Annotated in this window: 51 protein-coding genes and 1 pseudogene (2 of these 52 only partly in view); 20 read left to right on the top strand and 32 right to left on the bottom strand. The window is 71.9% G+C overall.

Annotated elements, in window-relative coordinates:
- Positions 1-848, bottom strand: the 5' end (the start) of a protein-coding gene (locus tag MF672_RS49505; protein ID WP_242373017.1) for an N-6 DNA methylase. 967 nt of this gene lie to the left of the window's left edge; the window shows 848 of its 1815 coding nt (coding positions 1-848); it begins with the start codon at positions 846-848; its stop codon lies beyond the left edge, outside the window.
- A 76-nt stretch (positions 849-924) separates the two neighbouring features.
- Here MF672_RS49505 and MF672_RS49500 point away from each other — a divergent pair, with 76 nt between their 5' ends.
- Positions 925-1695: a PP2C family protein-serine/threonine phosphatase gene (locus tag MF672_RS49500; protein WP_242373016.1), complete on the top strand. Its 771-nt coding sequence runs from the start codon at positions 925-927 to the stop codon at positions 1693-1695.
- 127 nt (positions 1696-1822) lie between these two features.
- The gene (locus MF672_RS49495) at positions 1823-2821 is read left to right on the top strand and encodes a CHAP domain-containing protein (protein WP_308210691.1); all 999 of its coding nucleotides are present in this window, start codon (positions 1823-1825) and stop codon (positions 2819-2821) included.
- Between the two features lie 47 nt (positions 2822-2868).
- Here MF672_RS49495 and MF672_RS49490 read toward each other — a convergent pair whose 3' ends face one another.
- The gene (locus tag MF672_RS49490) at positions 2869-3921 is read right to left on the bottom strand and encodes a glucose 1-dehydrogenase (protein ID WP_242373013.1); all 1053 of its coding nucleotides are present in this window, start codon (positions 3919-3921) and stop codon (positions 2869-2871) included.
- A gap of 103 nt (positions 3922-4024) precedes the next feature.
- Between MF672_RS49490 and icmF the strand changes: the two genes are divergently transcribed.
- Positions 4025-7222 (top strand): fused isobutyryl-CoA mutase/GTPase IcmF, encoded by a 3198-nt coding sequence (gene icmF / locus MF672_RS49485; protein ID WP_242373012.1) that lies wholly within the window; start codon positions 4025-4027, stop codon positions 7220-7222.
- 52 nt (positions 7223-7274) lie between these two features.
- Complete coding sequence (gene tpx, locus MF672_RS49480) at positions 7275-7775, top strand: thiol peroxidase (RefSeq protein ID WP_242373011.1); 501 nt, start codon at positions 7275-7277, stop codon at positions 7773-7775.
- A 25-nt stretch (positions 7776-7800) separates the two neighbouring features.
- Here tpx and MF672_RS49475 read toward each other — a convergent pair whose 3' ends face one another.
- Positions 7801-8694 carry a TIGR03619 family F420-dependent LLM class oxidoreductase gene (locus tag MF672_RS49475; protein WP_242373010.1) on the bottom strand — a complete coding sequence of 298 codons (894 nt, stop codon included), beginning with the start codon at positions 8692-8694 and terminating at the stop codon, positions 7801-7803.
- A gap of 3 nt (positions 8695-8697) precedes the next feature.
- Positions 8698-9501: an SAM-dependent methyltransferase gene (locus MF672_RS49470; protein ID WP_242373009.1), complete on the bottom strand. Its 804-nt coding sequence runs from the start codon at positions 9499-9501 to the stop codon at positions 8698-8700.
- A gap of 76 nt (positions 9502-9577) precedes the next feature.
- Between MF672_RS49470 and MF672_RS49465 the strand changes: the two genes are divergently transcribed.
- Positions 9578-10324 (top strand): helical backbone metal receptor, encoded by a 747-nt coding sequence (locus tag MF672_RS49465; protein ID WP_242373008.1) that lies wholly within the window; start codon positions 9578-9580, stop codon positions 10322-10324.
- On the opposite strand, the gene MF672_RS49460 is transcribed toward MF672_RS49465, so the two are convergent.
- Genes MF672_RS49460 through MF672_RS49445 form a run of 4 tightly spaced genes read right to left on the bottom strand, consistent with a single transcriptional unit; the run spans position 10321 to position 14606 of the window.
- Positions 10321-11472: an ROK family transcriptional regulator gene (locus MF672_RS49460; protein ID WP_242373007.1), complete on the bottom strand. Its 1152-nt coding sequence runs from the start codon at positions 11470-11472 to the stop codon at positions 10321-10323. The genes MF672_RS49465 and MF672_RS49460 overlap by 4 nt on opposite strands.
- Positions 11473-11477: 5 nt before the next feature.
- Positions 11478-12323: a carbohydrate ABC transporter permease gene (locus MF672_RS49455; RefSeq protein WP_242373006.1), complete on the bottom strand. Its 846-nt coding sequence runs from the start codon at positions 12321-12323 to the stop codon at positions 11478-11480.
- Positions 12310-13230 (bottom strand): carbohydrate ABC transporter permease, encoded by a 921-nt coding sequence (locus tag MF672_RS49450; RefSeq protein WP_242373005.1) that lies wholly within the window; start codon positions 13228-13230, stop codon positions 12310-12312. Before MF672_RS49450 ends, MF672_RS49455 begins: the two co-directional genes overlap by 14 nt.
- Positions 13227-14606, bottom strand: a complete 1380-nt coding sequence (locus MF672_RS49445; RefSeq protein ID WP_242373004.1) for an ABC transporter substrate-binding protein — start codon at positions 14604-14606, stop codon at positions 13227-13229. Before MF672_RS49445 ends, MF672_RS49450 begins: the two co-directional genes overlap by 4 nt.
- 284 nt (positions 14607-14890) lie before the next feature.
- Here MF672_RS49445 and MF672_RS49440 point away from each other — a divergent pair, with 284 nt between their 5' ends.
- From MF672_RS49440 to MF672_RS52380, 3 genes and pseudogenes are all read left to right on the top strand, one after another.
- Positions 14891-15919, top strand: a complete 1029-nt coding sequence (locus MF672_RS49440) for a zinc-binding dehydrogenase (RefSeq protein ID WP_242373003.1) — start codon at positions 14891-14893, stop codon at positions 15917-15919.
- 2 nt (positions 15920-15921) lie between these two features.
- Positions 15922-16707, top strand: coding sequence for a sugar phosphate isomerase/epimerase family protein (locus MF672_RS49435; RefSeq protein WP_242373002.1), 786 nt, complete (start codon positions 15922-15924; stop codon positions 16705-16707).
- Positions 16638-17882 (top strand): annotated as a pseudogene (locus tag MF672_RS52380) (MGH1-like glycoside hydrolase domain-containing protein); the annotation flags it as partial. The gene MF672_RS49435 and the pseudogene MF672_RS52380, both read left to right, overlap by 70 nt.
- A gap of 9 nt (positions 17883-17891) precedes the next feature.
- On the opposite strand, the gene MF672_RS49430 reads toward MF672_RS52380, so the two are convergent.
- Together MF672_RS49430 and MF672_RS49425 are read right to left on the bottom strand one after the other, a co-directional pair.
- Positions 17892-18998 carry a zinc-binding dehydrogenase gene (locus MF672_RS49430; protein ID WP_242373001.1) on the bottom strand — a complete coding sequence of 369 codons (1107 nt, stop codon included), beginning with the start codon at positions 18996-18998 and terminating at the stop codon, positions 17892-17894.
- A gap of 40 nt (positions 18999-19038) precedes the next feature.
- Positions 19039-19989: a Gfo/Idh/MocA family protein gene (locus tag MF672_RS49425; RefSeq protein ID WP_242373000.1), complete on the bottom strand. Its 951-nt coding sequence runs from the start codon at positions 19987-19989 to the stop codon at positions 19039-19041.
- Between the two features lie 99 nt (positions 19990-20088).
- Here MF672_RS49425 and MF672_RS49420 point away from each other — a divergent pair, with 99 nt between their 5' ends.
- A complete protein-coding gene (locus MF672_RS49420) occupies positions 20089-21063 on the top strand; it encodes a glucosyl-3-phosphoglycerate synthase (protein ID WP_242372999.1) in 975 nt (324 codons plus the stop codon).
- Positions 21060-22175: a glycosyltransferase gene (locus MF672_RS49415; protein WP_242372998.1), complete on the top strand. Its 1116-nt coding sequence runs from the start codon at positions 21060-21062 to the stop codon at positions 22173-22175. The genes MF672_RS49420 and MF672_RS49415 overlap by 4 nt, the downstream gene beginning before the upstream one ends.
- Before the next feature lie 91 nt (positions 22176-22266).
- On the opposite strand, the gene MF672_RS49410 is transcribed toward MF672_RS49415, so the two are convergent.
- Positions 22267-24663 (bottom strand): ABC transporter permease, encoded by a 2397-nt coding sequence (locus MF672_RS49410; protein WP_247815812.1) that lies wholly within the window; start codon positions 24661-24663, stop codon positions 22267-22269.
- On the bottom strand, positions 24660-25391 hold the full coding sequence (locus tag MF672_RS49405; protein ID WP_242376233.1) for an ABC transporter ATP-binding protein: 732 nt from the start codon (positions 25389-25391) through the stop codon (positions 24660-24662). The genes MF672_RS49410 and MF672_RS49405 overlap by 4 nt, the downstream gene beginning before the upstream one ends.
- Positions 25392-25473: 82 nt before the next feature.
- Between MF672_RS49405 and MF672_RS49400 the strand changes: the two genes are divergently transcribed.
- Entirely contained in the window at positions 25474-26082 is a 609-nt protein-coding gene (locus tag MF672_RS49400) for a response regulator transcription factor (RefSeq protein WP_242376234.1), read from the top strand.
- On the opposite strand, the gene MF672_RS51730 is transcribed toward MF672_RS49400, so the two are convergent.
- Complete coding sequence (locus tag MF672_RS51730) at positions 26023-28158, bottom strand: sensor histidine kinase (protein ID WP_302893429.1); 2136 nt, start codon at positions 28156-28158, stop codon at positions 26023-26025. The genes MF672_RS49400 and MF672_RS51730 overlap by 60 nt on opposite strands.
- Before the next feature lie 10 nt (positions 28159-28168).
- Positions 28169-28963, bottom strand: coding sequence for a universal stress protein (locus MF672_RS49380; RefSeq protein ID WP_242376235.1), 795 nt, complete (start codon positions 28961-28963; stop codon positions 28169-28171).
- 79 nt (positions 28964-29042) lie between these two features.
- On the opposite strand from MF672_RS49380, the gene MF672_RS49375 reads away from it, so the two are divergent.
- On the top strand, positions 29043-29345 hold the full coding sequence (locus MF672_RS49375; RefSeq protein ID WP_242376236.1) for a hypothetical protein: 303 nt from the start codon (positions 29043-29045) through the stop codon (positions 29343-29345).
- 116 nt (positions 29346-29461) lie between these two features.
- Positions 29462-30010, top strand: a complete 549-nt coding sequence (locus tag MF672_RS49370; RefSeq protein ID WP_242376237.1) for a phosphatase PAP2 family protein — start codon at positions 29462-29464, stop codon at positions 30008-30010.
- Here the strand turns inward: MF672_RS49370 and pip are convergent.
- Positions 29964-30935, bottom strand: coding sequence for a prolyl aminopeptidase (gene pip / locus MF672_RS49365; protein WP_242376238.1), 972 nt, complete (start codon positions 30933-30935; stop codon positions 29964-29966). The genes MF672_RS49370 and pip overlap by 47 nt on opposite strands.
- A 49-nt stretch (positions 30936-30984) precedes the next feature.
- Between pip and MF672_RS49360 the strand changes: the two genes are divergently transcribed.
- Positions 30985-31749: a hypothetical protein gene (locus MF672_RS49360; protein WP_242376239.1), complete on the top strand. Its 765-nt coding sequence runs from the start codon at positions 30985-30987 to the stop codon at positions 31747-31749.
- Here MF672_RS49360 and MF672_RS49355 read toward each other — a convergent pair.
- From MF672_RS49355 to MF672_RS49335, 5 genes are all read right to left on the bottom strand, one after another.
- Entirely contained in the window at positions 31721-32320 is a 600-nt protein-coding gene (locus tag MF672_RS49355; protein WP_242376240.1) for a hypothetical protein, read from the bottom strand. The genes MF672_RS49360 and MF672_RS49355 overlap by 29 nt on opposite strands.
- A 78-nt stretch (positions 32321-32398) precedes the next feature.
- Entirely contained in the window at positions 32399-32818 is a 420-nt protein-coding gene (mscL, locus tag MF672_RS49350) for a large conductance mechanosensitive channel protein MscL (RefSeq protein WP_242376241.1), read from the bottom strand.
- A gap of 78 nt (positions 32819-32896) precedes the next feature.
- Entirely contained in the window at positions 32897-33112 is a 216-nt protein-coding gene (locus tag MF672_RS49345; RefSeq protein ID WP_242376242.1) for a DUF397 domain-containing protein, read from the bottom strand.
- Between the two features lie 178 nt (positions 33113-33290).
- The gene (locus tag MF672_RS49340; RefSeq protein ID WP_242376243.1) at positions 33291-33491 is read right to left on the bottom strand and encodes a DUF397 domain-containing protein; all 201 of its coding nucleotides are present in this window, start codon (positions 33489-33491) and stop codon (positions 33291-33293) included.
- Positions 33492-33698: 207 nt separating this feature from the next.
- The gene (locus MF672_RS49335) at positions 33699-34550 is read right to left on the bottom strand and encodes a helix-turn-helix domain-containing protein (RefSeq protein WP_242376244.1); all 852 of its coding nucleotides are present in this window, start codon (positions 34548-34550) and stop codon (positions 33699-33701) included.
- 914 nt (positions 34551-35464) lie between these two features.
- Between MF672_RS49335 and glgX the strand changes: the two genes are divergently transcribed.
- The 4 genes from glgX (at position 35465) to MF672_RS49315 (ending at position 43420) form a co-directional block, all read left to right on the top strand.
- Entirely contained in the window at positions 35465-37558 is a 2094-nt protein-coding gene (gene glgX / locus MF672_RS49330; RefSeq protein WP_242376245.1) for a glycogen debranching protein GlgX, read from the top strand.
- Complete coding sequence (gene treY / locus MF672_RS49325; protein WP_242376246.1) at positions 37551-39701, top strand: malto-oligosyltrehalose synthase; 2151 nt, start codon at positions 37551-37553, stop codon at positions 39699-39701. The genes glgX and treY overlap by 8 nt, the downstream gene beginning before the upstream one ends.
- Positions 39691-41418: a malto-oligosyltrehalose trehalohydrolase gene (gene treZ, locus MF672_RS49320; protein WP_242376247.1), complete on the top strand. Its 1728-nt coding sequence runs from the start codon at positions 39691-39693 to the stop codon at positions 41416-41418. Before treY ends, treZ begins: the two co-directional genes overlap by 11 nt.
- Positions 41419-41749: 331 nt before the next feature.
- Complete coding sequence (locus MF672_RS49315) at positions 41750-43420, top strand: hypothetical protein (RefSeq protein ID WP_242376248.1); 1671 nt, start codon at positions 41750-41752, stop codon at positions 43418-43420.
- 185 nt (positions 43421-43605) lie between these two features.
- Here the strand turns inward: MF672_RS49315 and MF672_RS49310 are convergent, their stop codons facing one another.
- From MF672_RS49310 to MF672_RS49295, 4 genes are all read right to left on the bottom strand, one after another.
- A complete protein-coding gene (locus MF672_RS49310; RefSeq protein WP_242376249.1) occupies positions 43606-45204 on the bottom strand; it encodes an FAD-dependent monooxygenase in 1599 nt (532 codons plus the stop codon).
- Between the two features lie 164 nt (positions 45205-45368).
- The gene (locus tag MF672_RS49305; protein ID WP_242376250.1) at positions 45369-46517 is read right to left on the bottom strand and encodes a DUF418 domain-containing protein; all 1149 of its coding nucleotides are present in this window, start codon (positions 46515-46517) and stop codon (positions 45369-45371) included.
- Positions 46518-46672: 155 nt separating this feature from the next.
- Entirely contained in the window at positions 46673-48118 is a 1446-nt protein-coding gene (locus MF672_RS49300; protein WP_242376251.1) for an MFS transporter, read from the bottom strand.
- Positions 48115-48597: a GNAT family N-acetyltransferase gene (locus tag MF672_RS49295; RefSeq protein ID WP_242376252.1), complete on the bottom strand. Its 483-nt coding sequence runs from the start codon at positions 48595-48597 to the stop codon at positions 48115-48117. The genes MF672_RS49300 and MF672_RS49295 overlap by 4 nt, the downstream gene beginning before the upstream one ends.
- 25 nt (positions 48598-48622) lie before the next feature.
- Between MF672_RS49295 and MF672_RS49290 the strand changes: the two genes are divergently transcribed.
- Positions 48623-49189, top strand: a complete 567-nt coding sequence (locus MF672_RS49290; RefSeq protein ID WP_242376253.1) for a CGNR zinc finger domain-containing protein — start codon at positions 48623-48625, stop codon at positions 49187-49189.
- Between the two features lie 7 nt (positions 49190-49196).
- Here MF672_RS49290 and MF672_RS49285 read toward each other — a convergent pair whose 3' ends face one another.
- The 8 genes from MF672_RS49285 to MF672_RS49250 form a co-directional block, all read right to left on the bottom strand.
- Positions 49197-49490 (bottom strand): MTH1187 family thiamine-binding protein, encoded by a 294-nt coding sequence (locus tag MF672_RS49285; RefSeq protein ID WP_242376254.1) that lies wholly within the window; start codon positions 49488-49490, stop codon positions 49197-49199.
- Between the two features lie 108 nt (positions 49491-49598).
- The gene (locus MF672_RS49280) at positions 49599-49925 is read right to left on the bottom strand and encodes a hypothetical protein (protein ID WP_242376255.1); all 327 of its coding nucleotides are present in this window, start codon (positions 49923-49925) and stop codon (positions 49599-49601) included.
- A gap of 10 nt (positions 49926-49935) precedes the next feature.
- On the bottom strand, positions 49936-50613 hold the full coding sequence (locus tag MF672_RS49275) for a uracil-DNA glycosylase (protein WP_242376256.1): 678 nt from the start codon (positions 50611-50613) through the stop codon (positions 49936-49938).
- A gap of 69 nt (positions 50614-50682) precedes the next feature.
- Positions 50683-52074, bottom strand: a complete 1392-nt coding sequence (locus MF672_RS49270) for a M1 family metallopeptidase (RefSeq protein ID WP_242376257.1) — start codon at positions 52072-52074, stop codon at positions 50683-50685.
- A gap of 66 nt (positions 52075-52140) precedes the next feature.
- Positions 52141-53043, bottom strand: a complete 903-nt coding sequence (locus MF672_RS49265; RefSeq protein ID WP_242376258.1) for a carbohydrate ABC transporter permease — start codon at positions 53041-53043, stop codon at positions 52141-52143.
- Complete coding sequence (locus MF672_RS49260; RefSeq protein WP_242376259.1) at positions 53040-54416, bottom strand: ABC transporter permease subunit; 1377 nt, start codon at positions 54414-54416, stop codon at positions 53040-53042. Before MF672_RS49260 ends, MF672_RS49265 begins: the two co-directional genes overlap by 4 nt.
- A 12-nt stretch (positions 54417-54428) precedes the next feature.
- Positions 54429-55760: an ABC transporter substrate-binding protein gene (locus tag MF672_RS49255; RefSeq protein ID WP_242376260.1), complete on the bottom strand. Its 1332-nt coding sequence runs from the start codon at positions 55758-55760 to the stop codon at positions 54429-54431.
- Between the two features lie 7 nt (positions 55761-55767).
- Entirely contained in the window at positions 55768-57018 is a 1251-nt protein-coding gene (locus MF672_RS49250; protein WP_242376261.1) for an ABC transporter substrate-binding protein, read from the bottom strand.
- A gap of 140 nt (positions 57019-57158) precedes the next feature.
- On the opposite strand from MF672_RS49250, the gene MF672_RS49245 reads away from it, so the two are divergent.
- Positions 57159-57471: the 5' portion of a PadR family transcriptional regulator gene (locus tag MF672_RS49245; RefSeq protein WP_242376262.1), read on the top strand. The gene runs 194 nt beyond the window's last position; 313 of the gene's 507 nt are visible here — the first part of the coding sequence; its start codon is at positions 57159-57161; its stop codon lies off the right edge, out of view.

Genomic DNA, 57471 nt, shown 5'->3' with positions numbered 1-57471 from the left:
TGCGTGAGGCAGTGCTGCACCCAGGCCAGCTCGGGCTCGCCGCGCGGCGGCAGGCCGTACTCCCAGCGCGGGTCGCCGGTCAGCTCCTCGTAGCCCCAGGCCCGCTCGTTGAACGGCGGGTCGCACACGACGGCGTCGGCCCGCCGCCCGGCGAAGGCGTCGGCGCGCATGGCGTCGCCGGCGGCGATCTCGGCGTCGAGGCCGCGCAGCCGCAGCCGGGCGGCGGTGATGGTGGCGGAGGTCTCGCTGAGCTCCTGCCCGAGCACCTTGGCGGGCCGGCGGGGCGCCTCGCCGCCGGGGCGCGGCGTGCGGTCCAGGGCGATGAGGAGCGTTCCGACGCCGCAGGCGGGGTCGAGCAGGGTGCCGCCCTCGGCGCGGACCAGGCGGACCATGAGCTCGGCGACGTCCTCGCGGGTGACGGAGAGCCGGCGCGAGTGGGCCTCCAGGTAGCGCTCGCACAGGAACTCGTACGCGGTCAGCGGCTCGTGCCGCTCGCCCAGCTCGGCGACGAGCGCGGCCAGCTCGTCGTCCAGCAGGCCGCCGTCCGGCGGAAGGGCTTTCTCGCCGGTCAGGAGGGCGCCGGCCTGGGCCACGAGCTCGCCCAGCCGCAAATCGCCCGCGGCTTTCAGGCGTTGCCACACCCGATCTCTCAGCGAGACCTGGTAGGACTTCCCATAGCGGCGCAGCCAGTCCTCGACCTGGCGCAGGGAGAACAGCGGCTGGTTGGCGGTGCCGCCCACGGGCTGGGGGAAGTCGTCGTGGCGGCGGCGCCAGTTGCTGACCGCGGCACGCCCGACGCCGGCGAGCCGGGCGATGTCCCCGGCGTTGACGGTCGGGTCGTGGCTCATGAAGCCCACAGTAGTTCACAAGAGTCTTCAGCGCATCTGCTTGTGAAGTCTTTCAACCAATGATTTACTGCTGGGTATGAAGCACAACATCCGCTATGCCGCCGGATCAGACGTGGGCCGCCGCAGGGAGCAGAACGAGGACTCCGGCTATGCCAGCGGCCGTTTGCTCGTGGTGGCCGACGGGATGGGCGGGCACGCGGCGGGCGAGCTGGCCAGCTCGGCCGCGATCGCGGTCATGCGCGAGCTGGATGCCACGCTTCCCGAGACGGGCGCCGACCTGGAGGCCGCGCTGGAGGGCGCCATCGCCGAGGCGGGCCGCCGGCTGGTCGAGCTGGCGGACATCGACCCGGCGCGCCGGGGGATGGGGACCACGGTGACCGCCATGCTGTTCGACGGCTACCGCTTCGCCCTGGCTCATCTCGGTGACTCCCGCGGATATCTGCTGCGCGATGGTGCTCTCTACCAGATGACCAAGGATCACACACTTGTGCAGTCGATGGTGGACGAAGGACGGATAACGGAGGATCAGGCCGCCGTGCACCCCCGGCGTTCCATGGTGCTGCGGGTGCTGGGCAGCGAGGGTCGGGCCGAGCCCGACATGGCGCTGCGCGAGGCCGAGCCGGACGACCGCTACCTCCTGTGCTCCGACGGGCTGACGACCGTTCTCGGCCCGGAGACGCTGCACGAGGTGCTGACCACGGTGGCCGACCCGGTCGCGGCCGTGCAGCGGCTCATCGACCTGGCCAACGAGGGCGGCTCGCCGGACAACGTCACCGTGATCGTGGCCGACGTGGTGGCCCCGGGCGCGGGCGACGTCGCGGTCTACCGGGTGGGCGCGGGCGCCTGAGGTCACTCCGGACACAAGAGTCACACCACTCACTTAGCCGATATTTCACCTCATAGCAAGACACTTTCCGGGTGACGCGCGCAAACCCGCGACGGCGCTATTACAGTCATCGTGATTTGTCGGTTTTCTGGGAGGAGTCACCCTGGACCCGATCGCCCAGAGGCTGCTGGAGACGGTACGGCAGGAACTCGGCTATAAGGAGAAGAGCGGCCAGTTCACCAAGTTCGGCCAGTGGTACGCCGATCGCGTCCAAGACACCCAGTTCCGCAACGCCCCCTGGTGTGACATGTTCCTCGCCTGGGCGGCGGACAGGTCCGGCCTCAGCACGTACGTCGGCGAGTTCGCCTGGACCCCCTCGCACGCCGCCTGGTTCATGAAGCAGGGCGCCTGGACGCAGCAGCCCGAGCCCGGGGCCCTGGTCTTCTACGACTGGCGCGGCGGCAAGTCCTACAAGGGCATCGACCACGTCGGCATCGTGGAGAGCGTCGAGGGCAAGAAGATCCACACGATCGAGGCGAACGTGGACGGCGTCTGGCTCAAGCGCAAGGTCCGCGAGACCGACAAGGTCGTCGGGTACGGCGTCCCGCGCCTGGTCAAGGCCAACGCCGACAAGCTGGACGAGATCCGCAGCACCGAGCAGCCGTTCGTGCGGGCGCCGGGCTCCGCGGCCGAGGGCTCGCCGCTGGACGTCCTCGGCACGCCGCCCGCCCTGCTGGCCGCCATGGTCCTGGTGACCGTCGTGCTGTCCTTACGCTTCACCCGCCGCCGCGGGGTGCACCGCCGCTTCACCTGGCCCTGGCCCACGTCCTGGCCGTGGAACGAACCAGGCGGGCCGGAGGAGCAGGAGAGCCGGGCGCCCGCGCCGATGCCGGAGACCTTCCGCGACAAGCTCCTCCGCGTCGGCTCCCCGCCGATCCCCGAGCAGCCCCGCCCCCGGGAGCGGGACCAGGAACGGGACCAGGAACGGGAACGGGAACGCGTGCGGGTCGGCGCAACCCCGGGCCGCGCCGACCAAACCCGCGCCGACCAGCCCCGCACCGATCAGCCCCGTGCCAAGGCCGGTTCCGGGCAGGCGGCCGCGCGGCACGCCACCCCCGCCCGCCGCAAGCCGTACGACCCGCGCTGACCCGCGCTGACCCGCGCCGACCCCCGGGACGCCCCCGCCGCCGGAGGTCACGCCGTCAGGTCGATGACCACCTTGACGTCGCCCTCGACCGGCTCGAACGCCTCCATGGCCCGCTCCAGCGGCACCCGCCGGCTGATCAGCCGCTCCAGCCACCCGGGATCGGCCTTGGCCAGCGCCTCGGCCGCCGCTTTGAAGTGGCGCTGGTTGGCGTTGACGGTGCCGAAGATGACGTCGTTCTCCAGCACGATGTCCCGGTTGATCACCCCGGCGTCCACCCGGTGCGTCCGCCCGCCGGAGGCCAGCCCGCACAGGCAGACGATGCCGCTGGCCGCCGTCGCGGTCATGGCGTCGATGACGAGCTGCCCCGCCCCCGTGCACTCGATGATGATGTCCGGCTGGATCTCGTGCAGCGGCCCGAGCGAGGAGTCGGAGTGGTAGGCCCCGCCCAGCTCCTCGACCAGGCCGGACTTGAGCCCGGGCGGCGTGCGGTCCAGCACGTGCACCTCCATGCCGCGCTGCTGCCCGAGGAGCGCGGCCAGCAGCCCGATCGGCCCCGCGCCGGTCACCAGCAGCTTGTACGGCGCGAAGTAGGACCGCGAGCCGATCCGCTCGATCTGCTCCCACGCCTTGGCCACCACGGACGCCGGCTCGACCAGCATGCCGACGGCGGCCAGTGACGGGTCCAGGCGCACCGCGTACTCGGCCTCGACGGTCCAGCGCTCGCTGGCGTAGCCGTCGATCTCCTTGATGCCGCGCTCGGTGTACTGGCCGTTGCGGCACATGTCGAACTCGCCGCGCTCGCAGGCCCCGCACGGCACCGGGTCGGGGCGGCGGACCACGCCGACCACGAGGTCGCCCGGCGAGAACGGTGACCCGTCCGGCGCCCGCACGACCCGCCCGAGCGACTCGTGCCCGATGACCATGCGGTCGCGGCCCGGCGGCGCCCAGCCGTACTCGGCGTCGGCGAGCTCCCTGTCGGTCCCGCAGATCCCGAGCGCGAGCCCGTCGACCAGCAGCTCGCCCGGCCCCGGCGTGGGATCGGGCAGCTCCCCGACCTCCAGCGTCCCCTTCTTGCCCGGCGCGAACGTCAGTGCGCGCATCGGCGTCACCCCCCTCGCCGGACCCCTACCCCCGTACGCCCTGGGAAATAGTAGGACGTCCTAGTATCTTGGGAGGAGAGCCCTCACGAAGGAGTGATCAGGCGTGCACGTCCCGGTGAACCCCGTGCGTTTCGTGACCGCCGCGGCCCTGTTCGACGGCCACGACGCGGCGATCAACATCATGCGGCGCATCCTGCAGTCGCAGGGCGCCGAGGTGATCCACCTCGGGCACAACCGCTCGGTGGACGAGATCGTCACCGCCGCCGTCCAGGAGGACGTCCAGGGCGTGGCGATCAGCTCCTACCAGGGCGGGCACGTCGAGTTCTTCACGTACCTGGTCGAGCTGCTGCGCGAGCGCGGCGCCGGGCACGTCAAGGTGTACGGCGGCGGCGGGGGCGTGATCGTCCCCGAGGAGATCGAGCTGCTGCACGCGCGCGGCGTCACCCGCATCTTCTCGCCCGAGGACGGCCAGCGCTACGGCCTGCCCGGCATGATCAACAAGCTGATCGAGGACTGCGACCACGAGCTGGGCGACCCGCCCGCCCCCGACGCCGTGCTCGCCGGCGACCAGGCCGCGCTGGCCCGCGCGATCACCGTCATCGAGACGGGCCGCGCCCCCGAGGGCCTGGCCGAGGCGCTGCGGCACGCCGCGGGGGAGCGGCGCGCGCCGGTGCTCGGCATCACCGGCACCGGCGGCTCGGGCAAGTCCTCGCTCACCGACGAGCTGGTCCGCCGCTTCCGGGTGGACAACGACGACAAGCTGCGCATCGCGATCATCGCCATCGACCCCACCCGCCGCCGCGGGGGCGGCGCGCTGCTCGGCGACCGCATCAGGATGAACAGCCTCGGCCCCCAGACCTTCTTCCGCTCCCTCGCCACCCGGGGCGCGCCCAACGAGGTGCCCGCCTGCCTCGACGACGTGATCGCGGCCTGCCGCGCCGCCGGGCACGACCTGGTGATCGTCGAGACGCCCGGCATCGGCCAGGGCGACGCCGGCATCGTCCCCCACGTGGACGTGCCGATCTACGTCATGACGCCCGAGTTCGGCGCGGCCTCCCAGCTCGAGAAGATCGACATGCTGGACTTCGCCGAGGCCGTCGTGATCAACAAGTACGAGCGGCGCGGCGCCGAGGACGCCCTCCGCGACGTGCGCCGCCAGCTCGTCCGCAACCGCGAGGCGTTCTCCGCCCGCCCCGAGGACATGCCGGTCTTCGGCACCATCGCCGCCCGCTACAACGACGCCGGCGTCACCGCCCTCTACCACCACCTCAAGGGCCTGCTGCTGCCCGACACCGGCCCCGGGCTGCTGCCGGAGGTCGCCGGCCGCACCTCGCAGACCTCCGCGGCGATCGTGCCGCCCGCCCGCGCCCGCTACCTCGCCGAGATCGCCGAGACCGTGCGCGGCTACCACGCCGAGACCCTGGCCCAGGCCGAGGCGGCCCGCCGCCGCCAGCAGCTCGCCGCCGTCCGCGACCTGCTGGGCGAGGACGACGCCCGCCTGCGCGACCTCCAGGACCGCGCCGAGCGCGAGCTGAGCGAGGAGAGCCGCGCGCTGCTGGACGCCTGGCCGACGACCAGGGAGCGCTACCGTGCCGACGAGCTGGTGGTGAAGGTGCGGGACCGGGAGATCCACACCCCGCTGTGGCGCGAGACGCTGTCGGGCAACCGCATCCCCCGCGTCGCCCTGCCCCGCTACAGCGACCACGGCGACCTGCTGCGCTTCCTGCGCGGCGAGAACCTGCCGGGGGCCTTCCCGTTCACCGCCGGGGTGTTCCCGTTCAAGCGCGACGACGAGGACCCGACCCGGATGTTCGCCGGCGAGGGCGACCCGTTCCGCACCAACCGGCGCTTCAAGCTGCTGTCGGAGGGCCAGCCCGCCACCCGCCTGTCCACGGCGTTCGACTCGGTCACCCTCTACGGCCACGACCCCGACCCGCGCCCCGACATCTACGGCAAGGTCGGCACGTCGGGCGTCTCGATCGCGACGCTCGACGACATGAAGGTGCTCTACGACGGCTTCGACCTGACCGCCCCCGGCACGTCGGTCTCGATGACCATCAACGGCCCCGCCCCGACCATCCTCGCCTTCTACCTCAACACCGCGATCGACCAGGTCAGGGAGCGCTTTCGCGGCGAGCACGGCCGCGACCCCGACGAGCGCGAGGACCGCGAGCTGACCGCCCGCACCCTCGCCACCGTGCGCGGCACCGTCCAGGCCGACATCCTCAAGGAGGACCAGGGCCAGAACACCTGCATCTTCTCCACCGAGTTCTCGCTGCGGATGATGGCCGACATCCAGGAGTGGTTCATCCGCAACGGGGTGCGCAACTTCTACTCGGTCTCGATCTCCGGCTACCACATCGCCGAGGCCGGCGCGAACCCCATCAGCCAGCTCGCCTTCACCATCGCCAACGGCTTCACCTACGTGGAGGCGTACCTGGCCAGGGGCATGAACGTGGACGACTTCGCGCCGAACCTGTCGTTCTTCTTCTCCAACGGCATGGACCCCGAGTACAGCGTGCTCGGCCGGGTGGCCCGCCGCATCTGGGCGGTCGCGATGCGCGAGCGCTACGGCGCCGGCGAGCGCTCGCAGAAGCTCAAGTACCACGTCCAGACCTCGGGCCGCTCCCTGCACGCCCAGGAGATGAACTTCAACGACATCCGCACCACCCTCCAGGCCCTCATCGCGATCTACGACAACTGCAACAGCCTGCACACCAACGCCTTCGACGAGGCCGTCACGACCCCGTCGGCCGACTCCGTGCGGCGCGCGATGGCGATCCAGCTCATCATCAACCGCGAGTGGGGTCTGGCCAGGAACGAGAACCCGCTCCAGGGCTCGTTCGTCGTCGAGGAGCTGACGGACCTGGTGGAGGAGGCCGTGCTGGCCGAGTTCGAGCGGCTGTCGGACCGCGGCGGCGTGCTCGGCGCGATGGAGACCGGCTACCAGCGGGGCCGCATCCAGGACGAGTCCATGCTGTACGAGATGCGCAAGCACGACGGCTCGCTGCCGATCGTCGGCGTCAACACCTTCAGGAAGGACTCCGAGGAGCCGGAGCCGCACCCGCTGGAGCTGGCCCGGGGCACCGAGGAGGAGAAGCGCTCCCAGCTCGACCGGCTGCGCGCCTTCCACGAGCGCAACCGGGAGGAGGCGCCCCGGCAGCTCGCCCGGCTGCGGGAGGCGGCGATGTCGGCGGACAACGCCTTCGAGGTGCTGATGGAGGCGTCCCGGCACTGCTCGCTCGGCCAGATCACCGAGGCCCTGTTCGAGGCGGGCGGCCAGTACCGGCGCAACGTGTGAGCCGTCGATAGGATCGGCGGTCGGGGTTAACACCGGTATCCAGGAGGCTTTCATGTCCGACGTCACCTTCAAGGGCAACCCGATCACCGTGGGCGGCACCTTCCCCAAGCCCGGCGACAGCGCGCCCGCCTTCCGCCTGGTGGGCGCCGACCTCGCCGAGCGCTCGCTGGCGGACTTCGGCCAGGCCACCAAGGTGCTCAACATCTTCCCGAGCGTCGACACCGGCGTGTGCGCGGCCTCGGTGCGCCGCTTCAACCAGGTGGCCGCCGAGCACCCGGACGTGGCGGTGCTGTGCATCTCGGCCGACCTGCCGTTCGCGCAGAAGCGCTTCTGCGGCGCGGAGGGGCTGGACAACGTGACGACGCTGTCGCTCATGCGGGGCCGCGAGTTCCTCCAGGACTACGGGGTCGCGCAGGAGAGCGGGCCGCTCGCCGGGCTGGCCGCCCGCGCGGTGGTCGTGCTCGACGGCGACAACAAGGTGGTCTACTCCGAGCTGGTGCCGGAGATCACCCAGGAGCCCGACTACGACGGCGCCCTCGCCGCGCTCAAGTAAGCCGGTCGCCCGGACGAGGCGCCGCTCAGGTGAGCCGGTCGCGGAACTCCGCGGCCAGCTCCAGCAGGTGCTGGTCGCCGGTGGCGGTGTGCTGCAGGTCCAGGATCACCTCGTGGACCCCGGCCTCCGCCGCCGCGGCCAGGTAGCCGCAGATCCCGGCCACGGTGCCGCCGCGCGGCGGCGTGCCGTCCGGGGTCACGACCGGGTTGCTGCGCAGCACCATGCGCAGCGCGTCCGGGTCGCGCCCGGCCCGCTCGGCGCTCTCCCGGACGGTCGCCCACATGGCGGTCAGCGCGGGCAGCGGCAGCGCGGCGGTCAGCCAGCCGTCGCCGCGCCGGCCGACCCGGCGCAGCGCCGCGTCGGCGAAGCCGGCCAGGTGGACGGGCGGGCGGCGGGCCGGCTTGGGCTCGATGTGGCTGGGCGCGATCGTCCACAGGTCGTGCTCGAACGTCACCGGGTCGCTGCCCCAGATGGCCTCCAGCGCGTCGAGGGTGGCCTCGTAGCGCCGCGCGCGGTCCTTCCAGGGCACGCCGGCGGCGGCGTACTCGTCGGAGGACCACCCGAGCCCGAGGCCCGCGACCAGCCGGCCGCCGCTGAGGTGGTCGAGGGTGGTGAGGGAGCGGGCCAGCACGGCCGGGGGGTACCAGCAGGCGTTGAGCGCGCTGGTGCCGAGCCGCACCGACGTCGTCGCGGAGGCGGCCACCGACAGCACCGCGAACGGGTCCAGGAACACCCGGTGGGCCTCGGGGACGCGGCCGTCGCCGCCCGGGTAGCGGTCCTTCGGCGCGAGCGGGGTCAGGAGCCGGTCACCGGCCCACAGGCTGGCGAAGCCCATCGTCTCGGCGGCGCGCGCCACCTCCAGCACGCTGCCGAGCGCGGCGAACCTGCCGTACTGCGGCACGGCCAGGCCCAGCTCCACGCCTCAGACCTTCCTGGCGACGCCGCACAGGATCAGCGACGACTCGGGCGCGCCGACGAAGTCGACGGTGTCGGCCGGCTCGGGATGCCACTCGGGCAGCCAGACCAGGCCGGGGTCCTCCAGCTCGAAGCCCTCGAACAGCTCCAGGATCCGCTTCCGGCTGCGCAGCGTCAGCGGCGCGTTGGCCCGCCGGTAGACCTCGGTGCCGCGGTTCGCGGCCTCGGGGCGCGCGTCGCTGGTGCCGTGGGACAGCACCAGGTAGCTGCCGGGGGCCATGGCCTCCCGCAGCGTCGCGAGGATCTCCTTCGGCCGGTCGGACTCGGCCACGAAATGCATGATCGCCACCAGCAGCACGCCCACCGGCCTGCTGAAGTCGATCGCCCCGAGCACCTCGGGATGGCCGAGGATCTCGGCGGGCTTGCGCAGGTCGCCCTGGACCACCGCCGTGCCGGGCTGGCCGGACAGCAGCGCCCGCGCGTGCACCAGCACCACCGGGTCCACGTCCACGTAGACCACCTGGGAGCCGGGGGCCACCTTGGCGGCGACCTGGTGCACGCTCTCCTGCGTCGGCAGCCCCGTGCCGACGTCGAGGAACTGCCGGATGCCGGCTTCGGCGAGGTGCCGGACGGCACGGCCGAGGAAGGCCCGGTTGGCCCGGGCCGCGGCCCGCACCTCGGGCGCGACCTTGAGGATGCGCTCGGCCGCCTCGCGGTCGGCCGGGAAGTGGTCCTTGCCGCCGAGGTAGTAGTCGTAGAGCCGGGCTACGTTGGGCGTGTTCGGATCGAAGCCGAGGGACTCCTGGTCCAACCGCCATACCCCCGATCAGGAGTTGATCATCAGTGTTCCTGATTCTACGGATATCCGATGACAGAAAGGAGCCTTTATGGATGACATTGGCGTGGCTGTGACAATTCCGGACACCGTGCGGCGGATCGTGTCGCTGGTGCCGTCCCTGACCGAGGCCGTGGCGGCGACCGTCCCCGAGGCTCTGGTCGGGGCGACCGACTGGTGCTCCCACCCCGCCGACCTGGACGTCACCCGCGTCCGCGGCACCAAGAACCCCGACCTGGAGACCGTCGTCCGCCTCCGGCCGGACGTCGTCCTCGCCAACGCCGAGGAGAACCGCCCGCAGGACCTCGCGGCCCTCCGCGCGGCCGGCCTCGCGGTGTGGGTGACCAGGATCGAGACCCTGGACGAGGCGTTCGCCTCGCTCGCGCGGATGTTCCTGCGCGCCTGCCGCACCGGCCGCCCGGCCTGGCTGGACGCCGCCGAGGCCGCCTGGCGCCGGCCCGCGCCCGAGCGCCGCCGCACGGCGGTCGTGCCCATCTGGCGGCGGCCCTGGATGGTGGTCGGCCGCGACACCTTCGCCGGCGACGTGCTGCGCCGCCTCGGCGTGGACAACCTGTACGCCGGCCACGCCGAGCGCTACCCGAGGATCCCGCTGGCCGAGCTGGTGGAGCGGCGGCCCGACCTCGTGGTCCTGCCCGACGAGCCCTACGCCTTCGCGCCCGGCGACGGCCCGGAGTGCTTCCCGGGCCTGCGCTGCGCCCTGGTCAGCGGCCGGCTCCTCACCTGGTACGGCCCGTCCCTGACCGAGGCCGCGCACGCCCTGCCGCGGGCGCTCGGCTAGCTGGCCGCCTTGTCCTGCAACGCGGTGTCCACGGCGGTGGGGGAGAGCACGTGCTCCATCACGATGACCGCCATGCCGACGATCCCCGCCCGGTCGCCCAGCGACGAGGTGACGATCTCCAGGTTCCGCGTCGTGTACGGCAGGCTCCGCCGGTAGACGATCTCCCTGATGCCGGTCAGGTAGTGCTCGCGGGTCTCCGCCATGTCGCCGGCCAGCACCAGCACGCCGGGGTTGAGCAGGCTGACCGCCGTGGCCAGCACCACGCCGAGCGTGCGCCCGGCCTCCTGGGTGCGCGCGATCGCGGTCGGGTCGCCCGCCTGCACCAGGCGCACCACGTCCTGGCTGGTCTCCTGGCCGAGGTCGGCGGCCAGGGCGTGGCCGCTGGCCAGCGAGGCGACGCAGCCGCGCGAGCCGCAGGTGCACACCCGGTCGTCGCTCTCCCGGATGCGCACGTGCCCGATGTTGCCCGCGGCCTCCTCCACGCCCCGGTAGATCCGGCCGTCGAGCACGATGCCGGTGCCGATGCCGGTCGAGACCTTGATGAGGATCAGCGAGTCGGTCTCGCGCCAGGACGTCCACCACTCGCCGAGCCCCATCGCGTTCGCGTCGTTCTCGACCAGGATCGGCACGTCGTAGCCGGCGCCGACGGCCTCGCCCACCGGGTAGTCGTCCCAGCCGGGCATGAGGAAGGAGCGGATCACCCGCCCGGTGGTGTGGTCGACCGAGCCGGGCAGGTCGAGACCGACGCCGCAGACCTCGCCGGCCGGCCGTCCCGCCCGGTCGAGTAAGCGCTGGAACGCCTGGCGCACCCACGACAGCACCGCCTCGGGGCCGAGGTCGATGCGCATGCCGGTGCTCTCCTCGGCCAGCGGGCGGGCCGCGAGGTCGGTGAGCGCCGCCCGGACGTGGGTGGCCCCCAGGTCGGCCACCAGCATCAGCCGCCTGGAGGCGTCCACGTCGAGCACCGAGGGCGGCCGCCCGCCCCCGGACGCCCCGACGCCGGACTCGTGGATGTAGCCGGCGTCGATGAGCCGGTCGACCCGGTCGGTGATCGTCGAACGGGACAGGCCGGTGTACTCGATGAGTTCCTTGCGCGTCCGGCAGGTGCCGTTCCGGATGAGCTGGAGGATCTGCCCTGCCGTCAGCATGCTCGCTATCCCTTCTCTGCTCCTGCCGTCAGCCCCTCGGTCAGCAGGCGTTCGCTGGCGAAGAACACGATCACGATCGGCAGCGTGAGGACCACCGATCCCGCCATCAGCACCGTCGTCGGGATCTCGATGCTCCCCGCGAGCTGCGACAGCCCGAGGGAGACCGTCCAGCGCTCCCGCTTCTCGACCAGGAAGAGCAGGGCGAACAGGAACTCGTTCCAGGCGATCATGAAGGCGTAGAGGCCGGTGGCCATCAGCGCGGGCTTCGACAGCGGCAGCACCACGCGCCAGATGGTCGACAGTCTCGTGCATCCGTCGATCGCGGCCGCCTCCTCCACGCTCTGCGGCACGGTCTCGAAGTAGTTGCGGAGCATGTATACCGTGACGGGCACGGTTTGCGCGATATACACGAGGATCAGTCCGATCAGCGACCCACGCAGCCCGAGCATCGTGAAGAGCACGAACAGCGGGATGGCCAGCACGATCGCCGGGAACAGGTACACCGCGAGGAACAGGAAGTGCACCTGCCGCCGCCCGAAGAAGCGCAGCCGCGCCACCGCGTACGCGCCCGGGATCGAGATCAGCAGCGTGAACGCCACCGACGCGACGGCCACGACCGCGCTGTTGCGCATGAACGTCAGGAAGCCCTGCCGGGTCAGGACGTTGACGTAGGTGTCGAGGGTGAAGCTGTTCGGCCACAACGACCCGGGCTCCAGGATGAGCTCCTGGATGTCGCGCACCGACAGCATCACCATGTAGAGGAACGGGAACGCGGTGGCCAGGAAGAGCACCAGGATCACCACCGGCCGCAGCACCCGCAGCAGCCCGCGCTCGAACCTATCTCTGCTCACGGTCACCTCCCGCTCCGGAGAAGAAGCGCAGGTAGAGGACCAGGAACACGACGAGGAACACGGCCAGGACGATCGCCTGGGCGGCCGAGGCCCCGATGTCGTCGCGCGAGGTCAGGAAGTTGTAGACCCGCACGCTGACCACCTCGGTGCCGGCCCCGCCGCCGGTCAGCAGGTAGACGTCGTCGAACTTGGTGAAGGTGAACACGAACCGCAGCACCGACAGCAGCGCGATCGTCCGCCAGAGCTGCGGCATGATCACGTACCGGAAGCGCTGGGTCGGCGTGGCCCCGTCCACCACGGCGGCCTCGTCCAGCTCGCCCGGCAGGGCCTGGAGCCGGGCCAGGATGAACAGGAACGCGAACGGGAAGTACCGCCACGCCTCGAACGCGATCACCGTGAGCAGCGCCACCGGCACCTGCATGCCCAGGAACTCGCCCTTGGCCTGGGTGAGGAAGGCGATCGGCTCCTTCAGCCAGGTGTTGACGATGCCGTACTGCGGGTTGAGCATCGTCTCCCACAGGAACGCCACCGCCACCACCGGGGCCACGTACGGGATGAGGATCGAGGCCCGCACCAGCGTCCGCCCCCGGAACCGGTCGCGCAGCGCCAGTGCCGCCACCAGCCCGATCACGATGGACAGCCCGGTGCCGAACACCGTGTAGACGAGCGTGTTGACCAGCGACGACCAGAAGCCGGGCTCGGAGACGACGTAGGAGAAGTTCTCCAGCGTGTAGTGGCCGAAGACGCCGGCGCGCCGGATGTTGATCAGGCGGGCGTCCTGGAACGCCAGCATGATCGCCCACAGCAGCGGCAGCACCACCACGACCAGCGTGATGACCAGCGTCGGCGAGATCAGCGCCAGCCCCGCCCGGCCCTCCTGTCTTCGCAGCGTGAGGGGTCTGCTCACTGCCGGATCCCGCGCTTGATCGACTCGACGTCGGTCTTGGCCTGGGCGGCGGCGGCCTGCGCGGTGGCCGAGCCGTCCACGAGCGAGCTGAGCGCCTTGGGCACCGGCAGCTCGCCCATGGTGGCGCCGACGAGCTTGCCCTGGCCCTGCGGGATGCCCCAGCGGGCGAAGGTGTCGGGGCTCTTGCGCAGCGCGGTGAGCAGGTCGGCCGGGTAGATCTCCGACAGCGGCTTCTTGGTGTCGACGCCGGCGGGCAGCTTGTCCCACTGGTCGGCGAAGGTGGTCCTGGTGGGGAACTTGCCCTCGGGGGCCATGCCGAGCCAGCGCGGGTAGCCCTCGTTCATCAGGTACGCGACGAACTTGGCCGCCGGGTCCTTGGCCGCGTCGCGGGTGACCACCCAGGAGACGATCTCGCCGTACTGGGCGGGGGCGCTCGCGTCGGGGCCCTTGAGCGCGGTCACGACGCCGGTGTTCTTGGCCAGCCACTCGGGGTCCTCACGGCACTCGGGGCAGCTCGGCATCGCGTCCTTACGCAGGCCGGCCAGCTCGTCCAGGATGAACGACGACCAGATCATCATCGCCGCCTTGCCGGAGAAGTAGGTCGCCCGGGTGGTGTCGACGTCCTGCTTGCCCTTGACCGAGTAGTTCTTGGCCAGGTTTGCATAGAACTCGAATGCTTTGACGCATTGCGGAGAATTAAGAACGACATTTCCTGAATTGTCGACCAGTTGGCAGCCGTCGGCCAGTGCCACGTGCTCGAAACTCTGCGCCGTGAACGAATCCTTCGGCGCGATGGCGAGCGTGATGCCCGCCGTGCCGCCGGTGTTCAGTTTCTGCGCGGCGGCCTGCAGCGCCTCGTAGGTGTCCGGCGGTTGCAGCCCGGCCTTCTCGAACAGGTCCTTGCGGTAGAGGATGAGCTGCGCCCACCCGTCGCTCGGCACGCCGAGCAGCTTGCCGTCCGCGGTGTCGAGCTCCAGCGCCCGGGGGGAGAAGGAGTCGCGGCCGAGCTGGTCGACGACCTTGCCCGGCGTCTCGGTGTCGAGCAGGTCGTTGGCCTCCAGCTCGCGGACCGAGGCGAGGGGCAGCGCCCCGATGACGTCGGGCAGGTCGCCCGCCGCGGCCGCGGCGGTGATGGTCTGGCTGAACTGGTCCTCGGCTACGCCGACCAGCTCGACCTGGATGCCGGTCTTCCGGGTGAACTCGGCGGCGATCTGCTTCTGCACCGCCATGCGGTCCTCGAGGTTCTCCTCGGTCCACACGGTGATCTTGTTGGCCGCGCCCTGCTGGGCGCCGCCGCCGCCGTCGTCGCCGCAGGCCGTCAGCGTGGCGGTGGCCAGCAGTGCGACGGAGAGGACGGCGGTAACCTTCTTCGGCATAGCACGCACCTCCGGTTGGGGATATGCCGCCCTTACCCCGGGAGCAGTTGCCGCAACGTCCGGTGTGCGATACCGAGACCGGTCTGTACTCTCCCCGTGCCGCCCCAGGGACCCCGCAATATCGGTAAGGTCGCTTTCCACAAGACACGCGGTCAGAAACCCCAATTGCATCCGTTGCATCCACCGCAAGCCGTAGACTTAAGACGGTTACGGGCGCAACTATCGTGTGCAAAGAACCAATAAATCTTCGACTTCTGTTTGATCATTAAGCGTAAGTGTGGGGAATGCGCGTCATCACCTTCGAGGAGCCGGGCCATGTCCGCGTCGGCCTGGAATCTCCCGCCCCGATCGTCCCGGGCTCGGTCCGGATCAGAACGATCTACTCAGGCGTCTCGGCCGGCACCGAGCTCACCGCCTACCGCGGAACCAACCCCTACCTCAACCGCAAGTGGGACACCGAGCGCCGCCTCTTCGTCGAGGGCCGCACGCACGCCTACCCGCTGACCGGCTGGGGCTACCAGGAGGTCGGCGAGGTGGTGGAGGCGGCGCCCGACGTCGCCGACCCGCCCGTCGGCAGCCTCGTCTGGGGCATCTGGGGCCACCGGGCCGAAGCGGTCCTGCCGGCCGACAAGCTGGTCGGGCACGTGCTGCCGCCCGGCTCCGACCCGCTCGGCGGCGTCTTCGCCCGCGTGGGCGCCATCGCGCTCAACGCCGTCCACGCCGCCGACATCCACCTCGGCGACCAGATCGCCGTCTTCGGGCAGGGCGTCATCGGCCTGCTCGCCACCCGCCTCGCCGTGCTCAGCGGCGCCCGCGTCGTCGCCGCCGACGCCATCGCCGACCGGCTGGAGCTGGCCAGGAGGTTCGGCGCGGCCGAGACGTTCGACGTCGCCGCCGGCTCGGTCGCCGAGTTCATGCGCAAGCGCGTCGAGGGCGCCGACACCGTCATCGAGCTCAGCGGCACCCACCTCGGCCTGCACGAGGCCATCCGCACCGTCCGCAAGGGCGGCCGGGTCGTGGCCGCCGGCTTCTACCAGGGCGACGGCGTCGGCCTGCGGCTGGGCGAGGAGTTCCACCACAACCAGGTCCAGCTCGTCTCCTCACAGATCGGCGGGGTCGCCTCCTGGCTCTCCCACCGCTGGGACGTCGAACGCCTGCAGCGCACGTTCATGGAGCTCGTGCACCGGGGCGAGGTCGAGGTCGCCGAGCTCATCACCCACGTCGTCCCCGTCGAGCGGGCGGCCGAGGCCTTCGACCTGCTCGACAAGCACCAATCCGAGGTGCTCCAGCTCGTCTTCCAATTCGAGGAGTGACTGTGAAGCTCGCCGTCCAGGAGCAGCTCTTGCCCGGCCGCTCGCTGCAGGAGAAGTTCGCGTTCGCCGTCGACGCCGGGTTCGACGCCATCGAGCTGCGCGGCAAGGGCGATTTCCACTTCGCCGGCCGCCTGACCGAGCTCAAGCGGGCGCTGGCCGACGGCGTCGTCATGCCGACGGTCTGCGTGGACATGCCGCACTTCATCGGCGACTTCGACCCGGCCAAGCGCAAGGACGCCATCCAGCAGCTCCGGTCGCAGCTGTCCGTCATCGGCGAGCTCGGCGGCATCGGCGTCATGACGCCCGCCTCCTGGGGCCAGTTCTCCCTGCGGCTGCCGCCGTTCACGCCGCCGCGCAGCGCCGAGGAGGACCGCGAGGTGCTCACCGAGGCGCTCGCCGTGCTCGGCGAGCACGCCCAGCGCAACGGCGTGCTGATCATGCTCGAACCGCTCAACCGGTACGAGAACCACATGGTCAACACCCTCGCCGACGCCGTCTCCTACTGCGCCATGGACTCCGTCAGGATCGTCGGCGACACCTACCACATGAACATCGAGGAGGACGACCCCTGCCGCGCGCTGGCCGAGGCCGCCCCCTACCTCGCGCACATGCAGATCAGCGAGTCCAACAGGAACCAGCCCGGCACCGGCCACCTCGACTGGGGCGCCCAGCTGGCCACGCTCGACGCCCACGGCTACGACGGCTACCTCGCCCTCGAATGCCGCCTGCGCGGCGAGCCCGAGATCGTCCTCCCCCAGACCGCGGCCTTCGTCAGGAAGTACCTATGATCCTCCGCGACGCCGTGCGCGTCCTGGTGGCGAACTGGGACGGCAGCTACACGGTCCCCTCCCGCCGGCTCTACCCCCATCAGTGGAGCTGGGACTCCGCGTTCATCGCGATCGGGCACGCCCGCTGGTCACCGCGCCGCGCCCGCTCCGAGCTGGCCAGCCTGTTCGGCGCGCAGTGGCGCGACGGGCGGGTGCCGCACATCGTGTTCAACCCCCGGGTGCCGGAGGGCGCCTACTTCCCCGGCCCCGAGTTCTGGCAGGTGCGCGCCCCCTCCGGCAGCGCCACCTCGGGCATCGTGCAGCCGCCGGTGCACGCGCTGGCCGCGTGGAAGGCGCACCTGGCCGAGCCCGACCCGGCGTTCCTGGGCCGGATCTACCCCCGGCTCGTGGCCCAGCAGGAGTTCTTGCGCACGGCCCGGCGCTCGCCCGAGGGCCTGATCTCGATCGTGCACCCCTGGGAGTCGGGCATGGACAACAGCCCGGCCTGGGACCGGCCGCTGCGGGCCGTGCAGGACCGGCCCGCCGGGTTCGTCCGGCGCGACCTCGACACCGTCAACGCCGACGAGCGGCCCACCGACCGCGACTACGAGCGTTACGTCGCGCTCGCCAGGGCCTACCGCGACTCCGGCTACCGTCGGCCTGGCGCGTTCCACATCGAGGACCCGTTGTTCAACGCCGCCTACGGCGCGGCCGAGCACGCGCTCGCGCGGATCGCCGGAGCGCTCGGCCTCGACCCCGCGCCGCACGAGCGCGAGGCCGCCGCCGTCACTGCCGCCATGGTCGAGCACCTGTGGGACGGCGCCCTCTTCCAGCCCCGCGACCTGGTCGCCGGCGGCACGGTGGCCTCGGCGAGCGCGGCCGGCCTGACCCCGCTCCTGCTGCCGGGCCTGCCGGACGAGGTCGCCGACGCCCTCATCACCACCGCCCTGGACCGCTTCGCTCTCAAGGACGGCGTGCTGCCCAGCTTCTCGCCGGACGCGCCCGAGTTCGACCCGGTGCGCTACTGGCGCGGGCCGAGCTGGGTCAACCTGACCTGGCTGGTCTGGCAGGGGCTCAAGGAACGCCGCCCCGACCTCGCCGGGCCGCTCGCCGACGGGATCGTGCGCGCGGTGTCCCGGTCGGGGTTCCGCGAGTACTTCGACCCGTTCACGCTGCGCGGCCACGGCTGCTCGGACTTCAGCTGGTCAGCCGCGCTCCTGCTCGACGTCGTCGCAGAGCACGGCCTGGATGCTCTGACGGCGCCGGGCGGCGAGGTCCATGAGCAACTGGGGGCCGTCGTGGAAGCCGGCCACGTCGGTGATCACGTGCCGGCGTAGCAGGGGGCCGTACTCCCTGAGCAGGCCGATCGTCTCGAACGACAGCCGCTCGCGGTCCCAGGCGTGCGCCAGCCCGCGCGGCACCCGGCCGATCTGGGCGCAGCGCACCGACAGGCCGTTGTGGTGGAACTCCTCGCCGAGCCGCACCGCCTCGGCGCCCTCGGTGTAGAACGCGAGGTCCACCAGCGTGCCCTGCGGGCGCAGCAGGCGCAGGCCGAGGGCCAGCGCGCGGGTCCGGCCGCGGCACTGGAACACCACGTCCGCGCCGCGGTCCTGGGCGGCGTGCCGCCAGCGCCGCTTCAGCGTCACCGCCGGGTCGTCGTCCACGGCCGCCAGGACGTTCGCGCCGAGCGCGGCGGCGACCTCCAGCCGGGCCGGGGTCTCGTCCACGACGACGACCTCGGCCGCGCCGCCGTGCATCGCGAAGCAGGCGACCAGCAGGCCGACGACGCCCGCGCCGACGACCACCACGCGCCGGCCGCGCACGCCGTCGCCGAGCTGCTGCACGGCCGGGCCGTGCAGGTCGTGGGCGGCGTGCAGCAGGCCGTTGGCGCAGATCGGGCCCATGTGGGCGACGTAGATGCCGAGCAGCGGGTCGAGGTCGGCGGGCAGCTCGACGAAGCGGTCGGCGAGCGGGTCGGCCACGTAGGCGGTGCGGTGGCCGTAGCACATGGCGACCAGCGCGCCCTCGCGCACGGCCTTGGTGCGCGTCTCGACGACCCGGCCGACCTGCATGTAGCCGATGCCGCGCACCGGGTACTCGATGGACGGCTCGCCGGGCACGAACAGGCCCAGCTCGCGGTCGAAGGTGGCGTTCAGGTAGGGGTTGTCGCCCTTGACGTAGGTCAGCTCGGTGCCCGCCGAGACGCCGCTGTGCGTCGTCTCCACCGTGAACCCGCCGTCGGGAAGCTCCGGCAGCTCCTCCTCGACCAGGGACACCTTCCCAGGCGCCTCGATGTTCAGCACGCTACTCATGGCCGCGCTCCGCGCGGCGGGCTCGGTCGCCATATGCGGCCTACTCATCCAGCATCACCGGCCTCCGTTCGGCGGCGGACCGGGCGAGGGCGAGCGCCAGGCGGTGGGTCCGCAGGGCTTCACGGTACGTCGAGCGCACGTCCGCGTCCTTGCCCTGCACGGCGTCGATGAACTCCCGGTCCACGCGGGTCTTGGCGCGCCCGTCGTCCTCGATCACGCGCTCCCCGTCCACCAGCAGGCGGGTCTCGGTGAGCTCCAGCGCGATGCCCTCGGCGCAGACCTCCAGCCCCACCCGGTGCTTCTGGCTGAGCAGGCAGGAGGTGGCGAGCAGCCCGGCCGCGCCGCCCGCGAAGCGCATGACGGCGGCCGTCGCCCGGTCCACCTCCCCCTCGGCGGTGTTCTCCGCCGGCACCGCGTGCACCATGGCGACCTCGCCGACCAGCACGCGGGCCAGGTCCAGGACGTGCACGGCCTGCTCGACGATCTGGCCGCCGGACCTGTCCTGGCGCAGCCACCAGGCGACCGGCGGCACCTTGTCCAGCCAGTGGCCGAGCGCGAGCCGCACCGGGCGGCCCTCCAGGAGCTCCCTCGCCTGGTCGAGGATGCCGAGGTAGCGCCAGTGGTGGCCGACGGCGGACGGGAGGGATCTCCGCTCTATTTCGGTCGCGATGGATTCGGCGGTTTCGAGGTCCAGAGACAGGGGTTTTTCCACGAAAAGCGGCAGATCGCACGACAGGACGTCCAGCTCGGCGCTACCGTGCGCGAAAGGAGGCACACAGACGTAGACGGCGTCGAGACCGCCGGCGCTGAGCAGATCCGCGTGGCTGCCATAGGCGGGGGAGCCGTGCTTGGCGGCCAGGGACTCGGCCTTGGACAGGTCCGTGTCGGCGATCCCGGCGATCTGGACGTCGGGGAATCCGGACAGGACGTCTGCATGACGTGCGGCGACATTTCCGGCACCTACGATGCCGACTCGGGTCAGTGGGGACACAACCCCCCATATGCCACATCTAGTTGCTACCAAACAAACATGTTCGAAAGCACATACATCGGGCAGTGAAGGTGTCCTCATGAGAACGGGGCTGACTGCATGGAGACAGATGTGCGCGCCTTGTCCAGGGTCCAGGAATGGTACGGCCCACACTCGAGCACCGCTGCCGAGTGGCCCGTCGACGCCCTGATGCTGGCCAAGGGAACCACCACGGTGAGCGTCGTCCTGCCTGCTCGCAACGAGGAGAGCACGGTCGGCGACATCGTCACCGTCATCCGCCGAGAGCTCGTCGAGCAGGTGCCGCTCGTCGACGAGATCCTCGTCGTCGACTCCAACTCCACCGACGCCACCGCCGAGCGGGCCCGCGAGGCGGGCGCCCGCGTGGTGGCGCAGAACGACGTCCTTCCCCACCTGCCCGTCATGACGGGCAAGGGTGAGGCGCTGTGGAAGGGGCTCGCCGCCTCCAGCGGCGATCTCGTCGTGTTCGTGGACGCCGACCTGCGCAGCTTCGGCGCGCACTACATATCAGGGCTGGTCGGGCCGCTGCTGGTGGACGCCGACATCCACTTCGTCAAGGCCACCTACGAGCGGCCCTACATCGGCGCGGACGGCGTCCCCCAGCGGGGCGGCGGCGGCCGCGTCACCGAGCTGGTCGCCCGGCCGCTCATCAACATGTTCTGGCCCGAGCTGGCCGGCTTCGCCCAGCCGCTCGGCGGCGAGTACGCGGCCCGCCGCAGCGTGCTCGAACAAGTCCCCTTCGTGACCGAGTACGGCGTCGAGTTCGGCCTGCTGGTGGACCTGCTCGACCTCGTCGGGCTGGACGCCATGGCCCAGGTCGACCTCGGCCACCGCACCCACACCCACCAGGACATGGCCGCCTTAGGCCGGATGGCCGGCCAGATCATGCTCACCGCGTGGTCCCGGCTGGAGGGCCAGGGCCGCGTGATGGCGTCGGAGCCCCCGGCGCACACGCTGCTCCAATGGGGCCTCGACGGCGACGCCGACCTCGTGGACGTGGGCGTCGCCGAGCGTCCGCCGCTCGCCTCCCTCGTGCTGGAGGAGGATCTGACGTGAAGGTGCTCATGAACGCGGGGCCGTGGCTCACGGTGCCGCCCCCCGGCTACGGGGGGATCGAGAACGTCGTCGCCACGCTGGTCCCCGCGCTGCGCGAGCGCGGGGTGCAGGTGGTCCTGGCCAGCGTCGGGGCCAGCGACCTCGAGGTGGACGAGCTGGTCAGCGTCTTCGACGAGGGCCAGTTCGGCGACCTGCAGAAGCCGTACAACCAGGTCATGGGCATCGCGCACGCCCACCAGGCGCGCCTCGTGGACGAGCTGCGGAGGCGCGACGACATCGACCTCGTGCACGACCACCTCGAAGTGGTGGGCCCGGCGGTGCTGTCGGCCTTCGGCGGCCCGCCCGTCCTGCACACCCTGCACTGGGACCTGCGCAAACACCCGCACTTCTACGGCTCGTTCCCGTCCTCCATCAAGGTGAACGGCGTCTCGGAGTCGCAGCTCGCCCGCGGCCCCGAGGCTCTGCGCGCCGCCTCGCTCGGCGCGATCCACCTCGCCACCCCGCTCGCCGACCGGCGGGTGGAGGCGGAGCGGGGCGAGCACTTCGTCGTGATGGGCCGCGTCTGCCGGCTCAAGGGCCAGCACGTGGCGGCCCGCGTCTGCCAGAAGCTCGGGCTGCCGCTCGTGCTGGCCGGGCCCGTCAGCGGCCGGAACAACCAGGCCGAGCTGGACGTCGTGGCCCAGGACCCCTACCACCCGCTGAACGGCCACCCCGACGTGCGCTACCACCTCGACCAGGTCGTCCCGTACCTGGACGACCTGGTCACCTGGGTCGGCTCGGTCGCCGGCGACGAGCGTGACCGGCTCTACGCCTCGGCGCGGGCCGCGCTGTTCCCCATCCAGTGGGACGAGCCGGGCGGCACCGCCGTCGTCGAGGCGCTGGCGCTCGGGGTGCCGCCCGTCGGGCTGCGCCGCGGCTGCCTGCCGGAGATCATCGAGCACGGCCGCACCGGGTTCCTGGCCGACACCGAGGAGGAGCTGGCCGAGTGGCTGCTCCGGATCGACGAGATCGACCCCGAGGAGTGCCGCGCGGAGGCCCGCCGCCGCTTCTCGCCGTCGGTGATGGCGGAGAAGTACCTGGAGCTGTACGACCGGGTCCTGCGCGGGGCCTGACGCGCCGCGGACGCGAGGGCCGCCTCCCCTGAGCGGGGGGCGGCCCTTCGCCGTCAGAGCCGGGTGCCGGCGGTGGCCCCTTCGCCCGCCGTCAGCGCCCGGTGACGGCCTCGGCCGGGCGGACCCGCAGCACCAGCCGGGCGGGCACCGCGGTCGCCACCAGGGCCAGGCCCGCCGTCGCCGCGATCACCAGCGCGTACGCCACCGGCGGCACGGACGGCGTCGCCGACCCCGTCATGCCCGCGCCGAACGCCGCCAGCGTGACCAGCGCCACCCCCGTCCCGAGCACCGCCGCCACCAGCACCGCGCCCAGCGTCTCCAGCCGCAGCATGCGCAGCACCTGCCGCCGCGTGGTGCCCGCCAGCCGCAGCGCCGCCAGCTCCCTGGCCCGGCCGGAGGTCGCCATGGCCAGCGTGTTGACCACGGCGATCGCGGTGAAGGCGATGATCAGCCCGAGGGCGACGAAGGCGGCCTGCTGGTTCGCGCCGCCGCCCGCCGCGCCGCCTGTTGGGCCGCCCGCCGCGCCGCCTGTTGGGCCGCCCGTGACCGCCGACACCTCCGCGCCGGGGGGCAGGGCCGCCCGGAGCGCGGCCGCGGCCAGCCCGGGGGCCGACACCAGCAGGGTGGGCGCGGGGTCGTCCACGTGCCCGGTGACCAGGTCGTAGGGCAGGGTCAGGTCGCCGAAGCCGAGGCCCCGGGCGTACACGGCGGCCACCGTGAGCCGCGCGGGAGTGCCGTCGCCCAGCGTCAGCGCCAGCGGGTCGCCGGCGCCGATCCCGAGCCGCGCCGCGGCCGTCCCGCTGATCGCGACAGCGTCCTCGCCGAAGGCGTCCATCGAGCCGGCGGTCACGTCCAGGTCCAGCACGCGGCGGTCGTAGGCGACGGCCTGCGCGGCGTACTTGTCCAGCCCGGCCCGGACCGTGGTCCGCAGCACCGGCACGACCGCCTCGACGCCGGGCACCCGCGCCACCGCCGCCGCCCCGGCCCCCGTCACCACGTGACCGGCCCGCAGCCCGGCGCGGGCCTGCTCCTCCGCCGCCCGTCCCACCGTGGCGGGGGCGAACAGGATCGTGCACGTCATCGCCACCAGCAGGGTCAGCGGCGCCAGCACCGCGGCCAGCCCCTTGGGCGCGGCCCGCAGGCTCCGCCCGGCGAGGAACCCGCTCACCCCGGCCGCCCCCAGCGGCAGCACCCGGACCGCCGCCCGGGCCAGGAGCGGGCCCAGCAACGTCACGGCGACCGTCCACAGCAGCGCGGTCAGCATGGTCACCGGCGTCGCCGCCGCCTCGGTACGCAGCCCCGACAGCACCGCCACGAGCACCACGCCGCCCGCCACGCAGACCGCCCCGGCCGCGGCCCGCCACCAGGGCAGCCGTCCCTGGTCCAGGGCCGCCTCGCCCAGCGCCTCGACCGGGCGGATCCGGGAGATCCGGCGGGCCGACACCCGCGCCGCCACCTGCGCGGCGCCGACCGTGGCGAGAAAGGCCGCCAGCGGCGGGAACGGGCTGACGACCAGGCGCAGGTTCGCCGGGGTGGTGCCGAGCGCCACGAACGTGCCGTGCAGCCACAGTCCGAGCCCGACGCCCGCGCCCGCCCCCAGCACCCCCGCGGCCACGCCGACCAGCAGCGCCTCGCCGCCGACCAGCGCGCGGACCTGCTTCGGGGTGGCGGCGACGGCCCGCAGCAGCGCCAGCTCGCGGTGCCGCTGCCGCACCGACAGGGCGAACGTGCCGACCACGACGAGGATCGCGACCAGCAGCGACGTGCCGGCCAGCGCGCCGCCCATGCTGATCAGCGACACCCTGGCCTGCTCGGCGTCCAGGAACTCCAGCCGGCCGCGCTCGTCGCCGGTGTGCACCACCGCGCCCTCGGGGACCGCCACCTCGCCGGTGCCGAACACGCCGATCGCGCTGACCTTCCCCGGGTGCCCGGCCAGGCGGCGGGCCTCGGCGGTGCTGAAGAACACGGTGTCCTGGCTCGGCAGGGCCTGCGCGGTCACGCCCACCACGCGATGCCCGCGCAGCTCGGCGCCCACCGCCAGCCCGGCGCGGGCGTCCACGACGACCTCACCGGCCGCCCGCGGCTCGCGCCCCCGGGCGATCGTGAACGGCGTGAGCGCCGCCGACTCCCACCCGTGCCCGGTGGACGCGCCGAACGGGAACGTCACCTCGGTGACCACCCGGGACACGCCGGGCGCCCGCCGCAGCCCGTCGGCCACCGACGCGGGCAGCCAGGCGCGCTCGGTCAGCGGCTTGGCCTTCGTCTTCGTCTCGCCGTCGCCCTTGTCCACGCTCTGGCGGACGTACTGGTCGGCGGCCACCACCACCGGCGTGCCGGCGTACCGCTCGGGGGCGACTCCGCCGCGCAGGCCGGTCTCCAGCAGCATCAGGCAGGCGCACACCAGCGCCGCCGCGCACAGCAGGGCGACGAACGCCCCCGCGAAGGCGCCCTTGCGGTGCCGCAGCGTCCGCAGCGCGATCCCGATCACGTCCAGGCCCCCAGCCGCGTCATGCGCTCGGCCACCTTGTCGGCGGTCGGTGCGGCCATCGCGTCCACGATCCGGCCGTCGGCCAGGAACAGCACGGTCCCCGCGTACGAGGCCGCCACCGGGTCGTGCGTCACCATCACCACCGTCTGGCCCATGCTCTCCACGACCTCGCGCAGCAGGCGCAGCACCTCGCGGGCGGTCATCGTGTCCAGCGCGCCGGTCGGCTCGTCCCCGAACACCACCTCCGGCCGCGTCACCAGCGCCCGCGCGATCGCCACGCGCTGCTGCTGGCCGCCGGACAACTGCGCGGGCCGGTGCCCGGCGCGGCCCTCCAGCCCCACCCTGCGCAGGATCTCCGCCAGCCAGCCCCGGTCGACCCGGGCCCCCGCCAGGCGGAGGGGGAGGGTGATGTTCTCCGTCACGTCGAGCGCCGGGATCAGGTTGAACGACTGGAAGACGAAGCCGACCCGCCGCCTGCGCAGCTCGGTCAGCTCGTTCTCGCCCATGCCCGCCAGCTCCGTGCCGCCCAGCCGCACCGAGCCGGACGAGGGCACGTCCAGGCCCGCCGCGCAGTGCAGGAACGTGCTCTTGCCCGACCCGGAGGGGCCCATCACGGCGGTGAACGTGCCGCGCGGGATCGCCGCCGACACCTCCCGCAGGGCCGCCACCGCGCCCTGGCCCTTGCCGTACACCTTGCTCACGGCCTCCAGCCGCACCACGTCCGTCATGGCTCCAAGCCTGTCGGCCGGGCGGGACCGGCCCCAGAGACGCCGTCACCGATCGCCCGTGATCTCGTCATAAATTGGACAGGTGATTCGTGTGCTGCTGGCCGAGGACCAGGCCGTCATCCGGGGGGCGCTGGCCGCCCTGCTCGACCTGGAGGAGGACCTGGAGGTGGTGGGCGCGGTCGAGTCGGGGCAGGCCGCCGTGGACGCCGCCGCCGTCGAGCTGCCGGACGTCGCCGTCCTCGACATCGACATGCCGGGCGCGCTGGACGGGCTCGCCGCCGCCGCCGAGCTCCGCGCCCGGGCGCCGGGCTGCCGCACCCTCATGCTCACCGGGTACGGCAAGCCGGGTCACCTCAAGCGGGCGCTGGCGGCGCAGGTCGGCGGGTTCCTGCTGAAGACGGCCCCGCCGGAGGAGCTGGTCGCGGCCATCCGGTCGGTGGCGCGCGGGGAGCGGGTGCTGGACAAGGCGCTCGCCGTCACCGCGTGGGACCTCGCCGACAACCCGCTCACGCCGCGCGAGGCCGACGTGCTGCGGCTGGCCGCGGGCGGGGCCGACGCGCCCGACATCGCCGCCCGTCTGCACCTGACGGCCGGCACCGTGCGCAACTACCTGACGGCCATCGTGACCAAGCTAAACGCGCGCAACCGCACCGACGCCGTGCGCATCGCCACCGAGAGCGGCTGGATCTGACGCCCGCACCGGCACCCGGGCCTCCAGCTCGAACCAGCCGCCCGCGACGCGGGTGGTGAGCCGCCCGCCGAGGGCCGCCAGGCGGGTGGTCAGGTTGCCGAGGCCGGAGGAGCCGCGGCGGGCCTCGGCGGCCCGCGCGCCGTCGTTGCGCACGAGCAGCCGCACCACGTCGCCCTCGGCCGTGGTGGCGATCGAGCAGTGGCGGGCGGACGGGCTGTGGCGCAGCACGTTCGTCACCGCCTCCCGCAGCACGGCGCTCAGCGCGGTCTCCACCTCGGGCGGCAGCGGCGGGTGCGCCAGCTCGGCGGCGACCCGCACGTGGGCCGCGGCCAGGGTCGTCCCGGCCGAGTCCGCCTCGGCGGCCAGGGAGAGGTCGCGGTGCTCGCCGGAGACGGCGCGCAGGTCGTGCTCGGCGCGCTCGGCCATGGCGAGGACGTCGGCCAGCTCCGCCCGGGCCCGCTCCGGCGGCAGCCGGCGGGCCAGCTCGCACTTCAGCAGGATCGCGGCCAGGCTGTGGCCGAGCAGGTCGTGCAGGTCGCGGGCGGCGCGCAGCCGCTCCTCCACCACCGCCGACCGGGCCAGGCTCTCCCTGGCCGCCGCCAGCTCCTTCGCGAGCTGGGCCAGGCGGAGGAGGCTGTAGACCACCAGGCCGGTCACCAGGGTGCTGACCGTGATGTTCACCGCCGCGGGCGGCGGGAGGGCGAGCCGGACGGCCAGCGCGGCCGTCGCCGCCACCACCAGCCCGGCCAGGGGCCACGCCACGAGCGGACGGAAAGCCAGCAGCACCGGCCCCGCCAGGAACCCGGCCACGCCCAGCCACACCGGGCCGAACACCGGCACGGGGGCGAACGTCAGCACCGCCATCACGGCCAACGCCGCCATGTGCCGGCCGGTCACCGACCTGAGCTGCATCACCACGATCACGGCCAGCATGGCGGCGGCCGGGAGGAGGAGGTGCTGGGGGACCGCGAGCAGCGCCTTCAGGCTGAAGCCGACCAGCACGGCCGCCAGCAGCCACACCGACACGTCCGCCGCCCCCGGCCCCAGACCCCACCCCGCCCGGCCCGTGCCCGCCGGCCGGTCCGCCGCCGGGTCGGGGGCGGGCAGGGCCGCGCGTACCGTGTGGCGGCCCCGCGGGGACAGGCCGCTCGCCAGCTCGCCGCCCGCCGCCTCCACCTGCTCGGCCAGGTCCGCCAGCCCGTCGCCCGCCTCGGCCGTGCGCCGGCCGTCGTCGTGGACGCACAGCACCACCCGCCCGCCCTCCTCGGCGGTCTCGATCACGCACGTCCGGGCCGTGCCGCGCCGGGCCACGTCCGTGACCGCCTCCCGCAGCACGGCCGCCAGCAGCGCCCCGGCCGGGCCCAGCGGCTCGGCGTGCCCGGCCCGCACCTCCACCGCGATCCCGGCCGCCTCCAGCAGGCCGCGCGCCGTCGTCAGCTCGGGCCCGAGCGACATGGCGCGGTACCCGGCCGCCGCCGTCCGCGCCTCCGCCAGCGACCGCCGCGCCGACTCCACCACCCGGCCCAGCACCTCGCCGGCGCCCGCCGGCACCGCCACGGCCCGCCGCACGCCCACGATGATCGCGGCCAGGCCGCGTCCCAGGCCGTCGCTCAGCTCGGCCGCGATGCGCAGCCGCTCCTCGCCCACCGCCGCCGCGGCCAGCGCCGGCCGGGTGGCGTGCAGCTCGTCCACCCGCTCCACGAGCCGGATGAGCCCCGGGACGATCAACGTCATCAGCACCGTGGTGACCGCCAGGTCGAGCGTCCGCGGCACGTCGCCGCCCCGCGCGTACGCGATCACCACCGCGCTGAACACCACCAGCGGCGCCGCCGCCCACCACCGGCTGACCAGCAACGACCCGGCCAGGAACCCCAGCAGCACGACCGACGCGCCGGACCCCAGCGTCACCCCGTAGACCAGCACGGCCTGCGCCGCCAGCACCTGCCAGGCGCGCGAGCGGAAGGTGTACAAGAGCTGCGCGGCGAGGACCAGCACCGCCCCGGGCGCGCCCGCCAGGACGTACACGCTGGACAGCGCCGCCAGCACCGCGACCACGATGACCCGTGCGACAACCACGGGCAGCAGCCTAGGAGAAGCCCCTCGGCAGCACGGTGACGGGGCAGGACGAGGCCCGCAGCAGCTTCATCGACAGCTCGCCCAGGAACACCCGGTGCGGCTGGGCGTCCTCGCTGGCCGCGCAGACCAGCAGCTCGCCGGGCAGCCACTCGACGCCGGACATCGCCGCCGCCAGGTCGTGGCCCTCGGCCACCTCCGACTCGGCCTCCAGGCCGCTGCTCTCCCAGGCCAGCCGGACCGCCAGCGCGAGGTCGTCCCTGAGCCTGCCCTGGTCCTCGGTGCGCAGGTCGAACGTGATCAGCCGCAGCGGCACCCCCAGCCGCAGCGCCGCCTGCGCCACCCGCTCCACGGCCGCGTCGCACTGCGGCCGGTGCACGTAGGCCAGGGTGAGCCGGGCGGGCTCCTCCGGCGGGACGTACCGGGCGGGCGCCACCATGACCGCCTCCGGCGACAGGTGGAGCAGGTGGTCGGAGGTGGCGCCGATGGCGATGCGCCCGTGCTGCCCGCCGCCCGCCGAGCCGACCACGATGAGGTCGGCCCGGATCCGGCCGGCCAGCACCGCCAGGCCGCGCCCGCTGCCCCGGCTCTCGAAGGTGAGGTACTCGGCCGGGGCCGGCCCCAGCTCCTCGGCCGCGTGGGCCAGGTTGGCCTGCGCCTCGACCGCCAGCCCGGGGCTGCCGGGCGGGTAGACCGTCGCGACGGTGAGGTCGCCGCCGGTGACCCGCGTGATGGCGGCGCCGAGCGCCAGGGCGTCGCGCCCGCCCGACTCGCCGGTGTAGCCGACGATCACGTGCTCTCCGATCACGAAGCCCCTCTTACCCGCTCTGAGCAGGGAATACGCGACCTCGTTCCGAACGTTGCAAACCAGTGGAGGCGCAAAGAAAGTGAAGATCACTCTTGACACCCGGTTCACCGGGGCACTCGGGCAGGTCACGCTTCGTGAAGCGGTTCAGCAGCTCAGGGACCACGATCTCGCCTGCACCGTCGCGGCCGACGCCGTCGACGGCAAGGTCAGCGTTTTCACCGACTGCGTCGAGCGGGGGTTCACGCCGCTCCGCAGCGAGATCATGGCCGCCTGTTACATCGCCGAGCGCGACGCGACGACGGAGGCGTTCGACCGGGGGTTGATCACCCGGGCGGAGCTGGAGAGCCGCCAGGCCGCCTTGGCCCGGCAGTTCCTCTCCTGACCGGTTCCGCAGCGTTCCGGCCGACAGTTTTTCCCAACATTCCGCCATAAGGCCGAGGCATTCGACGGCTGGAATTCGTAAGTTGGTGTCCACCGCTCGTTCACGGATTGGACACCATGTATCGCGACATCGTCGACTTCGCCCACGGCACGCCCGCGTGGCTGCACACGCTCGCCGAGGTGGGGACGGACGCCGGCCTGTTCCTGTTCGCGGCGCTGTTCGCGGTGGCGTTCCTGCGCGCGTGGCGGGGGCCGGCGCGCGACCTGGCGCTGGTCGTGGCCGGGCCGGTCGGGATCGTGCTGGCGTACCTGGTGAGCGAGATCGTCAAGTCGGTCATCAGGGAGGACCGGCCGTGCCGGGGCGTGCCCGCGACGATCGCCGCGTGCCCGCCGCCGTCCGACTGGTCCTTCCCCAGCAATCACTCGGTGATCGCGGCGGGCGCGGCGGCCACGCTCGTGCTGGTCTGGCGGGCGCTGGCGTGGCTGGTGTTCCCGCTGGCGGCCGTGATGGCGTTCTCGCGGGTGTTCGTGGGCGTGCACTACCCGCACGACGTGATCGCGGGCTACCTGCTCGGCGTCACGCTCGCCCCGCTGTTCGCGCTGCTCGCGGTCGGGGCGTTCACCCCTGCCGTACGTCTGGTGCGAACGCGTCTGTCGCCGCGATGAGCCGGTCCAGGATGCCCGGCTCCGAGTAGGCGTGCCCGGCGTCGTCCACGATGTGGAACTCGGCCTCCGGCCAGGCCCGGTGCAGGTCCCAGGCGGTCGCCATGGGCGTGCAGGCGTCGTAGCGGCCCTGCACGATGACGGCCGGGATGTGCCGGATCTTGGCCACGTCCCGGATGAGCTGCTCCGGCCCGAACCAGCCGCCGTGGTGGAAGTAGTGGTTCTCGATGCGGGCGAAGGCGACCGCCAGGCGGTCCTCGCCGAACTCGGCGACCAGGGCGGGGTCGGGCCGCAGCGTGATCGTCCCGGCCTCCCACTGCGCCCACGCCTTGGCGGCCGCCAGGCGGGCCGCGTCGTCGTCGCCCTCCAGCCGCCGCCGGAAGGCCGCCATGAGGTCCCCCCGCTCCTCCTCCGGGATCGGCGCCAGGTACTTCTCCCACAGGTCGGGGAACAGGTAGCAGGCCCCCTCCTGGTAGAACCAGCGCAGCTCCTGGGGCCGCAGCGTGAAGATGCCGCGCAGCACCAGCTCGGTCACCCGTTCGGGATGCGTCTCGGCGTACGCCAGCGCGAGCGCGCTGCCCCACGACCCGCCGAACACCTGCCACCGCTCGACGCCCAGGTGCTCGCGCAGCCGCTCCATGTCCGCCACCAGGTGCCACGTGGTGTTGGCGGACAGGTCGGTGGCCGGGTCGGCGGCGTGCGGCCGGCTGCGCCCGCAGTTGCGCTGGTCGAACAGCACGATCCGGTACCGCTCGGGATCCCACTGGCGCCGGTGGCCGGCGTTGCATCCGCCGCCCGGCCCGCCGTGCAGCATGACGGCCGGCTTGCCGTCCGGGTTGCCGCAGACCTCCCAGTAGACCTGGTTGCCGTCGCCGACGTCCAGCAGGCCGGAGTCGTAGGGCTCGATGGGCGGGTACAGAGTTCTCATAGCCCCCGATCCTGCCGCATCCGCGGGCCCGGATCGCGATACTGGGGACGTGGCTCACGACAAGCCGCCCCCGTCGCGGGACAAGCGCACGTCACGGGCGATCGCCGCCGCCGTCGTGTGCGCGCTGTCAGGCGCGGCGCTGGCCGCCGTCGTCGTCCTCCGCCTCTTCCGCCGGCCGCGGTGGGGCTGGCTGTGGCTGCCGCCGGTGGCCTGCCTGACCGCCGCGCCGCTCCTGTACGGCCTGGCCGCGCCCGAGGACGGGATCGGCCACGGACCCGGGTCGGCGGCCGTGGCGGCGGTCACCGGCGGCGCCATCGGGCTCATCGCGGCGACGGCCGCGCTGCGGCACCGCGGGGCCGAGACCGGCCTGGTGGCCTACGTGCTCTGGGTCTCGCTCGTGGAGTTCGCCCGGCCCTGGTGGTGGGAGCGGGCGCCGGCCTTCGACCCGCTGCTCACCCAAGGCGTGCTGACCAGCGACACCGGCGAGTACGCGGTGAAGGCGACCTTCCTGGAAGCCGGCGGGCTCACCGGCGGGCTGCTCGGCCCGGTCGTGCTCGGCGCGGTCGTCGCGGCCCGGACGGCGGCCAGGCGGGGCGACGGGACGGCCGGCGCGTTCGCGGGCACGATCGGCCCGCTGCTGCTCTTCGCCGTCTACTTCACCCTCGACCCGAACCTCGGGGGAGAGGACAGCATCCAGTCGTGGCCCTGGGTCAACGCCCTGCTGGCGCTGCTGGCCACGGCGTGCGTCAGCGCGGCGAGCGCCGCCGTCGCCCGCCGCCTTCCGGTCACTGCGGCGTCCACTCGTGACGCGTGAGGAAGGACCGGTCGCCGGTGGCGTAGTCGTGGAACACCTGCCGCACCTCCTCCACCCCCTCCACGACCGCCCGGACCATCGTCCCTTCCTTGTACTCCAGCTCGTGACCCGCCGGGACGGGCGACACCTGCAGGAAGTGCCGCCCGAAGTTCACCAGCGCCGCGAACGGGTTCTGCGGCGAAAGCGTCCCCAGCACGTCGTGCACGAGCCCCAGGTCCGGGTCGTGCACGATCATCCCGTCGCCGGTGTGGAGCTGCATGCCCTCGTACACGCCGAGGGGCGCGACGTTGTGGACCAGGTCGCGCTGAGGGTCGTAGCACACCAGCCCGTGCGCCCGCGCGATGGTGAAGACCTGCGCGGACACCTCGTCCATGCTGTCCAGGTCCATCGACACCAGCACGTGCCGGTCGGGGTAGAGCCTGACCTCGCCGGGCAGCTCCTTGACGACGTCCGGCACGTCGTCGCCGGCCGTGGTGACCGGCTGGGCGCGCTTGACCGCCAGGTAGGTGGCGCGGGCCTGGTCCCTGCTGATCGGGGCCGGCTCGTCCCAGACCATCAACTCAACGCTCATCGGTCCATCTTGTCGGACGCGCCCCGCCCGCGTGTGCGACTGCCCGAGTTCCGCGCGTCTACCGGCATTTTCACGCCTCTACCTGGGTTTCTCCGAGTTCGGCACCAGCTCCACGGTGCAGTTGGCGCACCGGCGCGCCTCGGCCGGGATGTCGCTGAGGCACTCGGGACACTCCTTCGTCGTGGCCTTCCTGTCCCGCTCGAACCACTGCACCAGCCGCGTCATGGGAGCCACGATCAGCCAGTACACGACCGCCGCGATGATCAGGAACGTGATGAGGTGGTTGAGGAAGTCGCCGTACTTGAACTCGCTGCCGTTGACGGTGAAGGAGTAGTTGGCGAAGTTCGGCTGCTTCCCGCCGGTGATGGCGCCGATCAGTGGAGTGATCAGGTCGGTGACCAGCGCCTGGACGAGCCCGCTGAAGGTGGCGCCGACGATCACCGCCACCGCCAGCTCGACGATGTTGCCACGGAGTAAGAACTGCTTGAAACCGCCCATGGGGTCGGCATATTGCCCGGGTCCGCGACCTGAAACCCGATCGCCCCGGATTCGGGCCCTGGAGAACGTTGGAGCCGGTCAGGCTCCGGGTGCGAGCCGCTCAAGATCGAAGCGCCCGTCCCTCACGCCGGTGAGGAAGGCGGACCACTCGTCGAACGTGAACGGCAGGACGGCACCGCTGGCGTCCTGACTGTCCCGCACCCAGACCTTGCCGTCCAGCACCGCGACCTCGACGCAGTCGCCGTTGGTGCACCGATGCCACTCGACGCGGTCAAGGGCAGGTGGGCGAGTCATGCATTACCTCCTGTTAGTCGGCTGCAGAGGTATTGCGCCGTGGAGGATTTTACCCCGATTGTAGAAGAAGAATTCATCGTGGCTGAAGGGGCAGGGGTGATTGGGCGCGCTCCTTGATGAGAAAAGGGGCGATCGGATCCGGCCGACCGCCCCCTTGGCACGTGCTCGTTTCAAGCCCTCAATGGGCGTCCTGAATCCTTTTGACGAACGTCGTCCAGTCGTGGCTGCTGAACGTGATAACGGGACCGCCCGGATTCTTGGTGTCGCGGACACCTACGGTGTCGGGGGAGAGCAGTGCGACCTCGACGCAGTCGCCGTTGCTGCAGCGAGACGCGGTGCGCCATGATGGAGTTCCGTCGAGGCCCGTTCCGGTGGACATTGCTCTCTCCTTCTTGCGTGACAAATAAAAGCCCGGCGGCGGCGTGAGAGCCGCCGCCGGGCGTATTTGTGTTCACGGAGGGGCGCCGGTGATCGCAGAATGTTCAGGGCACCCCAGTTTGAGAGAACTGTAGCACCAGCACTTGCCGCTGGCGATTGCCATCGGGCCATCATCCGCCTGTGTTGCGGTGGCGGCAGGCTGTGCGAATCAGGCGAATTTAGCTGCTATCTCGGCTATGTGTCGTTTGGACTGTTGTGTGCCAAGTGCCTCTGCTCGTAGCCGATCGATGATCTCTCGGAAACGTTGAAGCGTCTTGTCGTCTTCGAGATAAAAAAGGCCCATCTGATGCTCTATGAAGACCGTGTCCGTAATGCCGGAATTGCGGTCGAAGGCCAGCATGCGGAACGGACTGTCGAACCCCATGTGCGCGCCGGCGGTGTACGGAATGACCTGGACGGTCACCTGCGGGAGATCGCTGATCTCGAGGAGGTGGTCGAGCTGGCGATGCATCGTCTGACGGCCGCCGACGTGCCGGTGAAGCACCGACTCGTCGAGAAGCACCCAGTAGCGCGGCGGATCGCTGCGGTACAGGACGTCCTTCTTGCGCTTCTCGCGCGACTTGACGCGCTCCTCCAGGATGGTGGGCTCGATGCCGGGCAGCCAGCCGCGGATGACGGCGCGCGCGTAGTCCTCGGTCTGCAACGGGCCGGGCACGGTGGTGATCTCGTACTCAGTGATCGACGTCGCGCCCGCCTCGAGCCCGAGCATCGGCTGGAAGATGACGTTGTCGTAAGCCTGCCACCACTCCTTCTGCCGGGCGTCCTTGGCGAGGGTCATCAACTCGGTCGTGTGGCTCTGATCGACGTCGTACAGCTTGCAGAGGTCGCGCACGTCGCGCAGGCTGGCGCGCCGCTGACCGGTCTCGATGCGGCTGATCTTCGTGGGAGAGCACAACAGGTGCTCGGCGACCTCGGCGATGCTCAGCCCCCGCTCGTGCCGCAGCTCGCGTAACCGCATGGCCAGCTGGCGCTGCCGGAGGGTCGGGTTGGGGGCAGGCATCGCTTCCCTTTCCACGGCGGAGGGGCCGTTGCCGCGAACGTACCCATGGGGGTCGTTAGGTAATCGTCACCGGCACGTACATATGGCAAGTGCCATCGGCAGGTGGCTTTCTCGTAAAAGCGGGTAAATCCTCATCAGTCACGGAGAGGAGAGCCGCCTCGATATTGACGATCAGTTGTGCGCGAGAAATGCCGCGAAGTTCATGGTCCGCGGGCGGCCCTGGTCAGGCCGCCCGGGACGCCGGGCTGGGACCGAAGTTGCCGCGATTCCCAGTCACACGATCATCCGCTCCTGCCAGAGCGATAGGACGATCTCCTTTGGATATTAGCAACTTGACCGCGAATCCGGCGCCGCCCGGCGTGATTCCCCGGCTTGCCCCCGGATGGTGGCGGCGGGTGATGGAGAGGCTTGATCTCCTGGTGTTCGCGAAGGACGACGCCCGGGCCAGGGAGCCGGGGTGCCGGCCGTGCCTCGGGTCCGGGAGGGTGCGCCCGTGGTGACGCGGGCCTGAGCGGCGGGGACGGACGACGGGGTCCGTCCCCGGCCAAGTTCGCAGTCTGCCCTGGGTGCTACCACCGGTCGCCGGTTCCGCGGCCACCGGGGTAGGGGGCCCGCCCGGGGCAGGCTGTGAGAGAGAGCCGCCTCCGGCACCGCGCCGCCGGGGGCGGCTCACCCGTGTCCGGGGTCCGTCTCCTGGGAACACGCCGGGGCCGGTACGAGGGTGTGGCGGGTCGGCGCGTGGAAGATAAGCGGATGACTGGAACGTCCCCGATCGGGAAGTGCTGGCCCGGCTGCCTCCGGATCCGGCGGGTCCGTATCGGCGGGGGAGGTCCGGTCGTCGTGCCTGAAAGGCCGGGCTTGTCGGGTGACGCGGGGGGAAAAGGAACATGGGGAAAGACCGCAAGGGAGCCTCGATGATCGAAGTCTGGCCGGGAGACCCGTATCCGCTCGGGGCCACCTACGACGGTGCGGGGACCAATTTCTCGGTCTACACCGAGGTCGCCGACAAGGTGGAGCTGTGCCTGTTCGACGAGGACAACGTCGAGTCGCGGGTGCCGCTGACCGAGGTGGACGGGTTCATCTGGCACGGGTACCTGCCGGGCATCGGCCCGGGCCAGCGGTACGGGTACCGCGTCCACGGACCGTACGAACCGGCGCACGGCCTGCGCTGCAATCCGAACAAGGTGCTGCTCGACCCGTACGCCATGGCCATCGAGGGCGGCGTGAAGTGGAACGAGGCCGTCTACGGCTACCGCTTCGGCAGCCCCGACACCCGCAACGACATGGACTCGGCCCCGTACGTCCCGCGCTCCATCGTCATCAACCCGTTCTTCGGCTGGGGCCACGACCGGCCGCCCGCGACCCCGTACCACGACACCGTGATCTACGAGGCGCACGTGCGTGGGCTGACGATCAGCCACCCGAAGATCCCCGAGCACCTGCGCGGCACGTACGCCGCCCTCGGCCACCCCGAGATCCTCGACCACCTCACCAAGCTCGGCGTGACCGCGCTGGAGCTGATGCCGGTGCACCAGTTCGTCACCGACCACATCCTGGAGCAGCGCGGGCTGTCCAACTACTGGGGCTACAACTCGATCGGCTTCTTCGCCCCGCACAACCGCTACTCCAGCCAGGGGCAGCGCGGCGGCCAGGTGCTGGAGTTCAAGGCGATGGTCCGGGCGCTGCACGAGGCGGGCATCGAGGTGATCCTCGACGTCGTCTACAACCACACCGCCGAGGGCAACCACCTGGGCCCCACGCTCGGCTTCCGGGGCATCGACAATCTCAACTACTACCGCCTCGTGGACGACGACAAGCGGTACTACGTGGACACCACGGGCACCGGCAACAGCCTGCTCATGCGCTCACCGCACGTCCTGCAGATGATCATGGACTCGCTGCGGTACTGGGTCATCGAGATGCACGTGGACGGCTTCCGCTTCGACCTCGCCTCCACCCTGGCCAGGGAGCTGCACGAGGTCGACCGGCTGAGCGCGTTCTTCGACCTGGTGCAGCAGGACCCGGTGCTGTCGCAGGTCAAGCTGATCGCCGAGCCGTGGGACGTCGGCCCAGGCGGCTACCAGGTCGGCAACTTCCCCTCCCGCTGGACGGAGTGGAACGGCCGCTACCGCGACACCATCCGCGACCTGTGGCGGGGCCAGCCGGCGACGCTGCCCGAGTTCGGCTCCCGCTTCACCGGCTCCAGCGACCTCTACCAGGACGACAGCCGCCGCCCCGCCGCCTCCATCAACTTCGTCACCTGCCACGACGGCTTCACCCTCCAGGACCTCGTCTCGTACAACCACAAGCACAACGAGGCGAACAAGGAGGGCAACCGGGACGGCACCGACGACAACCGCTCGTGGAACTGCGGCGAGGAGGGCGCGGCCGGCATCGCCGTCGAGTCGCTGCGCGAGCAGCAGAAGCGCAACTTCCTCACCACGCTGTTCCTGTCGCAGGGCGTGCCGATGCTCTCGCACGGCGACGAGCTGGGCCGCACCCAGAAGGGCAACAACAACGGCTACTGCCAGGACAACGAGCTGACCTGGGTCGACTGGTCGGACGTGCGGGAGAACTGGCTGCTGCTGGAGTTCACCCAGCGGCTCGCGGAGCTGCGCAAGAAGCACCCGGTCTTCCGGCGCAGGAGGTTCTTCTACGGCAAGCCGGTACGCGGGCTGAGCGACATCGCCTGGCTCACCCCGTCCGGGGAGGAGATGACCGACGGCGACTGGAACGTCGGCTACGCGAAGTCCCTGGCGGTCTTCCTCAACGGCGACGCCATCACCGAGCCCGACCGGCGCGGCCGGCCCATCCGGGACGACTCGTTCCTGTTGCTCTTCAACGCCCACCACGACACCATCAAGTTCACACTCCCTAAGGACTACGGCGAGATGTGGCACACGGAGATCGACACAGCGATGCCGATCATGCTCGACGCGCGCATGTGCCGCGGCGGCGAGGCGATCGACGTCCCCGGCCGGAGCGTGCGGGTGCTGCGCCGTGTCTAGGCGGCCGAGCTCGACGTACCGGGTGCAGCTCACCCCCGACTTCGGCTTCGCGCAGGTCGCCGGGATCGCCGGCTACCTGCGCGACCTCGGCGTCAGCCACGTCTACCTGTCGCCGATCCTCCAGGCCACGCCCGGCTCCCAGCACGGCTACGACGTCACCGACCACTCCAGGATCAGGGCGGAGTTCGGCGGGGCGAGCGGGTTCAGGGAGATGGCGCAGGTGCTGGCCGCGCACGACCTGGGCGTGGTGGTGGACATCGTCCCGAACCACATGAACACCGAGAACCCGGCGTTCTGGTCGGTGCTGAAGGACGGCCGCGACTCGCCGTACGCCCGCTGGTTCGACGTCGAGTGGGACGAGGACGGCAAGGTCGCGCTGCCCGTGCTGGGCGACGACACCGAGCCGGTGGTGGACGGCGACGTGCTGCGCTACCACGAGCACACCTTCCCCCACCCAGGCCACTACAAGCTGGTCGACTGGCGGGAGGGGCCCGGCTACCGGCGCTTCTTCGACGTCTCGACGCTCATCGGGCTGCGCGTCGAGGACCCGGAGGTGCTGTTCGCCACGCACGAGGTGCTCTTCTGGCTGGTGGACGAGGGCCTGGTGGACGGGCTGCGCGTGGACCACCCCGACGGCCTGGCCGACCCGCGCGGCTACCTGGAGCGGCTGCGCGCCCGCACCGGCGAGAAGACCTGGACGGTCGTCGAGAAGATCCTCATCGGCCCCGAGCGGCTGCCCGCCGACTGGCCCTGCGACGGCACCACCGGCTACGAGGTGCTCAACCGGGTCAACGGCCTGTTCGTGGACCCGGCCGGCAAGGAGCCGCTGATCCGGCTGTTCACCGAGCTGACCGGCGAGCCCGCCGACTACCGGCCGGTGATGCTGGAGTCCAAGCGCGAGGTGCTGGAGCTGTTCTTCCGTCCCGAGGTCGAGCGGCTGGCCAAGGCGGCCGGCAGCACTCCCGAGGCGGTGCGCGAGCTGCTGGCCGCGATGCCGGTCTACCGGGCGTACGTGGTGCCCGGCGAGCCGCCGCCGGCCGAGTCGGTGGAGATCGTCGAGCGGGCCGCCGCGTCCTGCTCGGAGGACGTGCGGCCGCTGGTCCACGAGGTGCTGTACGGCTCGCCGGAGGCGATCACCCGCTTCCAGCAGGCGTGCGGGCCCGTCATGGCCAAGGGTGTCGAGGACACCGCGCTCTACCGGTGGTTCCCGCTGGCCTGCCTGAACGAGGTGGGCGGGGAGCCGGACGTGTTCGGCGTCTCGGTGGCGGAGTTCCACGAGTTCTGCGCCGGGATGGCGCCGTACACGATGACCACCCTGTCCACGCACGACACCAAGCGCTCGGAGGACGTGCGGGCGCGGCTGTCGGTGTTGTCGGAGCTGCCCGAGGAGTGGGCCGACGCGGTCGAGCAGTGGTCGGCGGCGGTCAGCTTCGACCCCCACCACGACTACCTGGCCTGGCAGAACCTCATGGCCGCCTGGCCGATCTCGGCCGAACGCTTCACCGACTACCTGCTCAAGGCCGCCAGGGAGGCCAAGACCAAGATCTCGTGGGTCGAGCCGGACGACGACTACGAGCGCGGGCTGCGCGCGTTCGCGGAGGCGGCGGTGCGGCTGCCGATCGGCAAGTTCACCGAGCGGATCGACCCGTACGCGATGTCGAACTCGCTCGGCGCCAAGCTCGTGCAGCTCATGATGCCCGGCGTGCCCGACGTGTACCAGGGCACGGAGACGGCGAACTTCTCGCTGGTCGACCCGGACAACCGGCGGCCCGTCGACTGCCCCGCCGAGCCGCGGTCCGCCTGGGACGCGGCCAAGCTGCTGGTCACCCAGCAGGCGCTGCGGCTGAGGCGGCGGCTCGGGGGCGCGGCGGCGTACCTGCCGATGCGCGCCGACGGGCCGGCGGCCGAGCACGTGATCGCCTTCGGGCGCGGCGCCGACGAGCGCGAGCGGCCCCGGGCGGTCGCGGTGGCCACCCGGCTGCCGGTCAAGCTGGCCCGTACGGGATGGGGCGGCACGTCGCTCACCCTGCCCGCGGGGACGTGGCGCGACCTGCTCACCGGCGCCCTCCACACCGGGCGCATCCCGCTGGCGCACCTGCTCGCACAGTACCCGGTCGCACTGCTGGAGAGACATGATCTTTGAGGTCTGGGCGCCGAACGCCACCGCGGTCGAGGTGCACGTGCTGGACGGCCGCCGGCCGATGACCCGCGGGGCGGGCGGCTGGTGGTCGGCCGAGGTCGAGGGAGCGGAGCACGGCACCCGGTACGCGTTCGCGGTGGACGGCGACGGGCCGTACCCGGACCCGAGGTCGCGGCGGCAGCCGGACGGCATCTTCGGGCCGAGCGCCGTGTACGACCACGCCAGGTTCACCTGGTCCGATCATGACTGGAAGGGGCGGGACCTGCGGGGTTCCGTCATCTACGAGCTGCACGTCGGGACGTTCACGACGGAGGGGACGTTCCAGGCGGCCGTGGAGAAGCTGCAGCACCTCGTCGAGCTGTGCGTCGACTTCGTGGAGGTCATGTCGGTCGCGCCGGTGCCCGGCGGGCGGAACTGGGGGTACGACGGGGTCGACCTCTACGCGGTGAACGAGACGTACGGCGGGCCCGACGGGCTCAAGTCCTTCGTGGACGCCTGCCACCGCGCCGGCATCGGCGTGATCCTCGACGTCGTCTACAACCACCTGGGGCCGTCGGGGAACTTCCTGCGCCCGTTCGGGCCGTACTTCGCCGGCTTCAAGGGCAGCTACTGGGGCGACGCGGTCAACCTGGACGGGCCCGGCTCCGACGAGGTGCGGCGCTACTTCATCGGCAACGCCCTGCAGTGGCTGCGCGACTACCACGTGGACGGGCTGCGGCTCGACGCCGTGCACGCCCTGCACGACGGCCGCGCCACCCACCTGCTGGCCGAGCTGGCCGCCGAGGTGGACGCCCTGGCCTGCTCGGTGGGCCGGCCGCTGACGCTGATCGCCGAGTCGGACCTCAACGACCCGCGCATGGTGCTGCCGCTGGAGGCCGGCGGGCTCGGCATGACCGCCCAGTGGGACGACGACGTGCACCACGCGCTGCACTGCGCCGTCAGCGGCGAGAGCCACGGCTACTACAAGGACTTCGCCGGGCTGCGGGCGCTGGCCAAGGTGCTGACGGGCGGGGTGCTGCACGACGGGTCGTACTCCAGCTTCCGCGGGCGCTCCCACGGGCGGCCGTACGCGGGGGTGCCCGGCTACCGGCTGGTCGCCTGCCTGCAGAACCACGACCAGATCGGCAACCGGCCGGGCGGCGACCGGCTGCCGGTCCCGGCGCTGAAACTGGGCGCGGGGCTGCTGCTGACCTCGCCGTTCACGCCGATGTTGTTCATGGGGGAGGAGTGGGGGGCGCGCACGCCCTTCCTGTTCTTCTCCGACCACGTCGAGCCGCGGCTGCGGGAGGGCGAGGCGGAGCGGAGGGAGCGGGAGTTCGACGGGTTCGGGTACGTGTGGGAGGCGCCCGACCCGTCGGAGGAGGAGACGTTCCTGCGGTCCAAGCTGGACTGGAGCGAGGTCAAGGAGGAGGAGCACTGGTCGCTGCTGTGCTGGTACCGGGACCTCGTCGCGCTGCGCAAGGCGCTGCCCGAGCTGTCGGACCCGCGGCTTGACCGGGTCCGGGTGGAGGTGGATCCGGACGGGCGGTGGCTGGTGATGTGGCGGGGCGCGCTGGCGGTCAGCGTGAACTTCGCGGAGGAGGCGGTGACGGTGCCGGTGGCGGCGGGGGCGGTGCTGCTGGCGTCGGACGAGCCCGTGGGGGAGGGGGAGGGGGAGGGCGGGCGGTTGCGGCTGCGCGGGCAGTCGATGGCGATCAGCCGGCCCGGCGCCGCCGCCTGACCTGGTCCGCTCCCGCGGCGACCGCCGCGCGCCTTGCCGACCGCGCTTTGTCGACCGCGCTTTGCCGACCGCGCTTTGTCGACCGCGCTTTGTCGACCGCGCGCCTTGTCCACAGGGTGCGGACGGTCGCGTCGCCTCATCCACAGAATCGTGTTCGCCACCACGGCGACCGGTCCTCGTCGCCGATCCTGGGGTCCCTCACTCCTCCGCGGGGACACCGACCCCGCCGCCCGGCAGGAGCCTGACCCCTCTCACGGGATCGCGCCCCGCCCGACGCGGCCAGGCCCCCTTCGGACGGACGGGACCCGAATCACGATCACGGAGGCCGCTCATGAAGATCACCCTCCCGTTGCCCCGCATGCTGACATCCCTGTTCGTCATCGCCGCCGAGCGGCTGCCGATCGAGCTCGACGCGTTCGTGCCGTGGCGCGTCGCGGGGCCGTACCGCAAGGCCGCGGTCAGCGCGATCGGCAGCGGCCTCGTCACCCTGGCCCGGCACGCCACCCCCTGGAAACCGGTGGCGACCACGCTCTCCGACCACGACCGGCGGCGGCTCCGGCGGGCGAAGGAGCACGTCGTCGTCACCGCCGCGGCGCCGCCGTACCGGCTGCCCGGCGTCGTGCAGACGGCCCGCGCGATCGCCCGGTGCCTGGCCCGCGCCTGCGACGGCGTCCTGATCGACCCGCTCGCCGGCGGGGCGGTCGACGCCTGCGGGCGGGGCCCGGGCGAGCCGCCGGACTTCAGCCTGGGCGACGACTGGCTCGGCTGGGACGTCCAGGTCCACGACGCCGCCACCTGCCCGCCGTGGGACCCGGCCGACACCGCCGCCTGCGACTGTCTCCGCATGACCTCCCGCGGCCTGCGCCGCTTCGCCCTGCCCGAGATCACCCTCGACGGCGCGTCCTGCGCCCACACCTTGTGCGCCACCAGCCTGCTGCGCGCGGTCGCCCACCACCTGGTGGCCGGCCAGCTCGCCTACCTCCAGGCCCACCCGGGCGCCGCCCACCGCCGCCTCGACGACTTCCTCCGCATCCAGCCTGACGGGGCGGGCTCGCCGTTCGGCGTCCAGCTCACCCCGTACGACGCCGGGCTGGGCGAGCTGGGCCGCACCGGCAGCATCCGGGCTCAAGGTCGGCCCGGCGCCCGGCACCGGCCAGGTCACCTGCCTGAAGGTCGGCCCGCCCTCCGGTTTCACCGGCTCACTCAACACCTGGCTCTGCGCCACCCGCAGCGCCCGGCACGCCACCCTGACCACGATCGGCTCCCGCCCGCCCGACCCCGCCCGCCTCCTCGCCGCCTGACCGCTCACGCCGGCGGCGGAAAAGGACACAGCTTGACCGGAGAAGCACCTGCTCCTTCTGAACCATTGGCGATTTCGGGACGTCAAAGTGACGTGATTCGGTTCGAGATGATCGATGAAGATCTGCGAACGGCACGTCGGCGGGCGCGCCGCTGGGTCGAGCTGGACGAGCAGCGCGGCGCCATCGCCGACCAGATCCAGAACACGCGGGAGGCGCTGGACGCGGTCGGGGCCTGGGACCCGGAGGGCGTGGCCGTCGAGGAGGCGAAGCTGAAGGCGTTCGACCGGGCGCTGGCGTCCGTGGAGCGCGAGCTGGCGGAGGTCGGTCCCGCCCGGGAGCTGTACGAGGAGCTGCTGCTACGGCGGGAGCGGCGGCTCACGGAGTCGGCCGACCCGCGCGGCGCCGAGCTCCTGGAGATCGGGCGGCTGCTGGCCGAGCTGGACGTGGAGCTCCCGGCCCGCGACCGCGCCCGCACGGCCGGCCGCGCCGCCCTGCGCCGGCCCGGTGATCGAGAGGCGATGACCGTGTTCGTCCGGCGGCTGCGGGCCCTGGGGATGGAGATCGAGGAAGGGACGCTGGACGGGGCGCGGGGCCTGCGGGAGGGGCGGGCGCTGGTGCACGACCTGGAGACCCGCTGCCGCGAACTGGAGGACCTGCGCGGGCGGCTCCGTACGCGCCGGGAGGAGCTGCTGCTCGCCTGAGCCGCCGACCGCTCGCCCAGCCGGGCCGCACGGCTCCGGCCGGGCCAGAGGCGCCCTGCCCCAGCCCGGGCCGCACGGCTCCGGCTGGGCCAGAAGCGCCCTGTCCCAGGACCGGGCCCCGGCCCGAATCCTGTCGACCGTTTCAGTTCTGCGGCGGCGTACGGGGATTCGGCCGGGGTTACCAGTCAGCGGCTGAGGATGTGGCGGAGGGCTTGTTCGAGCGTCGCCACGGGGTCGGCGGTGCTGGACCGGGTGCGCCAGGCCACGTACCCGTCCGGACGGACCAGGACGGCGCCGTCCCCGTGGACGCCGTACCGCTCCTTCCAGCACCCCTCCACGTCCACCAGTTCCTCGCCCACCAGCAGCCGCGTGAGCTGCACCCCCAGCCGCTCCTTCAGCAGCCGGCCGGCGTCCATCCACGGCTGGCCGCCCTGCTTGTCGGCCATCAGGACGAAGCCCGAGCCGAACAGGTCGATGGTGGAGATGCGCTGCCCCTCCCAGTCGAGGATCACGTGCGGGGCGCGGCTGCCCGGGCGGCCGGTCGGGACGCGCGGATCCTCCAGGATGGAGCCGTCGTCGCCGGGTTCGTCCAGGACGGCCGTGGAGTGGTAGCGGTGGCCGAGGAGGGCGCCGGCCTGGTCGGCCAGCGGCTCCGGGTAGCCGACGCGGGCGGCCGGCGGCATGCGTACGCCGAGGTTGGCGAGCTGGGCGTCGGCGGTCAGGACGCCGACCGGGCGGCGTTCGGCGTCGTAGGTGTCGAGGAAGTCCGGCCCCGCCTGGCCGGTGAGGACGAGCCACAGCCGCCACGCCAGGTCGCAGCCGTCCTGGAGGGCGGTGCTGCCGCCCTGCCCGCCGGTCGGCGGCATCGTGTGGGCCGCGTCCCCGGCGAAGAAGACGCGGCCGGCGCGGTAGGTGTCGGCCAGGATGTGGGCCATCGCGAACGTCGTCCGGTCCAGGAGGCGGACGTCGAGGTCGGGGCGGCCGATGGCGGTCCGGACGAGCTCGACGCAGCGTTCGTCGGTGAAGTCGTCCGGGGTCTGGCCCTCGGCCAGGTTGACGCCGAGCACGTGCGCGCCGACGCCGGTGCCGGTGACGATGACGCCGGTGAAGGCGCTGTTCTGCAGGTACCAGAGGGTGACCTCGCGCTCCCGGATCAGCCCGCCCAGGTCCGCGTCGAACATGATCGAGCACATCTGCCCCAGCTCGCCCTTGCCCGAGGTGGGCACGCCGAGGGCGTGGCGGAGGGGGCTGCGGTAGCCGTCGGCGGCGACCACGTAGTCGGCGCGGACGACGCTCTCCGTGCCGTCGCTGGTGCGGAGGCGGGCGGTGACGCCGTCCTCGTCCTGGTCGAGGGAGACCAGCTCGGTGGAGAAGCGCAGGTCGGCGCCCAGTTCCTCGGCCGTCCGGCGGAGGACCCGCTCGATCTCGGCCTGCGGCGCGCCGATCTGGGCGACCGGGGTGGCGTCGCGGAGGAAGCCCATGTCGTCGTCATCGCTGTTGAGGAGCATGCGCGGGTTCGGGTCGGCCAGGCTCTCGGCGATCGCGATGCGCATGCCGTCGCCGATGCCGGCCCAGATGTCGCTGAGGGCCTCCTCCAGGCCGGGCACGGGACGCAGCAGCTCGACCGCGCGCGGGCCCACGCCGAACGCCTTCGGCTGGATCGACGTGCTCGGATGCCGTTCGACGAGGATGACGGGCACCTCCCGCCAGGCCAGGAGCGTCGCGGCGCTCAGCCCCGCGTACCCCCCGCCGACCACCAGGACCGGCACTCGCTCTTGCTCCATTGCTCTCCACCTCCGTTGACGCGTACTATCGCGTTTGCTGCCGAGCGACACGATATGTCGCGTCTGTGAAGGCGGTCAAGACATATCTCGAAATGGCGCGGACTCGCGTCAGGAGCGGCGGGCGTCAGGGGGGTGGGTGTCGGGGGGGTGTCGGGGGGTGGGTGTCAGAGGCGCTGGCGGTAGGTGAGGCGGCGCAGGAGGAGTTCGGCGGGGCCGCGGTGGCCGAGGGCCCGCATCGCGTCCGCCAGGACCACGGACAACGCCCAGACGCCGATCGCGATCCCGAGCGCCGCGGCGAACCCCAGGTCGTCGTGCAGGCTCAGCGTGAACGGGTAGAACAGCGCCACCCAGACCGCGGCCTGGAACAGGTAGAACGTGAGCGAGCGCTGCCCCAGCGCCGCGACGGCGGTGGTGAGGCGCCCGGGGCGGGCGACGCGGGCCGCGGCGAGGCCGATGGCGGCGGCGAGGGCGATGCCGCCGGCGTAGCCGGTGAGGTCGTGCGCGACGGCGACCGTCCAGCGCACGGCGGTCGAGCCCGGCGTCCAGGCGCCGGCGGCGAGCAGGGCGGCGGGAAGGCGGCCGAGCAGCGCGAGGGCGAGGCCGGTGAAGGCGATGCGGCGCAGCAGCGGCAGGTGGTGTCCGGGCTCGTCGAGCAGGCGGCGCCGGGCCGCCAGGACGCCGGCGAGCATGGCGGGCACCACCATGAGGGTGGAGACGACGGTGTTGGCCGGCCAGGACGGGATGTTCGCCAGGAGGTGGGCGGCGAGGGTCGGCTCCATGATCTGGGCGATCGTGGCGGGCGCGGTCTGGGCTCCCACGCTCTGCCAGGCCAGCAGCAGGGTCGCGGGGACGAGCGTCAGGCCGCTGGTCCACCACAACACCGACGCCCTGGCCCGCACCAGCGGGGCGAGCACCAGCAGGGTCAGCCCGTAGACGGCGACGATGTCGATGGGCACGAACAGCACCGCGTTGGCGAAGCCGATCACGATCAGCCAGCAGGCCCGGCGACGCAGCAGCTTCCTGATCGGCGGCCAGTCCTCGCCCTTGGCCTGGCGGCGCAGGAGCAGTTGCACGAGGCCGTAGCCGAACAGGAACACGAACATGTTGCGGGCCTGGTTGTCGGCCAGCAGCGACTTGCCGAACTTGGCGACGGCGTCGAGGGCGGCCGGGCCGGTGTTCCAGTCGTCGACGAAGGCCGGGGCGTGGGAGAGGGCGATCAGGAGGAGCATGATGCCGCGGGCGAGGTCGGGGGCCAGGGAGCGGGCGGCGGTGGGGGCGGCCTGGCCGAGGGTGGTGGGGGCGGGTTTGCTCATCGAGATCCCTTCACTGCAGGAACGCGATAGTACGCGTTCGGGGTGAAGTAAAAGCTACGTTGCTTTCAGGATCTCGTCAATGAAAACGGGTGCGTTTGTGCTGGTCATTGCAATGGTCATGAGGGTGAACGCAAGATAATTGCAATGAGATGCTGTTAAATGCAACGGGTGTCGTGGGCGGTGAGCGCCAGGGCGGCTGCGGCCATCAGCGTCAGCAGGCCCCAAGCCGGGACGAAACTGTGCGACACGTCCTTGAGGAGGCCGAGGACGGGCGGGGCCAGGATGACGGCGACCTGGTTGACGGCCATGGCCGAGCCCAGGGCGAAACCCGTCCTGCCCGCGGGCGCCGACTCGGTGAGGTGCGCGACCCAGGGGCCGTACCAGCCGATGCCGAAGAAGCCCAGCCACACGAACAGGAGCGAGGCCGTCACCGGCGAGTGCCCCGCCGGGCTCATCAGCGCGGCCATGCCCGCGATCACGGCGGCCAGGCACGTCAGGACGCAGAAGTAACGGCCCTTCCGGGCGCGGTCGCTCCAGGCGGCCAGCAGCACGCGACCGGCGACGCCCGCCCCCTGGACGGCCACCAGGACGAACGCCGCCGTGCCCGCCGTCACATGGGCCGTCTCGTGGAGGTGCAGCACGGTCAGGACGCCGATGCCGCTGTGCACCGAGACCAGGCTCGTCCCGGAGAGCAGGATCTTGACCATGGACGGCTCGCTGAGCAGGCGCAGACGGGCGGCCGCGCGCGAGCCGGGCCCGGAGGAGCGAGGACGGCTCCGCGACGCCGGGAAAGCGGGCGACTGCGCGCCCCGCGGGGCCGGCGCAGCGGAGGCAAGGGGCTGTGCGCCGGGTGAGGGGTGAGGTGAAAGGCTGCCAGGTGGAGGGCCGGGCGGAGGGCCGGATGGAAGGCCGGGTGAGAGGCCAGGTGAGAGGCCAGGTGAGAGGACAGGTGGGCTAGGCAGGGAGCCGGGTGGGCGGTGGTAGAAGGTCATGAAGGCGGCGGCGCCGAGGGCGGCGACCAGCGCGCCCGCCACGAGCGTCGCACGCCAGCCCGACGCGGCGGCGAGCGCGGGCAGCGCGGCGGCGGCCAGGACGCCGCCCAGCGGCAGGCCGGCCTGCCGGATGCCCATCGCCAGCCCCCGCTGGGACGCCGAGAACCAGGACGCCACCGCCTTGCTGCCGCCCGGCTGCACGGTGCTGTACCCGGCGCCGACCAGCAGCAGGACGACCAGCAGAGCGGGGTAGCCGGGCGCGAGGCCGCCCACGCCCAGGCTCGCCGCCACCACGCACGCGCCCGCGCCGACCACCCAGCGCTCGTCGTAGCGGTCCAGGAACTCGCCCGCGACGAGGAGGCCGATCAACGGCACCAGCTGGGCCGCGGAGAGGAGGAGGCCGAGCTGGGCCGCGCTCAGGCTCAGGGCTTCTCGCAGGTGGACGCCCATCGCGCCGATGCCCTGCACGAAGAACCCGGAGGCGGCCTGGGTGAAGGTGGCGGCGGTGAGGACCGCCCACCGGTATCGGGACGGGCCGCCGGGCGCTCCGGCCCCGGGGCTGGCCGTTCCGGGGCCGGGGTAGCTGGTGGTGGGGCGGGGGACGGTCATGGGCGCCAGCACAGTGCCGGGTCCGGGTGGTCGGAGAAGCCGAGCTGCCGGTACAGCGGCTCACCCTCCCGCGACGCGTACAGATCCACCCGGACGGCCTCGCGCTCCCGGAACCAGTCGAGCAGGCCGAGCATGATCGCCCGGCTGTGCCCCCGCCGCCGGTACGCCGGATCCGTCACCACCCCGATCACGTGCCCGATCCGCCCGTTGCGCGAGTGCGGGCCGGGGAACCACTGCTCGACGGTGCCGATGCCGCAGGCGGCGAGCCCGCGCTCGCCGTCCACGACGAGGATCCGCGCGTCCTGCTCGGTCAGCTTGCGCAGCAGGACGGCGGCGAGGGCGTCCCGCCAGCCGTCGCCCGCCGACGGCGGGTTGAAGAACTCTCCGCCGAGGTCCTCGAACAGCAACGCCCGCAGGCGGACGAGCTCCGCGACGTCGTCGGCCGTGGCCGGCCGCACGCCGGTGTGGTGGTGTGTCATGCGGTCAGCCTGGTGTAATGGTCTTATGCACCTCAACCCTTACGGCGAGGACGCCGTGAACCTGGCCGCGGACCTGGCCAACCGCCGCCCGGCCACGCACGAGGAGCTGGCGGAGCGCTGCCGCGCCGCCGGCATGGTGCTGGAGACCCCCGTCACCCCGCAGGACCTGGAGCGGGTGCACGCCGTGCTGGACGCCTGGGAGAAGGTGGTGGACACCCCGGGCGAGCACGAGCGCGCCGAGCTGGTCAACCGCATGCTGGCGGAGTCGGCCGCCTATCCCCGCATGACCGACCACGCGGGCGGCTGGCACCTCCATTACCGCGACGGGCGGCAGCCGCTCGGGGCGGTGCTGTTCTCGCTCATCTCCGTGGGGACGGCGCTGCACCTGGTGGGACGGGGGGTGCACCGGCTCAGACGGTGCGCGGTGACCGAGTGCACGATGATCTTCGCGGACACCTCGCGCACCGGGCGGCAGCGGTACTGCTCCCAGCGCTGCGCCAACCGCGACGCGGTCCGCCGCCACCGCGCAGGCCACCGTGCAGGCCACCGCACAGACCACCGCGACGGCCCCGGCGGCGGGCGGCCCGGATGAGGGCCCCTCAGGACGACAGGTGGCGTTCCAGGGATTCGAGCTTGGACGTCATGCCGTCCGTCACGCCCGCCCGCAGGTCGGCCTTGAGCACCAGGCTCACCCGCGGCGCGACCTCGGCCACCGCGTCCACGGCCCGGCGGACCACGTCCATGACCTCGTCCCACTCGCCCTCGACCGTGGTGAACATGGCGTCCGTCCGGTTGGGCAGCCCGCTGTCGCGCACGACCTTGACGGCGCGGGCCACGGGCTCGGCGACGCCCTCGCCGACGCCCAGCGGGGTGATGGAGAATGCGACGATCACGGATGCGCCTCCTCGTGACGGACAGCCCCGATCATAACGGGACGTGCGAAAAGCCACGACGTCGCGCAACGCCGTGGCCCACCGCTCAGCTGCGGAACGCGAGCACGATCACGCGTGATCGTGGTCGTGCTCTTCGTCCTCCTCGCCGGGCCCCTCGGACGGCTCCACGCCGAGCACGGCCTCGCGCGGCTCGATCTCGGCGATGTGGTCGACCAGCGCCAGCACGTGGTCCGGCTCGATGAGCCACTGCAGCGCCGAGGCGCCGGTGTCGTCGGAGTTGACCAGCTCGGCCTGCTCGGTGCGCTCCTCGTCGGTGAGGTCGGCGTCCGGGTGGCGGATCTCGGCCAGGGCCGCCGCCTGCAGGGCGTTCATGTCGAGCACCTCGACGGTCAGCTCGACCGTCAGGCGCAGGAACTTCGGTTCTTCATCAGTCATGGCGACGACTCTAGGGCAGCTTCCACTCCACAGGCGTCGCGCCTTGCCTGACCAGCAGCTCATTGGCGCGGCTGAACGGCCGGGAGCCGAAGAAGCCGCTGCGCGCCGACAGCGGGGACGGGTGGGCGGACTCGATGCGCGGCACGTCGCCGAGCATCGGGGCGAGGTTGCGGGCGTCGCGGCCCCACAGGATCGCGACGAGCGGCTTGTCGCGCGCCACCAGGGCCTTGATGGCCTGCTCGGTGACCTGCTCCCAGCCCTTGCCGCGGTGCGAGGCGGGCTTGCCGGGCATCACGGTGAGCACCCTGTTGAGCAGCAGCACGCCCTGCTCGGCCCAGGGGGTGAGGTCGCCGTTGGACGGGCGGGGCAGGCCGAGGTCGCTCTCCATCTCCTTGTAGATGTTGACCAGGCTGCCCGGCAGCGGCCGCACGTCGGGGGCGACCGAGAACGACAGCCCGACCGGGTGGCCGGGCGTCGGGTACGGGTCCTGGCCGACGATGAGCACCTTGACCTCCGCGAAGGGCTGGTTGAACGCGCGCAGCACGTTCGGCCCGGCGGGGAGGTACTGCCTGCCCTCGGCGATCTCGTTGCGCAGGAACTCGCCCATGAGGGCGATCTGCTCGGCGACGGGCGCGAGTGCGGCAGCCCATCCGGCTTCGACGACTTCGTTCAGTGGACGACCGGCCATGGCTGTTGAGCTTATCTAGGTCTGGTATGGCTTGTCGGCCGAACGCCGGGTCGGGCCGTACCAGAATGATCACAAGGACGGCTTGCCCGGCTTGCGCAGCCAGGTGTCGAACAGCGTGCCGAGCTGCCGGCCCGAGACCCGCTCGGCCAGCGCGACGAAGGCGGCCGTGTCCGCGTTGCCGTACTTGTGCTCGCTCGCCCAGGTCCGCAGGATCGTGAAGAAGGCGTCGTCGCCGACCTCGCGCCGCAGCACGTGCAGGGTCATGGCGCCGCGGTCGTAGACGGGGTCGTGGAAGAGGTTCGCCGGGCCGCCGGGGTCGGCGGGCGGGGTCTGCCAGAACTCGTCGTCGGCGGGCGGGGCGTAGGCGGCGTCGAAGGAGGCCTGGAGCGAGCGGGTGCCGAGCTTGTCCAGCCACAGCCATTCCGCGTACGTGGCGAAGCCCTCGTTGAGCCAGATGTCGCGCCACAGCGCCGGCGTCACCGAGTCCCCGAACCACTGGTGCGCCAGCTCGTGCGCGAGCAGCGCCTCGCTCGGCGCGCGCGGGTAGAGCGGCCGGGTCTGGGTCTCCAGCGCGTAGCCGACCTCCGGGGCGTGGTCCACGATGCCGCCGGTGGAGGAGAACGGGTACGGGCCGAAGAGCGAGCTGAAGTAGTCGAGCACCGGCGGGTGCCGCTCGGCGAAGCCCGGGGCCTCCAGCTTGGGGTCCACGGCGGTGGTCACCCGGTAGCCGCCGAGCCGGGCGTCGGCGAGGGCGAACTTGCCGATCGTCACCGTGGCGAGGTAGCTCGCCATGGGTTCGCGGGCCTCCCACACGTACGTGGCCCGTCCGGCCCTCGACGTCCTGGCGACCAGGTCGCCGTTGGCCACCGCGACCCGGGTGTCCGGCACGGTCACGGTGAAGCGGTAGGTGGCCTTGTCGGTCATGTGGTGGTTGCCGGGGTACCAGGTCATCGCGCCCTGCGGCTCGTTGGCGTTGAAGACGCCGTCGCTGGTCCTGATCCAGCCGTCCACCGAGCCGTCGGGGTCCACGACGTGGACGGGACGGCCGTCGTAGCGGACCACGACGAGGAAGTCGCGGCCTTCGGGGAGGCTTCTGGCGGGGGTCACCACCAGCTCGGAGCCCTGCTGCGCGTACGCGGCCGGGCGGCCGTTCACGGTGACCGCGCGCACCGTCAGAGTGCCGGCCAGGTCGAGGTCGAAGCGGCTGAGCGCCTGGGTGGCGCGGGCGGTGACGGCGGCCGTGGCGTCCAGGCGGCCGGAGGCGGTCTCGTAGTCGAGCCTGAGGTCGTAGTGCCCGGCGTCGTAGCCGCCGTTGCCCTGGTCGGGGAAGTACGGGTCGCCCGCGCCCGGCGCGCCGGGGGTGCCGTCCTGGGCCGCGACCGCGGAGGTGCTGAGGGGTAAGGACAGGAAGGCCGCTGCGGCGAGGGCGAGGAAGCGCTTCATGCCCATGAAATCGGACATCCGGCTACATGTGTTACGGGCGCCCGCCCCCGTGGCGGGCGCCCGTAGGTCACCGGGGTGCGGCCGTCACTTCACCGAGCCGGACATCATGCCCTGGACGAAGTACCGCTGGAACGCGAAGAACAGGACCAGCGGGATGATCAGCGACAGGAACGCACCGGACGAAAGAATGTCCATGTTCGACCCGAACTGCCGCATCTGAGACTGCAGGTACTTGGTCATCGGCTGGTTGTCGGTGTCGGCGAAGACCAGCGCGATGAGCATGTCGTTCCACACCCACAGGAACTGGAAGATGCCCAGCGAGGCGATGGCGGGCTTGCCCAGCGGGAACACCACGGAGGCGAAGATCTTCCACTCCGAGGCGCCGTCCATGCGCGCCGCCTCCAGCAGCGACGCCGGGATGCCGACGAAGAAGTTGCGCAGCAGGAAGATCGCGAACGGCAGGCCGAACGCCACGTGGAACAGCACCACGCCCGGGATCGAGCCGAAGATGCCGGCGTTGCCGTAGAGCCCGGCGATCGGGATCAGCGCGATCTGGATGGGCACGATGAGCAGGCCCACCACGATCAGGAAGGCGCCGTCCCGGCCGGGGAACTCCATCCAGGCGAAGGCGTAGGCCGCCATGGCCGCGATGCCGATGACCAGGATCGTGGTCGGCACGGTGATGAGCACGGTGTTCCAGAACGACGCGGAGAAGCCGCCGCTCAGCAGGTTCTGGTAGCTGGCCACGGTCAGCTCGGCGGGCTTGGTGAAGATCGTCCACCAGCCCTCGGCGTTGTTGACCTTGTTGGTCCGCAGCGAGACCACCAGCAGGCCCAGCGTCGGCACCAGCCAGAACAGGCCCAGGATGATCATGATGACCTGGACGGCGCCGCTGCCCACCCGGTCGACGATCCTGCTCACGAGGTTCCTGCGGGGCGCGCCGGCCTCCAGCCCCGACGACGGAGCCGCGGCGGTGGCGGTGGTCATGAGTTCTCCCTCTTGAACCGGCGGATATTCATGATCATGAAGGGAAGGACCAGAACCAGCAGGAAGATGGCCAGCGCGCTGCCCAGCCCCTGGTTGTTGCCGCCGCCGAACGACACGCGCCACATCTCCAGCGCGACCACGTTCGCCTGTGGCTGGACCGAGGCGGGCGCGATGATGAACACCAGGTCGAACACCTTCAGCGTATTGATGATCATCGTCACGAAGACGACGAGCAGCACCGGCGACAGCAGCGGCACGGTGATCTTGCGGAACACCTGCCACTCGGTGGCGCCGTCGATGCGGGCGGCCTCCAGCGCGTCGCGCGGGATCGCCGCGAGGCCCGCGGCCAGCAGCACCATCGCGAACCCGGCCCACACCCACACGAAGGCGCCGATGATGGCCGGGGTGATGAGCGTCGGGCCGAGCCAGGACAGCCCGCCGTAGGCGGCCTCGAAGTTGGCCTTCGGCAGGCGCACCGTGTAGGAGCCCGCGGGCAGGCCCTCGAACCGGAACGAGCCGTCCTCGGCGGTGGTGGCGGTGCCGACCACCTCGTTGCCGCGCACGGCCTCCACGGTCATGCCGGGCAGGCCCTTCTCGGTGCCGTCCACCTGGCCGCTCTTGCCGCCGCCGCCCGCCGTGAAGTCGAACCACACGGTGCCGGACAGCGCGTTCCCGGCCGCCGGGGGCCTGGCGGTCTGCGCGTTCGCCGGCATGACGGCCGGCTTGACGCCGACGATCGGGATCAGCACCGGCTGACCGGTCTGGACGGGCTGCTTGGTGACGACGCCGCCGTCCTGCGCCGCGACGGGCGACTGGTCGCCCTCGCGCGGCCGGGCCTCGGGGTAGCCCTGCGCCGAGCTGAACGTGTCGTGCACGGTCGTCAGGATCGCGTTGGCCAGGCCCTTGTCGGGGCTCTGCTCGTACACCAGGCGGAAGATCACGCCCGCGGCCATGAGCGAGACCGCCATCGGCATGAACACGATCAGCTTGAACGCCGTCGCCCACTTGATGCGCTCGGTCAGCACCGCGAAGATCAGGCCCAGCGTGGTGACGACGATCGGCGCGACGACCACCCAGATGAGGTTGTTGCGGATCGTCGTCAGCATGCCCGAGTCGGTGAAGATCGTGGCGTAGTTGCCCAGGCCCACGAAGCCGGTGCCTCTGGCGTCGAACAGGCTGCGGATGATCGAGTAGACGATCGGGTAGACCACCCAGATCCCCAGCAGCAGCGCCGCGGGGAGGAGGAAGGCGATCGCGACCGCCGGCGATGGGCCGAGGCGTCGTTTCGTACGGGGGGTTTCAGCCGGTCCGGTGGCGGCGCCGCCCGCGATGGTCGCGGGCGGGGCCTCCGGGCCGTCCAACCGTTCGGTCACGGCCTTACCTCTTTACTTCCAGGCCTTCTTGGCCTCGGCTTCGAGCGCCTCCTGGGCGCCCTTGACGTCGGTGGGCTTGCGCACGAAGTCCTGCAGGACCTTCCACTCGCCCTTGCCGTCGGTGCCGCCGAAGGCGCTCGGGGCCAGGTCGGACATGTCGTAGCGGACCGACTCGCCGGCCGAGATGATCGTCTGGCCGAGCTGGCGGGTCAGCTCGTCGGGGTAGTTGTCGGGCGAGACGTTCTTGTTCGGCGACAGGTAGCCGGGGAGCTTGGCCCAGACCTCGCCGCCCTCCTTCGAGGCCAGGAACTGCAGCAGCGCCTGGGCGCCGGGGGAGTCCTTCATGGCCACCGCGACGTCGCCGCCGAGGATGACGGGGGCGGTGTCACCGGCCTTGGGGAAGGGGAAGTACTTGGCGTCCTCGCCGACCTTGGCGCCGGAGTTGACGGCTTCGACGGCCACGAAGTCGGCCTCGATGACCATCGCGCCCTTCTTGTTGCTGTAGACCTTGCTCACGCAGGTGGGGAAGTCCGTCTGCATGGTGCCGGAGGTGCCGTCGGTCAGGAACTCCTGCTTGCCGACGATCTGCGCGATCTTCTCCAGGGCCGTCTTGACGGTCGCGTCGGTCCACGGGATCTCGTGCTTGGAGAGCTTGTCGTAGTTCTCCGGGCCCGCGGTGGACAGGTAGACGTTCTCGAACAGGTCGGTCAGGGTCCAGCCGGAGGCGCCGCAGAGCGAGAACGGGGCCGTGCCGGAGTCGGCGATCGTCTGGGCGTTCTTGACCAGCTCGTCCCAGGTGGTCGCGGGCTGCACGCCGGCGTCCTCGAACGCCTGCGACCGGTACCACACGAGCGACTTGTGCGCCGCCTTGATGAGCACGCCGTACACCTTGCCGCCCGCGGAGCCGAGCTCCTTCCAGTACGGTGTGTAGTTGGCGTCGATCTCCTTGATGACGTCGTCGCCGAGGGGCTTGAGCGCGTCCTGGTCGGCGTACTGCTGCACCAGACCCGGCTGCGGCAGGATGGCCACGTCCGGCGGGTTCTTGCCCTGGATGCGCGGGCCGAGGTAGGCGCCGGTGTCCTCGCCGGTGGAGGCGTAGGTGACCTGGGCGCCCGTCTTGTCGGTGAACGCCTTGAGCACCTGCTCGAAGTTCTTCTGCTCCTGGCCGGTCCACTTGGCGGCGACTTCGAGCTTGACGCCCTCAAGGGGCTTGGCGCCGCCCGCGGCGGAGGTGGCCGGGGCGGACCCCGAGGCGGTGGGCTCCGTCGTCGTCGGCGCGTTGCCGCACGCGGCGACGGCGACGGCGAGCCCGGCCAGGACTGCTGCTGCTCTGGCTGTGCGCATTATTGCCTCACTGGGTTCTGATGATCTCGTCGAGTTCGGATTTCATGGAGACCGCGGCGTCGGCCGCGGACTCCGGGGTGGGGGTGCCGAGGGCCTTGGCGACCGAACTCGCGATCACCAGGCTCAGCTGGTTGTAGTTGGCGCTCACCGGACGTGCCTTGGCGGCGAGGATGCTCTCCTTGAGCACCGGCAGGTACGGGAAGCGTTCGATCAGGTCGGGGTCGTCGTAGAGCTCGGTCCACACCGGCGGGAAGGATCCCTCGGTCAGGACGCGGCGCTCGTTCTCCAGGCTGGTGAAGTAGCGGATGAACTCCTGGGCGGTCTGCTGGTGCCGGGAGAAGGCGCTGACGGCGAGGTTGGCGCCGCCGAGCGTGCTGGAGCCCGGTCCGTTCAGGCCGGGCAGCCTGGTCACCGCGACCTTGTCGCCCAGCTTGGCCCGGGCCGGGCCGTAGGCGTGCGGCCAGTTCCGGGCGAAGGCGAGGCGGCCGTCCTGGAAGGCCAGGCGGCTCTCCTCCTCCTTGTAGTTCAGCGACTCCTGAGGGATCCAGCCCTCCCGCAGGCCCTGGAGGAGGAAGCCGAGGGCGGTCTCCGCCTTGGCCGGGTCGAGGGTGACCTCGGTCCCGTCGCGGTTGAGTATCTGCCCGCCGGCCGACTGCAGGGCCTCGGAGAAGTTGACGGTCAGGCCCTCGTACGCGAGGAACTGGCCGGCGTAGCCTCCGATATCGCGTTTTTTCGTGATCTGTCGTGCCTGGTCGCGTAGCTCGGCCCATGTCCTGGGCGGCTTCTTGACCAGGTCGGTCCGGTAGTAGAGCAGTCCCGCGTTGCTCGTGTACGGGACCGCCCAGAGCTTGTCCTTGTAGACGGCCGTCTCCACGACGGGCGGCAGGAACCTGTCGAGCGGGAACAGCCCGCGCTCCAGGGGGATGATCCAGCCGTTCTCCGCGAACTCGGCCGTCCACACCACGTCGAGCCCGAGCACGTCGTAGCGGTTGCTCTGGGCCTGGAGGTTGGCCACCATCTGGGCGCGTTGCTCGTCGGCGGCCTCGGGCAGCTCCAGCAGCGTCACCTTCTCGGCCGGGTGGGCCTGGTTCCAGCGGTCCAGCAGGGGTTGCAGGTACGCCGTGGTGTCGCGGCCGGTGGCGAAGGTGATCGGGCCGGTTCCGCCCGTTCCCGTCTCGCCGCCGCCCTCGTCGCCCGCCGCCGCGCAACCGGCCGCCGCCAGGAGCGCGGCCAGCATGAGCGGAAGCGGACGCAGCACTGTTTCCTCCGTGTTCAACGGGGTTACATACGTGTTAGGTAGATGCATTCATGTTATGCACACCTGTAATCTGAAGGTCAATGGATAGGTGCGTAACGCGTTCGTAACACGCGTTCCCATACAGAGCGGGGAGGTGAGGCGTGCGGCTTCACCTGCTGGCGCTTCTGGCCAAGGAGCCGGCCCACGGCTACGAGCTGAAACAAGCGCTGGAGCAGACCTTCGGCAGCGCCTACCCCTCCCCGAACATCGGGCAGATATACGTCACCCTGGGCAGGCTGGAGAAGGACGGCCTGATCAGGGCCGTCGACGTCGAGCAGTCCAACCGGCCCAACAAGAAGGTCTACTACCTGACCGCCAAGGGCCGCGAGCTGCTCGAGATCTGGGTGGACGAGCCCACCGAGGGTCCCCGCGTGCGCGACGAGTTCTTCATGAAGCTCGTGCTCGCGCCCCTCA

It is taken from the genome of Actinomadura luzonensis (assembly GCF_022664455.2).
GTDB classification, from domain to species: domain Bacteria; phylum Actinomycetota; class Actinomycetes; order Streptosporangiales; family Streptosporangiaceae; genus Nonomuraea; species Nonomuraea luzonensis.
This window is presented reverse-complemented; position numbering and strand designations above follow the sequence as displayed.

What these genes read in the sequence shown, in the direction of transcription:
- MF672_RS49420 (WP_242372999.1), top strand. Translation starts at nt 20,089, where the DNA reads ATGGAGACAGATGTGCGCGCCTTGTCCAGGGTCCAGGAATGGTACGGC.
- MF672_RS49290 (WP_242376253.1), top strand. Translation starts at nt 48,623, where the DNA reads ATGCACCTCAACCCTTACGGCGAGGACGCCGTGAACCTGGCCGCGGAC.
- MF672_RS49305 (WP_242376250.1), bottom strand. Translation starts at nt 46,517, where the DNA reads ATGAGCAAACCCGCCCCCACCACCCTCGGCCAGGCCGCCCCCACCGCC.
- MF672_RS49300 (WP_242376251.1), bottom strand. Translation starts at nt 48,118, where the DNA reads ATGACCGTCCCCCGCCCCACCACCAGCTACCCCGGCCCCGGAACGGCC.
- MF672_RS49340 (WP_242376243.1), bottom strand. Translation starts at nt 33,491, where the DNA reads ATGTCCACCGGAACGGGCCTCGACGGAACTCCATCATGGCGCACCGCG.
- MF672_RS49440 (WP_242373003.1), top strand. Translation starts at nt 14,891, where the DNA reads ATGCGCGTCATCACCTTCGAGGAGCCGGGCCATGTCCGCGTCGGCCTG.
- MF672_RS49275 (WP_242376256.1), bottom strand. Translation starts at nt 50,613, where the DNA reads ATGGCCGGTCGTCCACTGAACGAAGTCGTCGAAGCCGGATGGGCTGCC.
- MF672_RS49445 (WP_242373004.1), bottom strand. Translation starts at nt 14,606, where the DNA reads ATGCCGAAGAAGGTTACCGCCGTCCTCTCCGTCGCACTGCTGGCCACC.
- MF672_RS49255 (WP_242376260.1), bottom strand. Translation starts at nt 55,760, where the DNA reads ATGCGCACAGCCAGAGCAGCAGCAGTCCTGGCCGGGCTCGCCGTCGCC.
- MF672_RS49430 (WP_242373001.1), bottom strand. Translation starts at nt 18,998, where the DNA reads ATGAGTAGCGTGCTGAACATCGAGGCGCCTGGGAAGGTGTCCCTGGTC.
- MF672_RS49460 (WP_242373007.1), bottom strand. Translation starts at nt 11,472, where the DNA reads ATGCTGACGGCAGGGCAGATCCTCCAGCTCATCCGGAACGGCACCTGC.
- mscL (WP_242376241.1), bottom strand. Translation starts at nt 32,818, where the DNA reads ATGGGCGGTTTCAAGCAGTTCTTACTCCGTGGCAACATCGTCGAGCTG.
- treZ (WP_242376247.1), top strand. Translation starts at nt 39,691, where the DNA reads ATGATCTTTGAGGTCTGGGCGCCGAACGCCACCGCGGTCGAGGTGCAC.
- pip (WP_242376238.1), bottom strand. Translation starts at nt 30,935, where the DNA reads ATGAGAACTCTGTACCCGCCCATCGAGCCCTACGACTCCGGCCTGCTG.
- MF672_RS49345 (WP_242376242.1), bottom strand. Translation starts at nt 33,112, where the DNA reads ATGACTCGCCCACCTGCCCTTGACCGCGTCGAGTGGCATCGGTGCACC.
- MF672_RS49465 (WP_242373008.1), top strand. Translation starts at nt 9,578, where the DNA reads ATGGATGACATTGGCGTGGCTGTGACAATTCCGGACACCGTGCGGCGG.
- MF672_RS49310 (WP_242376249.1), bottom strand. Translation starts at nt 45,204, where the DNA reads ATGGAGCAAGAGCGAGTGCCGGTCCTGGTGGTCGGCGGGGGGTACGCG.
- MF672_RS49280 (WP_242376255.1), bottom strand. Translation starts at nt 49,925, where the DNA reads ATGACTGATGAAGAACCGAAGTTCCTGCGCCTGACGGTCGAGCTGACC.
- MF672_RS49370 (WP_242376237.1), top strand. Translation starts at nt 29,462, where the DNA reads ATGTATCGCGACATCGTCGACTTCGCCCACGGCACGCCCGCGTGGCTG.
- MF672_RS49265 (WP_242376258.1), bottom strand. Translation starts at nt 53,043, where the DNA reads ATGACCACCGCCACCGCCGCGGCTCCGTCGTCGGGGCTGGAGGCCGGC.
- MF672_RS49490 (WP_242373013.1), bottom strand. Translation starts at nt 3,921, where the DNA reads ATGCGCGCACTGACGTTCGCGCCGGGCAAGAAGGGGACGCTGGAGGTC.
- tpx (WP_242373011.1), top strand. Translation starts at nt 7,275, where the DNA reads ATGTCCGACGTCACCTTCAAGGGCAACCCGATCACCGTGGGCGGCACC.
- MF672_RS49270 (WP_242376257.1), bottom strand. Translation starts at nt 52,074, where the DNA reads ATGTCCGATTTCATGGGCATGAAGCGCTTCCTCGCCCTCGCCGCAGCG.
- MF672_RS49405 (WP_242376233.1), bottom strand. Translation starts at nt 25,391, where the DNA reads ATGACGGACGTGGTGCGGCTGGAGGCCGTGAGCAAGGTGTACGGCAAG.
- MF672_RS49500 (WP_242373016.1), top strand. Translation starts at nt 925, where the DNA reads ATGAAGCACAACATCCGCTATGCCGCCGGATCAGACGTGGGCCGCCGC.
- MF672_RS49355 (WP_242376240.1), bottom strand. Translation starts at nt 32,320, where the DNA reads ATGAGCGTTGAGTTGATGGTCTGGGACGAGCCGGCCCCGATCAGCAGG.
- MF672_RS49335 (WP_242376244.1), bottom strand. Translation starts at nt 34,550, where the DNA reads ATGCCTGCCCCCAACCCGACCCTCCGGCAGCGCCAGCTGGCCATGCGG.
- MF672_RS49295 (WP_242376252.1), bottom strand. Translation starts at nt 48,597, where the DNA reads ATGACACACCACCACACCGGCGTGCGGCCGGCCACGGCCGACGACGTC.
- MF672_RS49315 (WP_242376248.1), top strand. Translation starts at nt 41,750, where the DNA reads ATGAAGATCACCCTCCCGTTGCCCCGCATGCTGACATCCCTGTTCGTC.
- glgX (WP_242376245.1), top strand. Translation starts at nt 35,465, where the DNA reads ATGATCGAAGTCTGGCCGGGAGACCCGTATCCGCTCGGGGCCACCTAC.